The sequence below is a fragment of the Pseudoalteromonas rubra genome (assembly GCF_005887115.1).
GTDB classification, from domain to species: Bacteria; Pseudomonadota; Gammaproteobacteria; order Enterobacterales; family Alteromonadaceae; genus Pseudoalteromonas; species Pseudoalteromonas rubra_F.
In genome coordinates this window covers 403,701-461,371 of the sequence record NZ_PNCJ01000005.1, presented here as the reverse complement: position 1 = coordinate 461,371, position 57,671 = coordinate 403,701, and the positions used below count along the sequence as shown (strand labels likewise).

Genomic DNA, 57,671 nt, shown 5'->3' with positions numbered 1-57,671 from the left:
CAAGCGTGACGCTAGGGTTTACTTTTAGGAAATTGGCCAGGGTTAATGGCAGGTTGGTGTCTTGTGTAAAGCGATTAACTAAAGCTCTGAGCCTGTTTAAGTCATTCGTTGCCTTACGAATATTATCGAGGATAACTTCTTTGCTTTGTTTTTGTAGTTCAATGCGACAACCGAGCGGTAAATGCGGAAATCCGTCTTTAATTTCATGTCCAATCGCCGTGTTTGTTTTGCCAATGAGGGCTCTGAACTTGGCTGCAAAATCGTATTCTGGCCTGGCATTGCCAACAAAATCGAGCACGGTGCAGCATTCTTTTTCGTTATTACTAAGGCGTAAACCTCGTCCTAGTTGCTGTAAAAACAGCGTGAGACTTTCTGTTGGACGCAGGAACAGCAGCGTATCAACTTCTGGAATATCGACACCCTCGTTAAAAATATCGACCACACACAAAATATTGATGTCACCGTTTCTCAAAGCGGTTTGCATTGTGTGTCTTTCTTGGGTGTTATCGCTGGTTAAAACATTTGCGTTTATGCCATTTAAATTGAATTGCTTTGCCATAAACTCAGCGTGAACTTTACTTACACAAAATGCCAGCGCTTTGATTTTATGCACGTTAACGAGGATATCCTGCATATTGGCGATAATCTTACGCGCTCTTTGGTCGTTATACGTATAAAGTTGTGTGAGTGCGGCTATTTCATAACGGCCTTGTTTCCAGGGAATGGTGCGCAAGTCAGTGTCATCATCTACCGCAAAGTAATGAAAAGGGCATAAATGTCGTTGGTTTATGGCCTCTGGCAATCGTAGTTCTGCTGCAATTATTCCACCAAAATCATTGAGTATATTGCCACCATCTTGTCGCTCTGGTGTGGCTGTGAGTCCCAGCAATATATGCGGTTTAAAGTGCGCTAAAATATCGCGATAGCTACGTGCTGTAATATGGTGCACTTCGTCGATAACGATGTAGTCAAAGTAATCGGCCGTCAGGTTTAAAGAATCTAGCTGGTTGTTAAGTGCTTGTACTGAAGCAAATAGCTGTCGGTAGCTATCTGGCTTATGGTTGCCCACCCAAAGCTCGCCAAACTGGTTGTCTTTTAAAACGGCTCTGAAGGCGCCTCGGGCTTGTTTTAATATTTCTTCGCGATGCGCCACAAAGAGTATGTTGGCATCCGGTTTGTCTTTAATAAATCTCTGGAAGTCGAACGCGGAAATTAGTGTTTTACCAGTGCCGGTTGCTGCCACTACCAGGTTTTTAGTACGCTTGTGCAGCATTCGCTCTGCACTGAGTTTATCAAGTATGGTGCGCTGGTGAGGCTTAGGTGCCAAGTCAAAATAATAGTGACTGCTGGTATCACTGATTTGATCTTTGTTGCCTGACAGGGCGGTTTTAAGTTTCTGCTTGCAGGTTTCCTGACCTGTATATAACTCAAATTCGTCGGATTCCCAGTAGGTTTCAAACGTGCTGAGTGACTTTTTAATTATATGCGGAATTTCCTGGTTGGTGATCTTCAGGTTCCACTCAAGCCCGTTTGACAGCGCAGAGTATGAGAGGTTAGATGAACCAATATACCCAGTATGAAAACCGTTGTTACGCAAAAATAAATAAGACTTGGCGTGAAGCCTTTCCTGGCGCGTGTTGTAGCTGATTTTAACTTCGGTGTTTGGTAAAGCTGCCAAAAAGTCGATTGCGCGCTGATCTGTTGCCCCCATATATGAAGTGGTAATGATCTTTAACTGTTTGCCGCTACGGGTGAAGTCATGTAGCACATCTTTGAATATGCGGATCCCTGTCCAGCGTATAAAAGAGACCAGCCAGTATATTGTGTCTGCTGATTGTATTTCTCGCTTTAGCTCGCTTTCTAAAGATAAACCGGCATTGGCGCCAGAGAATAACTCACTTTGTGTCAGTCCTGTTTGAGGAAAGATGGCATCGCTATATTGTTCCAAGTCTGCCGCTAAGGGGTTACGTTTGTCGAACAGTGCCGTGAGTATTTTCCCCTTTGTATCAACTAAGTTCTCTTCAATACATTGCGCCTCACTTAGTTGATCTTTAAGCCAGAAAACAAACTTATTAGCAAGTTGGATCTGTTGCTCAAGGCGGTTTTTGTCCCCTGTGGGGATGCTGTCGATAGCAAGTTGCATCAGCTTTGACATGAAACGTGATAACCAGATGGCCGCTTCGCCGCTTTCTAACTGACGTTCGCCGACATAAAAGCGTTCTCGGTCAAGTTGCTGCTCTACCACCTGAGTGATCAATTGTTCGTAAATGCCAAACTGCTGCACGGGTTATCCTTATTGTTTTTATGTGCTTGAAACCCAGCTAGTTTAAAGGCTTTATGTTGTTCGATAAAGAGCTTAAGTTTGTTTTGCATGCAATTCCAGTAACTCTTTATTCATATTTATGCAGCAAAATTTAAATCTGCTCACTTTACCATCAGCTTGGGTAGCAAATTACCCGCTAACTAAACACTAAAAATAAGTAAAAGGATTAAGAAATGAAAAAGCTGATTATTGCTGCGGCATTGAGTACGTGTGCGTTTTCTTCTATGGCACAAGGAGTGGTACTGGATGACGTTGGCGTATATGCAAATAGCTCGGTAAAACTGGATGTATGGGCGAGTGCCTACAATGCGTATGGCTACTGCCACGTAAATGGTTTTGACGATGCAATTGGTTTTACCACTAAGTGTGGTGAAGATGAGTCTACTTTTGCCCGTTATGCCGGTGGCACAAAGTGGGTGCAAAAAGACAGTGGTTCAAAAAATCAGTGTTATGCACTGCTTGAAACGGTTACCTGCGTAAACTACTAATAGCTGCGCTTTTGGTCGTATTGCCGCCAGGTTTGGCGACACTTTAATAGTGAATATTGGGCTGCGTTTGCGGCCTTTTTTTAAGTTTCTTTTTGCCCTGCGTTTTATAGCTTTTTTTGAGTTAAGTTCCTTTACTGATTTTTGTGGTCAGCCCTTGCCCTGGTTGATATAAGACCAAAATCTAATATCGACAGGCTTTTTCATGTACCCTTAATATGGTTATATTGTAACCTCATGTAATTGAGGTGGCATCGACTTTGTGAAAACATAGCGGGTATAGCGAGCGAGATGAACAATGGCGCTGTACGCTGTGGATGTCACTTAATAAAACATGAATTTATTCATCACGGCCACTAAGGAAAAACAATGAAAACTAAAAAAATGACGCTAAACCTGAGCAAAAAAGTCATTAAAAATCTGGACAACGCAGCAGTGAATAAGTTGCTTACAAATAAGATAGCGGGTGGTTCTAACAGCTATAACGGACCGTGTTATACACCTGCAACATCTCAGCGCTATTGCTAATACTCATTGAGTTTTTAGATTAAATGACAGCGTTGTTTTAAATGCCTAAGCGAGTTGTATTGAGTGTAATAAGCGCAAGCCGGTGTTTATAGCTGCTTTGTTAGTACGATTTATGAGCTAAGGTGTTATACGGATTTTTTGGAGGTAAAGGATGCAGGTTAAATTGAATAAAAAAGTCATCAAAAAGCTGGATGACTCTGAACTGGGTGAACCTGCGACTAAGTTAATTGCGGGTGGCCTGGTCAGCTCTATGTACACCATGTTGAAAACAGGTGTGTGCTAATTCCTGTCTCATGTGAACCATCTGTATTCAGATGGCCTTTTAGCAATGCCAGGCTCCCTGTGTGGCATTGCTCTTTTTCTGTGTTGAATATTCACAAGCTTATACAAGGCTAGCCATCTTTATTGCTGCGTAAGTGCATACTTAATGACCGAATAGACGCTTTTTTTGTATAACAGCTGTTATTTAATGGTTAATGCCTTTACCTTCGCGCTGCTGGGCGGTATAACACTCTAAACTTATGCAAAAACAAATTTCTATGTCTATTCAGTTGATTAAAAAGGCTGTTAAAGCCCTCTCGGCAAATAGTGAGCTCCAACCAGATATTCTTTACATTGAGGGATATTTAATGGGGCTGGGTGTTGCTTTGCAACCTCCTTTGCCAAGTGAATGGCTTGAGCACTTATTTGGTCACTATGAGCTCGACAATACGAAACCGTTAGAAGCCGTAATGGACTTTCAGGCTATTTGCATGCGCAAAATGATACGAGACGATAACGCTTTGCCTAAGTCTTGTGTGTTGTCTAAGTCTGATCCGCAGGAAAGTTTACAGACAGGTAAGCCACTGCCTCTTTATTGCATGGGTATGCTGCGCGCACTTACCTGGATTAATATGGAGCATATTAATGCGGAGCAGCGTCAGCAGTTACAATGGCTTAAAGAGGTCCTGAGGGGCTTTACCAGTTATGAAAAGGCCCAAAAAGAGTTTGATGATGGTGAGAGCGACTTTGCAAAGGTGCTCATTAAGCAACGTCGAATGATCCCAACCTATGTTGCTAATACCGCTTATGCGATGCGATTTGCCGACGATATGGTCGAGGTGCTGGGCGAGTACGGTATTACCGATGAGGAAATGCTGGAGCAGGCCAACGAAGTATTCAATGAGATGCTCGAAGAAGTGTTAGATCGTGACGATGAGGACGCGATTGCAGAGTTTGATGGTCTGGTCGAAAAGTTTGAGGCCAATATGATCACCCCAGATTTTGTCACCGAAAACATGGGGGTATTCTGGAAAATGCACGAAACCCGGCCCTATATGATGTTACGGGCAAAGCGGGCGCATTTAAACTTGTCTTACGGGCATGCAGATAAGGCAGCTAAAGAGCTTCAGGATTTGTTGCAACTCAACCCAAATGATAATCAGGGAAATCGCTATGTATTGCTCAATTGCCTGATTGTCATGCAAGACTGGGCACAGCTTAGAGATTATCTGGGCCAGTTTAGTGAATGCTCTACCTTTACTCAGGCCACTCATGCACTTATGTTGTTTGCCACAGAGGGCGACTCTGCACACAGTCGTGAGGCTAAAAGAGCACTGAAAGACTATAACAGCCATTTTCAGATGGTTGCTACGGGGCAGAAAAAAGCAAAACCTTACCTGGACACCTACTTGCCAGGCAGCGAAGAAGAAGTCGATTACTACCTTGAAGCGGGCGGCAAAAAAGCCTGGCTGAGTGTAGAGGGCAGTTTGTTCTGGCTCAGGCAAAAATAGGCTGCAATCAGGTGAGCATGTTTAGTAAATTCAGACAGGCATTAGCCGGCATGTTTTCCTACAAACCCAAGAGCTGGGCAGCTCAGCACTTTGAATATAGTCAGCAATCAAACTTACGCTGCGCCCCGTGCTTTAAAATAATGGCCAATCAAGATGGTTCTCTGACCCAGGCATGGTTGAGCGGAGAGTTGACCACGCCACATAAAACGGTCGATATAAATAAAAATCTATTTGAAGCCCGGAACTACGACTGGCGCAAAGACCCAGATAACCCACCTTAGCTGGTTTAAACCTGCGCCAGCGATTGTTTTTTAATATCTCTTTTTCTGCATTTGATGGGGACCAGCTATCAGGCTGTGTGGAACCAGGGGTCTTTGGGACTGGTGAGCAAACGACCGTATTGACACCACACTCCGTCATCCCGCACTTGATGCGGGATCTACTTACCGGCGACTCGGTTTGGCGAAGTTAAAGTCATATCTGAATATCTGTTCGGTTCGAGTGGTACTTTGGGTGGTTCCCGGCTCGTTGGCCGGGATGACGAGAAGAGGTGTGGAATTGTGGGTCTTTGACACTGGTGAGCAAACGACCGTATTGACTTCACACTCCGTCATCCCGCGCTTGATGCGGGATCTACTTACCGGCGACTCGGTTTGGCGAAGTTAAAGTCATATCTGAATATCTGTTCGGTTCGAGTTGTACTTTGGGTGGTTCCCGGCTCGTTGGCCGGGATGACGAGAAGAGGTGTGGAATCGTGGGTCTTTGACACTGGTGAGCAAACGACATCGCACTAACTCTACACTCCGTTGGATGGTTCCCGGCTCGTTGGCCGGGATGACGAGAAGAGGTGTGGAATGGGGGGCTTTGTCACTGGTGAGCAAACGACATCGCATTAACTCTGCACTCCGTAGGGTGGTTCCCGGCTCGTTGGCCGGGATGACGACTATGTTGGATGATGAAAGGGGTGTGCAGTGGTGTTATTTTCTAGCCTTGTGTATTTCTGCGTGTCACGCAAAAACCATCTAAAGCTGACCGAGAAACGCTTTTGCTGTTTTACGTGCCAGACACTGGGTGATTGGGGCATTGCTAAAATCCTGTTGGGATACGCTGACGTTTTTGCTTTCCAGTACTTGGTTGTTGGAATGCACCTTAACACGGCAGGTGGTTGTGCTACCTTCTTCGCTGTAGATCAGCTCTACCCGTTCGGCTTTCATAATTAAGTTTTTGTATGGATACCCCTCGCTGGTATAGACCTTGTCTGCCATAACGGTCGATTGGGCATATACACCGTTACTTACCAGTAAACCAATTAATACAAAGACTCGTAATAGATAAGCTTTCATTATTTTGCTCCTGTTCTGTGTTTTACAGCTGCAAGTATTAACCTGTGACACTGAGCTGACAAACGAGGAATTGTTTTCTATAGTTAAGAAAAACTTAATTATGAGGTGCCTGATGGCGTACAAAATGCCGCCATTTAAAGGGTTATGGTACTTTCGTGTTGCAGCGCAGTTGGGGAGCTTTAAGCTCGCGGCAGAGGCGTTGTTTGTGACCCAGGCGGCGATAAGCCAGCAGATCAGGGCTTTGGAATCGGCTTTGGGGTGCGAGCTGTTCGACCGTCAGGTTAGAAAAGTTACGCTTACCCGCGAAGGTATGGCATTGCTGCCACATCTTACGCAGGCGTTTACCCAGATAGAACAGGGGATAGAGGCACTTCAGGCTGAGCCTCAGCCCAATGTACTTAATCTGTCAGTATTGTCGTCATTCGCAACTTGCTGGCTACTACCCAAAATGCCCTTGTTCAATCAGGTGAATCCGCACCTGCAGTTGCGTATAGACCCCAGCGACGCTCAGGCCGACTTTCGAAATGGCGACGCAGATATTGGTATTCGGTTTGGGCTGGGCGAGTATCCGGGGTTAAAAAGCGAACTAATCGCTGAAGACTCAGTACTGTTGGTGTATAAACCCGGGTTGATCGACCCTGATAAATCTTTAAAAGCGCAACTGGCGTCATTGCCGTTTATTCAGGATATCTGCCCTGACGCACAGCAGGCCTGGACAGCACTGAATCATAACTTGGGAAATCGTGAGCCGAAACCCAGCCAGATGGGCATAGATAACGCTGCTTTGGTGCTACAGGCTGCCGTTGCCGGGCAGGGTGCAGCCATGCTACGTAAAAGCTTGTTAGAACAGGCTATCTCTTTAGGCCAGCTTGATGTGTATCCGCACTTTTCGTGGCCGTGTCGTTACAAGTACTATCTGGTTGCGCCTGCTGCTCATTTTGCATGGCCAAAGGTTCAGGCATTTAGAAATTGGCTTATTGCGCAGTTTATGAAAGGTGATAGCAATGTCACTTAGTTAAGTAAATTGCTATCAACAAAAAAGCCAAGATGCTGGCGTTGGCGGAGTGTTGGGGAATTCTATGCTAAACTCAAGCTTAGAATCAGTTCCGACAAGGCACTTTCTTAATATGGCTGATGGTTTTAAGTTTCTGATTAAACTGCTTATAACTTCAAACCTGTTACTCGTTTGCCATGATACATTTGCAAAAGAGCTTAAGGTGGCTTTTGGTCTTAGCCGCCCGCCTTATGTGGATGAGCGCAGTGGCTCTGGGATCAGTGTTGAGTTATTTAAACAGGCAGCCGAGCCGCTTGGGTGGCAATACAAAACATTGTTTGTCTCAATCAAACGGATGAAACGCCTGGTCGAGCGTGGGGATATTGATGTAGCCGTTGAAATGTCTCGCGCTCAGCCCGGATTGCATTACTCTGTTCCTTTTATCTCTTACAGCAATTATGCAATACATAGCCGCAACCCAGACTTTATCCTTAACTCGATGCAAGATTTAGCCAGTCATAGCATTTGCGCATGGCAAAATGCGTCTGAGCACCTCAAACTGAATGAAATAGTGGCCGGAAAAGAAGATTATCTGGAGTTTTCAAAGCAGCGCGACCAGGTTATTGACTGGCTAAACGGTAAGTGTGATGTGATTTTGATTGACGACACACTACTACACTGGCACCTGTCTGAACTTAATCAGTCGTCTTCTGTGTTCATTAATAAACAATGGGGCAAAGTGCTATTACCTTTTGAAAACAATCCGCTGTGGTTTTACGTCGCATTTGCCGATGCTCAGCTAAGGGATGAGTTTAACGCCAGTCTCACAAAACTGGTTCAGACTGGCCGATATCAACAAATAAGAGAGCACTGGAATACGTCGGCAAAAGGCAGATAAAACAATGGTGTTAATCCAGTAGAGTAGTACCTTTATCGATTATTCATCGTGTATCATCTTCTACATAACTACTTCAGTCGCCAAGGAGGCGCTCTAATAAATGAAAGACTGGATATCGAACCTGCTGTTGCTGGTATTCGTATTGTTTGCAGTGTATATGAATCGTGCATTAATCGCCGATTTTTTCGGTGTGAACATCTTTCCCCTGCCTGACATGCAGAATCAAACCGCACCTGAAACAAGTCAGCCACTGTACAGTACCCAAACTACAACGCGATATACGTCAAACGAGCCCGAGGCTGAACATTCGGAGCATACTTCATGCGGCACACCGGTTTTGTTCCAATGTAACAGCGCTTCTCTTGGCAAAGTGAAAATTCAAATCGCCGACGGTATTTACACCTGGCAGGATGAAAGAGGGATCACGCATTATAGTGACCGGCCACCAGAGCAGGGGGCGATGCAATATCGGTTTAAATCAAATCAGGCGCTGGATTATTTTGAGCTGGATCTGGATCCCGGTGCTCAGAGTACTGACTTCCGTAATCGTCTGGAGGCAAAGCTTAATGCTGTGTTTCGCACATATAGCGGGATAATTGGTCTTGAGGCGATGCGTAAAGTGAAGTTGCGTATAGTCGTTGCTAATAATCGTAGCGCCTATATTAAGATGCTTGACGTTTTAGGTGCCAGCCCGAAGGGTAATCAGGGAATTTACGTGTCTAAGCACAATGTCGCTGTCGTTGAATATCGTAACGAAGCACAGGCCATGCGCACTGCGGTGCATGAAGCGGTTCATGCGATTAATCAGGCAGTACTGGGTAACTCGCCGCGTTGGTTTAACGAGGGAATAGCAGAATATTTTGAGTACATAGAAACCTCGATGAACCTGAGCAAATTAAAACCCAATAGGTCCTGGGTGCGTAACGATTATCTGGTGGGTACTTTGGTGCACCCCAATAGCTTGTTTGAGGCTGCCGGCTCCTGGCGGGGTAAAGCACAAAGCCGAATGTACAAAAGCAGTTGGGCATTTATGTATTACCTAATGAGCTCGCAACGCGGACGAGCCCAGCTGAAGCATTACATGCGGCTAGAGCAAAAGAACCCTTGCAATCTACTTAGAAACAGTCAGATCCAATCCATATTTGAGACCGGAGCAGGCCAATTCGCGAACAGTTACGCACAATTGACAAGACAAAGGCTAACAGCACATCGATTTTAGGCGGTTGTTGGGCTCGTAGCTCTAAAGGTTGTTGATGGTTCCGGGCTCGTTGGCCGGGATGATGAGAGCAGGTGAGGAGCTGGGGGAACGCTGGCACAGGCGATAAAATTACACTGCGTTAACTCTACACTCCGTCATCCTGCACCACTCCTCGTCATCCCGCACTTGATGCGGGATCTACGTACAGGCGACGCGGTTTGGAAATTTTGAGCGATATCTGAAAATCCAGACAGCTATATGTTGCATTCGAGCTGGATGTAGCATGGTTCCCGGCTCGTTGGCCGGGATGACGGCTAGCTATCTTTAAATCGTCGATGATTCCGGTGCCTTGTTTGTACGATAGAACTCTTCTCTGGCTCTGGCTTTTACCGTATATGTGGCAAGTGCACAGCATGTAAAAAAGTAAATAAACAACAGTACGACTGGACGGAAATAGTCTTTCAGATACAGGTTGTCAATAATCCACCACTTATAGAGCCAAACTTCCGCATAAATGATAGTGTTGAGAACGATATCTATGAAGAAAATAAAAAGGAAGCCTATTTCCTGTAGAGCCAAGTGATGATTGTTGTAAACCCGCCTAAAGAAGTCCCACCCCGTTAGGTTATAGATCCATTGTGCAATATGTTTTCTATATATTATTGGGATACAAAATACGAGATCAAAGATGATACAATATAGATAGACATGAGTGGTCCATGTCATCGTTATGGGTATTAGTGCTTCGTCTATACCTTCTAAAAGTAGCATAAACAACAAAAAGTAGCGGGAACACTCATATTTCCAAGTAGTGACCAAAGCCGCTACCATGATAAAAAATGAAAAGTAATATAGGTAATGTGTAAGAGCTATTTCCACTTCAGTCCTCCTCGCCCTGTTCTTCATCGGAGTCTTTGGCTTCATTATTAGTAACAAAGCCAAAATACATGCTGACCATGTCTTTACCAAAAATTAGAAACAGGTCGAGTAGTTGGGCACTGGTCATTTCGGTTTTACCGCTTTCCCAGTTACTGACGGTAGATTGGTCTACTTTTGAGGTCATTTTGGCGGCGAGCTCTCGCTGACTGAGCCCCATTTCCTGGCGCATCTGTCGAATAGAGCGTTGTAACTGCAGTTTGAACTTATCAATTTCCTTTTTGCGCTTCCCTGATGTTGTTGTCATTCTTATATCCGCAAGTTTTATGTGGAGAAGAATTTTACACAATGTAAACTGTTGGGCAACAAGTAAAAAGCTGAGAGGTACTTTTAATGAATATATTAATTTTTTACATTGAATAGTAGAGAAGGTTTAGGATGAGAACGAAACTAACTAAGCTCTAAGAAGTTACGCCGAGCGGATGCTCGGCTATGAATATATTAATCAGCTTACTTGAAAAAATTCAGGAGCTTGTAAAAAGTGCGCTTATAGGCACGAATCGACCTTTGTTAGCTTTACCTGAAATCAAGAGTATTTAATGGTTATTTTTCAGAGCGAGGCTTCTTTTTCTCTTTAGGTGGCTTTGTAGTTATAACAATATGCGCCATAGCTGGATCGTGCGGACCATCTCCTGTTCCACCACCAACTCCACCTTGTACATATTTTAATAAATTAGTTTTCAGTTTTTGCATTGTAAAATCCTTCCCGTTTAGGGGTGTTAATCGTATATGTTAGCAATGCAAAACACATGAGTATATGTAAAACTGTTTGCACGCTAGGGCGAATTGAGTTCTTTATGAACAGTACATCGATTACACCCCACTTGTATAACCAGACTTCTATGTAAACAACAAAGTGTAATATAAAGCTAATTAAAAAGAGAATCATCAACCCAATCTCTTGCAGGGCGAAATGATTCTGTTCAGACACTCTCTTGAAGTATCCGATTTTCGTACTTTGATAAATTGAGTGGGCAATATTGGTCCTAAAGAAAACAGGCAGCATAAATGCCAAGTTCATCACCATTACATACAGATAGTGATGAGTGGTCCAGTTAAGGCTAGTTTTATAAAGAAGTTCATCAACACTTTCCACGACAAGAAGTAGTGCTAAAAAATATCTTGAGTTTTCAAACTTCCAAGTAGTTACAAGTGCAATCAGCATCAATGGAAGCGGCGCATAAGTGAGTAGTTCAATAAAATCCATCCTAAGACTCCTTCTCTTCTTGTTCTTCTTTGGTGTCTGACTCTTTTTCTGCGTTATTCAAGAAGCCGAAGTACATTGCCACCATATCTTTACCAAAGATCAGAAATAAGTCCAGTAATTGGGCACTGGTCATTTCTGTTTTTCCACTTTCCCAGTTACTCACAGTGGATTGGTCAACTTTTGAGGACATTTTGGCAGCTAATTCCCTCTGACTCAAGCCCACCTCAATGCGCATTTGCCGGATAGATCGCTGCATTTGTACTTTAAACTTGTCAATTTGTCGTTTTCTCTTCCCTGGACTGTTCTTCATATTATTTCCTGTAAGAGGTGTGTTGATTGTATTTTACTTTATTGTAACATTGCTGCAATGTTTAATACCATGCGTCCTGCAATTGATGAAAACATTCATCACTAAGTAGCTTTCATTCTAATATGGTTATTATCTGCTCTGTATACGCGTTGATTTCCTACTTTTATATTTTGAATGAAAAATGTTCAATACTTTGCGAGAAGCATTAAGAAACAAGCGTCGTTGCGTATTTTAGCGCAATGTAAGCTTGGGGTGAATTAGTTTGTATAATGGATATTATTTTAATGCGTTATTGTGCTGGGAAGTGCTATACGGCTGGCCTCTAACCGAGCGAAGTTAGTTAACCTACCTGAGTTAGTAAACTGAAATACAGCAAAGTGAGGTGGTTTAAAGCAGCTCACTTCTAATAATTCGGGCAATAGAGGTTAAATCTGTCTGACGGTGCATGGCCTCGCTTTTACTTATCCCCTTGATAGCCTCGTAATCATCCAAAAAAAATGCTGTGTCATACTTGTTTGAGCGGGAGCATTTAACATAGACCAGCACATAACAATATTGAAATATTTGGTCTAATGAGCGAAAAAAGTCGATATCGCTGGCACTGATGTTGGGCTTTACCGTATCGTTAAGCTTGTTCAGATAGACATGCTTGATATAGACCGAACGGCCGTTGCGGGAGTATTTTGCAATATCGTGAACCCCTTGATTAAAAACGGTCTTAATCTGTACATCACTGAGTGGCACCAGGCTGGAAGTAAACATGTCTGTGCCTGATTTGTGCGCTGACGTGGCCCATGACTTAAACTGTTCAAACATATCTTGGCTCCTTCAAGTATTGTTGTTCAACGGGTTGTGTATCTGGCTGCTATGTCCCTTAGTTCGTTTTTTTGAAAAGATAGTTATGCAGCCATGTTGTTATAGTGTTAAATAATAGCCTAATTGCATATTAATGTGTTCATTAATTGTAACTTTTTTAACGGGAAACTTACTACCCAGGACAAATAGGCTGTACTGAACGCGTTTTTCGTTAGCAAAATGTTTCTTTTTTGACCTGTAAGTACGAGCTTTAGTATCGCTTGCTCATAAGCACAAGTAGTCAAACTAACACTGCAATAGCTCCACACACCGCTATCCCGCACTTGATGCGGGATCTACTTACCGGCGGTTCGGTTTAGCAATCTTTACTCAGTAAAAAGCGCACTGCATCTCGTTATCTGGCACTCAGCGTTATTATCTGTAGGACTTGAATTGACTGCCGAATGGTTCCCGGCTCGCTGGCCGGGATGACGAGGTGAGTAGGGCGAAGAGGTGAGCAGGACGAAGAGGTGAGTAGGGCGAAGAGGTGAGCAGGACGAAGAATTGAGGTGAGATAAATGACGAGCGTATCGGAAGCCGTGAATAAGTTCAGGAGCGAATCACCGATCAGCAAGCGTTAAACAGACACTTTCAGCCTGGCTATTCATCAAACCACCGCGAATTGGAGAATTGTTTCTGTGGTCAAAAATTATCAGTGCCCTAGAATTACTTTATTCATCAGGTGTTGAATTAACGTTCTGCTCATTCGACTGGAGATTGACTGGTACGGAGCGAGCAGGGATATACAGGAGCAATATGAAAACCCGAGGTCGTCCCGACAAAAACGATGAAGATGGCAGAGCCCGTCTGGTGCTGGCCGCCAGACGCTGTTTTACCACATCACCCTATTCACAGGTTACTACGCGCATGCTGGCGCAGGAGGCAGGTGTGGATGCGGCGCTGATCCGCTACTACTTTGAAAACAAAGAAGGTCTGTATAAGGCTATGTTTATGGAGGTAACCGGCGAGGTTATTGCGGGCATTGAGCAAGCAATTGGTGATGATAAGCCATTTGACCTGGAAGATATCTTTCATATTTTCTATGGCGTTATCAAACAGTCGCCAGCGTTTCCAATTCTGATGTTTAAAGAAATTGTACTTGAACAAGGGATCTGCCGAGATTATTTGATAGAGAGAATCGAGAATACCCGAAAGCCATTTTTCTTCAATATGTTGAGCCAGCTTAAGCAGCAAGGGCTCATCAAAGAAGAGCTGGATGATAGGTTGTTGATGTTGAACCTGATGGGTTTGATGATATTTCCCTGGTATATGCGAGAGAGTATGGCGACTCAGATGGGCATAGAGTTTAACGATGAGCAGCTGTCAAAGATGGCAACCCATAACGCCAATATGTTCAAGTATGGCTGTTTCAAAGAGCGAGATAAAAATGAAAATTAATTGGCAACAAAGACGCTGGCTGTTGGTATTACCTGTGCTGGGTATTGTCATTTTAATGGCCCTTGCATCGGGTAAAAAGTCACCTCAAAAACACAATAATGGGGTAGATGCGTTACTGGTCGAAACAGTAGAAGTTAAAAAGACCCTGATAGAGCCTTATGTCACGGGTTTTGGCCGAGCACGACCAAAGGAACGTTGGCAGGCGCTCTCTGAGGTGACGGGACGGGTTATTTACCGTCACCCTAATCTAGAAAAGGGCAAAGCACTTACGGCTGGTACTGTGTTACTGAAAATAGACCCAATTGATTATGAGCTTAAGTTGGCACAGGCGCGCTCCGATCTGAATTCTGCTAAGGCTGAATTGTCTCGTACTCAGCTTAACGACGAAAAACTGGCGTTATCATTACGACTGGAAGAGCAACGCCTGAGTGTGTTGCAAAAGGAGCTTAAACGAAAGCAGGGTCTGCTTAAATCAGGTTCAGTGTCTGTATCTACCGTTGACTCCGAACAGGCTAATGTCTGGGCTCAGGAACAAAAAGTGCTGGATGTGAAAAACGCAGTGGATCAGCACCCTGACAATATGGCGGTTGCCGAGGCCAAAGTGAAACTGGCACAGGCCAGACTGAGTGAGGCTGAGCGTAAATTGGCAAAAACTACCATTACTTTGCCATTTGATGCCCAAATTGCGGCCGTGAATGTTGAAATGCAACAGGTCGTCGCAGAACGCGAAAGCCTGGTTACAGCACATAGGACCGACTTGATGGAGATCCCTGTACAGGTTGCGCTGAGCGATATGCGTTATTTTGGACAGTATATTGCCCCTAAGCTGATTCAGGGAGAGTATCCGGATGTGCAAACCTGGCAGTTGGACGCCGAAGCCAGTTTGTACGTTGGCAGTAAGCAATTTAGCTGGCAGGGTAAGCTAACCAGTGTGGGTGAAAGTATTGATCCGGAAGGCAACACAGTCACGCTGATTGTCGATGTGGCATTTGACTATAAAGCGTTTGAACCCGGTAAACGTCCTCCTTTGATTAGCGATATGTACGTCCAGGTTAAAGTAAAAGGTGCGCCATTGCCGTTATTATCGGTACCATCCGATGCACTTCATGGCGACAGATTATATTTGCTCGAAGACGGAAAACTGGCGATCCGTCATGTGGAAGTGGCATTTGAATCGAATGGCCGGACTGTGATTAAAAGCGGCGTTAGCGAAGGCGATGTCATTGTACTAAGTGATGTGATCCCCGCCGTGCCCGGGCGCGCTTTGCGTACGCAAAACCAGGTGGCCAAGGAGCAAACGTTATGATTGCATACTTTGCCCGCCACCCGACGGCAGCCAACTTGCTCATGTTGGCCATTATTGTGCTTGGACTGAGTGCATTGCCTCAGCTAAAACGAGAAACATTTCCAGAAATTGCGGCCAGTCAGATCCAGGTTAATGTGCCATATCCCGGAGCCAATCCGGAGGAGTCGGAACTGGCATTATGTGTGCCACTGGAAGAAGCAATGGATGGGCTCAGCGACATAGAGCAGATCAGCTGTGAAGCGCGCGAAAGCATGGCCAAAATGATAGTCGAGATGCAAGAAGGTGGTGATATCACCCGACTGATGTCGGATGTAAAAACCGAGGTAGATGCCATCGATACGTTTCCGGACAAGGCTGAAAGCCCGGTCATTAAGGAACTCGGCCGTACCGAGTCTTTGATCACTTTGGCCATCAGCGCAGACTTACCTTCGGCGGAACTCAAAGACTATGCGGAGTCTGTTAAGCATAAGTTGCAGCGATTACCCGATATCTCTTTGGTAGAAATTCATGGTTTTTCAGATAGGCAGCTACGAGTTGAGTTGTCTTTATCTTTGCTGCGCCAGTATGGGTTGTCCATTAATGATGTCGTGAGCCACATTGAACGGCAGAATATCAAGCTACCGGCAGGTAACTTAGAGACCAAAGGAAAAACTCTGCAAATTCGGTTTGACCAGCAAGGGGTGACGGCCAAAGAGCTGGGCGAGCTGGTGATTGCCAGCACTCAGTCTGGCGGGCAGTTAAAATTGAAAGATCTTGGTCAGATCACGGAGCGGTTTGAACTGGATGAGGCAAAAGTTGAGTTTAATGGTAAACCTGCTGCACTGCTGAAAATTAAGAAAACCAAAGCACAGGACGCACTCGACCTGGTCGAGCAAGTGTATAACTTTGTTGAGTCAGAGCGTCAGCAACTGCCTGCAGGTATTGAGATGGCATTGACCTCTGATCAGGCCAAAATTGTCTCTGATCGCCTGGCCATGCTAACGACCAACTCCTGGCAAGGGTTTTTACTGGTCTTTGCGGTAATGTGGTTGTTTTTCACCTGGCGTTATTCTTTTTGGGTGTCGATGGGGCTACCCATTTCCTTTCTTGGCGCATTCTGGCTGATGACTGTGCTGGGTGTGAGCATCAATATGATCTCTATGGTCGGCATGCTCATGGCCATAGGTATTCTGATGGACGATGCGATAGTGATTGCCGAGAGTATTGCTAGCCACGTTGAGCGAGGTGAAAGCATTGATGAAGGGGTGATTAAAGGTGTAAAACAAGTGGCGCCCGGCGTATTGTCGTCTTTTTTAACCACGGCATCGGTATTTGTCGGGCTGGCTTTTATTGCCGGTGATATCGGTCAAATTATGAAAGTGTTTCCGCAAATGTTGCTGGCGGTGTTGGTGGTGAGCCTGGTCGAGGCTTTCCTTATTTTGCCTAATCATCTGTTGCATTCACTGCATAAAAAACAGGATGAGCCGGAGTCTGGTTTTAAAGCTCGGTTTAATCAGCGTTTTGAACGTTTTCGCACAGAGGTGCTCGTTGAATGGGTTGAACGCGTAGTAACCTATCGTTATGCGGTAGTTGGTGGAGTACTGGCGCTGTTTTTCCTGAGTATTTCTTTGATGGCCGGGGGATTTTTAAAGTTCAAAGCGTTTCCCGAGCTGGAGGGCGATATTCTTGAAATGCGACTGCTGATGCCACAGGGCACGCCGTTATACGAGACTGAACAGCTGGTTGCCCACGCAGTGGATGAACTTAATAAGCTAAATCAGGAGTTTACACCAGCGCAGCCTGAGCAACAGGCGCTGGTGCAAAATGTGATTGTTGAATACAACAACAATCAGGATGCCGGTGAAGAAGGGACCCATGTTGCCACTGTACGTGCCGATTTGCTCACGGCTGAAACGCGCAATACCAGTCTGCTGGTACTTCAGGACCGCTGGCGTGAGGCAGTTGGCGAAATCCCGGGCGCGCTGGCGCTGGCATTTAAGCAACCAGCAGTTGGCCCGGCCGGGCGGGCAATCGAAATCCGTTTGTATGGTAACGATCTCGCCATGTTATCGAGTGCCTCGTTCGAAATACAGCAGGCGCTGGCCGAGTACGATGGTGTGCAAAATCTGATGGATGATCTGCGCCCGGGTAAGGAGGAGTGGCTGGTACGTCTGTTGCCGGGGGCTATGTCTTTAGGTGTTGATGGGGCAACGATTGCTAACCAGCTCAGAACTGCTTTTTTCGGTCAAAAGGCCGATGAGTTTCAGCGTGGAGACGAAACCATTGAACTGGACGTGCGACTAAGAAAAGAAGATAAGGCATCCTGGTGGCAGTTACAGAATTACCCAATCACACTGGCCGATGGCAGGCAGATCCCCTTATCGGCAGTGGCAGAGCTGATCCCGGCTCGGGGCTATGCACGGATTAATCGCTTTGATGGCCAGCGTTCGGTGACCATTATTGGCGATGTCGACGCTGCGATCGCCAATACCGGCGAGATAATCGCCGCAGTCGACAAAACCGTCGTCGCACCGCTGTTAGATAAGTATCCGTCTCTGTCAGTTAGCTATGAAGGAGAGGTGAAAGAAGGGGGCAGTACTGGTTCATCTATCGGCAAGAAGTTCCTGATGGGACTGGTCGGTGTGTTTATTATTCTGAGTTTTCAGTTCAGAAGTTATATGGAGCCTGTGATGGTGATGCTGGCAATTCCGCTGGCACTGATTGGCGCACTATGGGGACATGTGTTGCTGGGCTACGATTTTACCATTCCCAGCATGATGGGATTTGTGTCTCTGGCGGGCATTGTGGTGAATGACTCTATTTTGCTGGTCACTTATATCAAGGAGCATCAAAAAGAAGGGCTGGATGCCCATCAGGCTGCGGTACAGGCCGCGCGCGAAAGGTTCAGAGCGGTATTTATTACCACGGCGACCACAGTCGCAGGTATGCTACCTTTGCTACTGGAAACCAGCTTGCAGGCGCAGATCTTACAGCCTCTGGTAGTCAGTTTGCTCTTTGGCATTGCGGCTTCGTCATTCCTGGTGTTGTTTATTTTGCCCTGTCTGTACGTGATCCTCGAAGACAGAGGGCTGGCTGCACAACACCATCTGAGTGAATCGCAGGTAAGAGCTTAGGTTGTTCATTTGATTACGGTACTTGGTACTGGAGGCCAATCTAACACCGAAATGAGCTCATACTTCGTCATGGGGACGCTTTGGTATTGGAGGCCAGTCTAACACCAGAATGAGCTCATACTTCGTCATGGGGACGCTTTGGTACTGGAGGCCAATCTAACACCGGAATGAGCTCATATGCGGTCATTCTGCACAACACCCGGTCATCCCGCACTTGATGCGGGATCTACTCACCGGCGGCTCGGTTTGGCAATCTTTACTCAGTAAAAAGCGCACTGCATCTCGTTATCTGACACTCAGCGTTATTATCTGTAGCACTTGAATTGACTGCCGAATGGTTCCCGGCTCGTTGGCCGGGATGACGAGGGAAGGTGAGGAGTTGGGGGGCTCTTTGGTATTGGAGGCCAATCTAACACCGAAATGAGCGCATACTTCGTCATGGGGACGCTTTGGTATTGGAGACCAATCTAACACCGGAATGACCCCATACGCGGTCATCAATAAAAGAGCCACTTAGTTTATAAAAAGTCATTGACCTAAATATAAGTTGAGGTTTTATCTTTGCTGCACTTTCTTCGCAATATCGCGTATGAATGATCAAAAAAGGATAAAAAATTATGAACTTAAACCAGGTCACATTGAGCGTTAACAATATGGATGACGCAATCACGTTTTATTTGAAGCTGGGTTTTACGCAAATTGTTGATACGCCCCACTACGCACGCTTTGCGTGTCCACAGGGAGGTGCGACTTTCTCTTTGTCCCTGAGCACAGACCAAATCATTCATAACACCACCATTTATTTTGAGCATCAGGGACTGGATGAATGGATTGCAATGATTGAATCGCGGGGTATTACGTTGTTACAGGCACCCACCGAAGAGTCATACCTCTGGCGCGAAGCCATCGTGGCAGATCCATCAGGTAATAAAATCAAATTATACTGGGCTGGTGAGAATCGCCTTAACCCGCCATGGCGGGTAGAAAAGCGCTACACCGATCTGTGTAATAGCCTCTGACTTGTATAAAGGGTAAAAATGTTTTCTACTGGCGCTTTAGTTTATCGCTGCAAACAGGAAAAACGATAATGATAGATTTCAGATCCGATACCGTGACCAAACCGTGCAAAAACATGCTTCAAACTATGCTGGAGGCAGAAGTTGGGGACGATGTATATGGCGATGACCCGACGGTAAATAAACTTGAGCAGTTTGCAGCGCAGCGCCACGGGTTCGAAGCGGCGGTGTTTGTGAGTTCTGGCACACAGGCTAACTTGTTGGCCATTTTGGCGCATTGTGAACGTGGCGATGAATATCTGTGTGGGCAAAGTGCGCATAACTATCGCTATGAAGCGGGTGGTGCGGCAGTACTGGGGTCGGTGCAGCCGCAACCTGTTGAAAACGAAACCGATGGCAGTTTAGACCTTAAAAAGCTGGCAACGTATATCAAACCGGATGACTTTCATTTTGCCCGCACCAAGCTGCTGAGCCTTGAAAACACCATTGGCGGTAAGGTTCTTAGTCTGGATTACCTGACACAGGCACGTGCCTTTTGTGATTTACACAAACTACAGCTTCACCTGGACGGCGCTCGCGTCTATAACGCGGCAGTGGCGTTAGAGGTCGATATTCGGGCAATCGCGCAACATTTTGATTCGATGACTATTTGTTTGTCGAAAGGTTTAGGTGCGCCAATTGGCTCTTTACTGTTGGGAAGCAGTGAGCTGATTTACAACGCAAGGCGCCTGAGAAAAATGCTGGGAGGCGGTATGCGTCAGGCGGGAATACTGGCCGCAGCAGGTTTGTACGCACTGGAAAACAATGTCGAGCGTCTACGTGCAGATCACGACAATGCGCGTTATCTGGCTGAACGGCTCAATGAAGTGCATGGATTCAATACTTCGGCTTATCCGGTGCAAACCAACCTGGTTTATGTAGACGTTGCCAGTGAAATGGATATTCATAAGATTGCTAAAAAGCTGGTCGAACAGGGGATCCAGATCACGCCAGGCTATCAGGGAATGCGCCTGGTTACACATCTGGGTGTTAGCCGTGCAGATATAGATACCCTAATTAAGGCGCTCAAAACGCAGTAGCCTTCAGGCACAGGGGGGTTGCTTGTTATTCTGTTGATTAGATGTTTTTATTGTGTTAACAATAGGTTTTAATATAAGGAACATTACAATGAAACTGACACTTAACAAGAAAAAACTCAAAGGTCTGACGGCTGACAGTAAGGCTTTGCCGGGTGAAATGACACCTGAGGTTGCGGGTGGTACGTATACCAATCATCCAATCCTGTGCTACCCGACGATAGACCCTGCTTGCAATACCGACATTCAAAAGGGTTGCCCAACTAACGGTGATTGCTATACCGCAAATGGAGATCAATACTGCCGGATCCCAGCATAAATTCAGTATATAGTATAAGGAAAATAAGCCATGAAACTGACACTTAACAAGAAAAAACTCAAAGGCCTGACAGCTGACGAAAAGTCGCTGCCAAACAATATGACACCAAAAGTAGCAGGTGGTTATCCGACCGATTTTGCGCCTTTGTGTGGACCAACTATGCAACCGCATTGCAATACGGCGGTCTTTTACGGTTGTCCGACCAATGGAAACTGCTATTCAAATGAGTTTATGAACTGCCCCGATCCAAGCATCTGATTGTTCAAAAACATCATAATAAAAGCCAGGACATCCTGGCTTTTAACGTTATTGGAGTCGTTTAACTTTAAAAGTGAGTTAATTATCCAGGGTAAGGTTTTCGAATAAATACAGCCGATTACTGTCTACTTGTGTTTTGCCTGTATCCAGGTATTTTTGCTCAAGTACACCATTGGTGGACCAGGTCGCAAAGTCGTCATCATTCAGTACACCCAGCCTTGTATTATCAATCAGCCACATGCCTTCCAGCTTATCGTGTGGATAGCTAACCTGGTCAATCAGATCCAGCACCAGAGATTTAGCGACAGGCACAATCCCGGCGTCATTAAGTGCTTCCCAGCCTTGTTCCATGACCACCTCTTCCAGTGTTTTGCCGGAAATAACCAAACCGAGCGCGTCATCTTGCACTATCAACGGCGATGAAGCGATGTCTTCCAGATTGGTTGCGTTACTCAGGTTGATTTTGTAGATGCGCTTCATGGCATCCGGATTGGTGCCATAAAATGCACCGTCTCGCTCAATAACTAAAAATTCTGAGTCAGACAATGCGACAATACCAGAATTTGAGTTCTGATTTTTTTCCTGCTTATACAGGTACTGTCCCACGGCTTTAGTTTCCAGGTTGATGGTGACAATACGAACGATATCCAGATCTTTGACAGTTTTGGATGGGTTATACAGAGTAGATTGCATGATACCTACCAGCGTTTTTTCGTCTGGTGTGATTGCCAGGCCTTCCATACCGCGATTGGCGCGTCTATTGGCAAATTCAGCCGGCAGGTGTAATGCGACCCGGTTATCTTCTGCGAACGCGTTAATTCTGGCCAGTTCAACGCCGTTGGCATCAAAGTGAACAATATGCGGGCCATACTCATCACTGACCCAAAAACTGCCATCCTTTAAGGCAACCAGGCCCTCACCGTCAAGGCCATAGTCGTCTAGTTTAAGCGGGTTGTCCTGCTCATGATATGGCTGAGAGTTGTCGACTAAAATGGGCGCACCTTCTGCTGTATAAGGCGTTTCTCCTGTGCCCCCAAGGTCTGAGCTATTGGGCAGACCTGTGATTGGCGTGCCATCCGGGCGCTTGAGCAAAATTTCTTTTAATTTGACCACGCGACCATCTTGTTGTAACTCAAATAAGCCAATACGGGGCGTATAGTCGGGTGTCGGAAACTTCTTACCTTTTCCGTACTCTCCTGTATAAGTGGCATTGGGCCCGCGGTCCGTCAAAGCATAAAACTGTGTATTGTTGGTAGGGTGGGCAACCATATCTGAGCCATAGCCGCCGTTTCGGATTTCGAAAGTGCTACCAGCAATATCGCCATTTTGCAGATCGCTGCGCAGAGCGGTATGAGGCAACGCAGACCCTTGCGTTGAAAGCGAAGAAGGTTGGCACACATAATTGGTCTGGGTGATTTCCGCGTCACTGAGTTGGTTATCATTGTCCTTGTCAACGCCAGAATGCAGTGCTACACCTCCAAAATAGCATTGGGTATCGCCCATAGGCAGGGAAACCTGAGTTAGCAGGCTGGTTAATCCTTTCGCACCGTTATTGCCATTTACGCCGTTGACGCCATCTTCACCATTTGTACCTGTTTGCCCGTCTTTGCCATTGTCGCCATCGCAGGCCGCAAGGGCAAAAATCACTGATAAAGCCAGCAGGCTTTTAGTACCACGTTTCATTGTTGAGTCCTTTTGTTATTGTGCTCAGAGTCCGCAAACTCTGACTGATTGAGAATTGGTGCAAATAAGAAACAATCTAAACGGGTACAATAACGAAATGATGACAAAGCCTAGCCAAGTGAACTGGCACAATTGAGATATATTTGCCGAGCGGGTGAGTCAGGTATGCAGAATATGTCGCAGGTTTTGTCTAACCTGCGGCTGATAAAAAGCTGCACTACCGTGGTTATTTGTGAGAGTCTGGTAATATCAGAACAAACACAATGGGATAACAGCAATGAAGACAATCGGACTGATAGGCGGTATGAGTTGGGAGTCAACGTTAAGCTATTACACTTTGCTGAATGAGGGGGTAAAAGCACAGCTGGGCGGCTTACATTCGGCCAAAATTGTTTTGGTCAGTGTTGATTTTGCAGAGATAGAAGCGCAGCAGCATAAAGGTGACTGGCAAGGAGCAGCTGAGTTATTGGCGCGAGCAGCGCAGTCTGTCGAAGCTGCGGGGGCAGACTTTGTATTGATATGCACCAACACAATGCACAAAGTTGCAGACGAGGTTCAGCAGGCGATTTCCGTCCCTTTGTTACATATTGCCGATGCAGCGGGGCAGGCGCTGGTAGGAGATCACATAAAGAAAGTCGGACTGCTCGGTACGCGTTTTACAATGCAGGAGGCTTTTTATCGGCAGCGTTTGGAAGATAAGTACGCTTTGCAAGTTTGTGTGCCAGATAGTGCCGATCAGCAGCGCGTTCATGATGTCATATATCAGGAGCTATGCCTGGGGAAAATCAATGACAGCTCCCGGGATGAATATTTAAAAATCATCGCGGCACTGAAAGCCGCCGGTGCTCAAGCGGTTATTTTGGGTTGTACTGAAATAGCCCTGCTTATTGGCGACACTGAGCTTGATATACCTCTTTACGATACGACCAATCTGCATGTACAAAGTGCACTTAAATTATCACTTGCATCGGATCAATAGTTGTCTGGTGTCCTAAAAACGTGAGCGTCACGGCGTAACAAAGCGTAATTGCTATTTTAATGACAATAAGTAATGCTAAGTTATTGGTTATAAGACAAAGAAAGAGTCAGGTTATGGCATCAATAGAAAAACAAAAGCTGGGCTTTTATGAGCAAAATGGGTTCGTTCGTTTTGAACAAGCGTTGTCAAAAGAGTTATTACAACGCCTGAGGGACTTGTCTGTCAAACTGGAAGCATCGGCAAAGGAAGATTTGGCAAACGGGGCAGTGCGCAATCAGTATTATTTGTCTACTGAATCTGGCGAGCCGAAACTGTTTCGTTACAATGATCTACTGTTTGATGACCCTGAACTTATCATAGACTTATTGGCCAGCCCAACTATGATGGCAATTTGTGAGGAAATGGTTGGGGAGGGCTGTGTGCCTATGCAGCTTGATTTGGTATACAAATATCAGCACCCTCATCCGCATATTTCCTGGCATCACGGCGCACCACATCCGAGGAATTATCCCTATCTGAATGTTGGCGTATATCTGGATGATGCTGATCTTGATGATGGCTGTTTGCGTTATATCCCGGACTCGCAACATGAGATTTTAGATATCTATGCGCTTTCAAGTCAGTATGGCTGGAATATTCCCGGCGTAGTACAACAACCAGCAAAGGCGGGTGACATTTTGGTACAGGACATGATGATCTTACATAGTTCTGAGCCAAAAAGAAGTGAAGGTCCGCGACGCACCATCTATATCGAGTTACGACCTGTTGAAGGCATTGCCGAAAGTGGAAAGCAATCTGCACAATGGGCTGAGCTCAGAAAGCAATGGATGGCGCATGTGATCCAGGCGGCAGAGCCGGAAGATGTGCCAGTAGGCTGGCTGGAGTATTATGGTAAACCTGAGCATGACCTGGCAACTCTGGTTAAGTTGATTGAAGAAAAATGGGAACCGGCTATCCCGGCTGTGTGGTCTCAAAAAAATGTTGAGCATCCGGACTACCCAACGCCGGCAGACTTACGCTGATGGCCCGGCGCTCTAGTTAATACGCCCTGCACGAGGTTGGCAAAACACAATGTGTAGCGCTGACCTCCTGGCTTCACTTTACGTGATACTCCCGACACACAACAACCCTTATCCGACTCCAAAGCAATAAATGTAGCGAGTGACTTGCGCTTTTGCTTTATAAAAGAGTCATTTCTTCAGTCCACGTTTGTTGAATTTTCATACTGAAAATGTGATTTAAACTCACTAATTATTCTTATTTTTATGTTTTATATGAATTTTTTATGTTTTTATTAAAGATTTCATATTTCAGTTGTGTGACAATGATGCGGCTAAATTAATTAAGGAGTAATTATGAAGTTAAAATCTATTGCTTGTTTTGTTGCTATTGCGGCAAGTGCTCAAGTTACAGCATTTACCCAGCTGGGCGGCAGCGGGGTAATGCCGATTGGTCATGAATGGTTAACCCGAACCTCAGCCCTTGAGCTTTTGTCACAAAACACTCAGGTAGAAGATGCCAATGATCCTCGCCTGAGCTGGAACAAAGGCTTAGCAAAATCGACAGAACTCAATATCGCACAAACTGAAGTCGCTAAAATTCTCGCCAGTCGTCGCAATGATAATACCTATTACTCAGAATACGACGCAATCTTCGCGGCAATAGTCGGTGAGCGCTGGGTGGATATTGCTGGTTTCAATGTGACCAATGCCAGTATCGATCCTACGGGTCCAAATTGTTTTAACGCCGTGGCGCAGGAACCTGCTGACTTGCAGCAGGACCACTTTATGCGTCGTTATGACGATGTGGGTGGTGCGGGTGGTGTAGACGCTGCAAAGCGCGGACAAGCGCGGTTTATTGACCATTTCGTTAATGCGGCAATGGCCCAAAGCAAGCAGATCAAAGTATGGGATGGGGGCGGCTATGCCAGTGCGGTGGAGGTTGACCACAACTACTTCCTGTTTGGTCGCGCAGTGCACCTGTTCCAGGATTCATTTAGCCCCGAGCATACTGTTCGGCTGCCTGAAGACAACTATGAAAAAGTCTGGCAAGTAAAAGCCTATTTGTGCTCCGAAGGGGCTGAGCAGCATACTCATGCAACTGGCGACGCTATCAGCTATGAAAGTGGCGATGTGATCTGGTATCCGGGCACGCGTACAGATGGCAGCTGGGAAGGCTATCGTCCGAGTAATATGAAACCTGTAGCCCTTGTTGCACTTGAAGCCAGTAAAGATCTGTGGGCGGCATTTATCCGCACTATGGCTATGCCGCTTGAACAACGAGAAGCCTATGCACGGACGCAAGCCCAGATGCTGGTTGATGCCTGGTTATCATTTGACGAAGTTGCCATGCGTCAGTGGTACGATGATGAAAGCCGTCGTGATCACACTTATGTTCTGGCACCGGGTGAATCAGGTAAAGGGAAATCTCTTGAACAGTGTATGGCAGAGTTGAACGTTGGAACGGTTAGCCAGCTGGAACGGGTCGCTCAATTGGACGAAGAACGCCGTCAGTGCCTATACAATGTTGAAGCCGTTGAGGGTTACGAAGATCTTAACGATCCCCTGATGGACATGCCATACAATTGGCAGTGGAAATCAACTTTCTGGAAAACAGCCCCTGAGGGCTGGCAAGCACCAGACTTACCTGCGGATGCGGGTCAGGCCATGATCCTGAAAAGTGCAGAGACAGGACTGTCGGTATCAAGCGAGTCAGGTCTGGAGAATCATGCCAGACTTAAGGCCAGTGGCAATACGCCTGTCGAATTCATCGGTGTGACCGGTAAAAACCAGCAAGTGTATTTTCGCGCCAGAGAAAATGCAGGTCTGTTCCTGAGCTACAGTGCCTCTTCAAGCGGCTATGTAAAGTTATGGGACTCTGCAAAAGACTCTGGGTTTGATCTGATTGATCAAGGTGGAGTGTGGAATCTCAAAAACACGCGCTGGGCGCAATATGTCTGGCTTGATAGCAGCTCACAACAATTGCACCTGAACCGTCATGGAAAAGCCAGCAATGACAATGCAAAGTGGGTGATAGAACAACGTTAAAGACAAAAGACTTACTACACTTATGGCGCTGCGGAGCAAAGTGCCATAAGTGGGCTTTTTGACATTCCCAAGGCTGCATTGATATTCTGCCCAGTAGGGAATATCAGAAGGAGTACCAGGTGTTTTTATTCTCTAAAAAGAAGAACACAATTAAATCAATCGCATTACGTCTTCCAGTTTTACTCGTAGAGTCCTACACCAGACAAGCTAACTACTCTGTAGATCAGGTTAAAGAGATTTTTGCTCAGGCCTTTGACAATGATGACAATCAGATTTATGCCTTTGCAATGTTTTGCTCCAGGGACGATTTCGATGCGCTTCAGACGGAGTTTAACTATACCGATTTGCGGGCTGAGGTCGGCAAGCACTGCTTTGATGACTGGCCAAGGTTTAACTTTGAGTCGTTGCTAACTTATGCTCGCAGCTACTACAGTGACAGCGGTTTTAGTGCTGGCGTTGAAGGTGACTTCTGTGGTGGGGGAGAAGGAGGTGGCGATTAGCGTGATAATGTTTTGTGTTTGCAGTTTAACGAAACGGTTGTGAATGTCGGCTAAAACAGGGCCCGCCAGAGTCAAAATAGGGCAGGCCTGATTCGATTGATGCTTTAATCAGAAGTACAAATAGGAGTCGCAGTGGCACTGCGGGTCATCTTTAAGTTCGTCAATATGTACGTCGACTTTACTTTGTGAGCGCGCATCATAAATGGTCACCATATTATGCTGCTTGTCCACGCTGAGCACCTCGACCGGGTGTTTGTGATACTCAACCCATTCTCCATTGCGGACATCTTCAATATTCATCTTTTCTACCCCATTAGTCAGTGAACCTGTGCAAAGAGTCATGATTATATTGTTGTAATAAAGAGTTTAGTGATAAAAACGAAAAAGCCCAAGCATAGTGCCTGGGCTGTCTGATTTTCAGGGAGTTAGAAGCTGTAGCTTACGCTGAATTTCACACTACGTGGCATAATGTAGCGGCCGTTTGGTGCGTCAGCGTTACGTGGGTCACCTTCGGTGATACCCTGCTCATCGGTCAGGTTGTCTATCGACACCATCAGTTTTACCTGCTCAGTTGGCTCTAAGGTAAAGCCCAGATCAAATTTTTCGTAGCCATCCAGTACCACAGTGTTTTCGTTGTTGCCGTAACGGTCATCCACAGCTGACACTGTGCCATACACAGTGGCGAACATATCGCCCAGTTCAAACTCATAGCTGGGTGTGACACGCACCTGCCAGGCTGGCTGACGTTGTGCTTCGTTGCCAACATTGTCAGGGCTTTCTGTGATTTCGGTTTTCTGCCACGTGGCGTTCATGTTTACGCTAAAGCCTGAGCTGTGATTGAAGTTGTAATCGACCTCAATCCCCATTGCTTCGTTAGTCAGGATCTCTGCCGGGTCGCCTGGTTTTCTGACAAACGTATCGCCTTGTACTTCGTTAGCAAACAAGGTCGCGAACAGGTCGCTGCTTTCACCCATATATTTGTAGCCAATTTCTGCTTGAGTGACCTCTTTGATCAGACGTTCACCGTTCTGATAGGCTCCATAGTTGTCTCGGAAGTCGTCGAAGTAAGGCATTTTATAGCCTTTGTTCATACGTGCGAATACACCGCTTTTGTCGTCCAGTTTAAAGTCAGCGCCCAGAGTCCAGGACGTTTTGCGTTCATCATAAGTAACAAACTTGTCGATAGTGCCGTCAAGACCTTCATCAACTGAGTAGTCTACTTCGTGTTTTTCGCTGCGCAAACCCAGATCCAGAGTGAGCGAATCTGTGGCGCGATAGCTGTGTGTGGTATAAAACGCCACAGTGGTTGCATCGCCGGTACTATTGATATCGTAGTTGAAACCACAGCCGTCATCGCTGCTGTTACAGTCGATGCCAGTAAGAGCCTCACCGCCTGCGCTCAGAACATGGTATGCAGAGTTACCCAGGCTCCACCAATCTTTTGCTGAGGTGGTTGCTGTATAAATACCAAACGCGCTGTTAACCTTTGAAAACTCTTTACTGATGGCTAAGTCATTGGTGAAGGCATCAATCTCTTTAAGCACAACCCAGCGGCCGTAGTTTTGTACCATGGTACTGCCGTCGTAGACAGTGCCTGTCACTGAGCCTACTGCACTTGTACCATTGTCTGCCACGCTGGCCAGATTAGTTGCTGCGCCATCGGGCACCAGGCCATAGGTGTTGGCATCGCCCTGGGTCAGGCTAAAGCGGTCGATCAGCTGCCAGCCATTAGGTAATTCGAGTTTCAGGCTACCGCCTGAGACGTGACCTTTCCAGCCACGGCCTTCGCCCAGATCAATCTCCATATCCTGCCCTGCAACGTGGATGCTTGCCTGACGGTTAAGCGTACCCAACTGAGTAAAGCCAGCATCCACGCCTTCAACATTTAGCGGTGTAGGCAGATACCAGGCGCCGGTATCATCGGTTTGACGGGTGTAGACATTAAACTCACCCTTATCGAATTCTTTGGTTAGGTTGATAGTAAACTGATGGCCTTTCTCAGAAGTAAAGCCTGCGTCACGGATACCAGAAGACCGTTTTGCGTAGCCGCCGATCATGTAATAGAAATCGTCGCTGAGTTCACCGCTCAATACACCGTCAATACGCTGAAGCCCGTAATCAGAAGTGGTGTATTTAACCGTGCCTTCTGTTTCTTCTGAACCACGCTTAAGGTGGAAGTTTGTGGTCAGGCCAGGCTGACCATTTGATACGACCGGGTTTGGACCACCACGTAGTCCTTCCATGCGGGAAATGGTTTCATCAAGACGGAATATTGATGAGTTTTCTAAAAATGATAAAGTTGGTGCCGGGTAAATCGGTGAACCTTGCAGGCTCACTGTCAAAAAAGGCGCATCACCGCCGCCCGGAAATCCGCGTACGAATACATTGGCGCCGGATTCTCCACCTGAACTTTCGACCCAGATCCCAGGTACCGACTTAAGCAGATCTGCTGTGCTTTTCGGCGCTAAACGTTCAATTTGCACGGCATCGACGTTGGTAACCGCAAAACTGGCGTCCAGCTTGCGAATACCCGCACCACCAGGTGTACCAGATACAATGATGGTCTCGACTTTTTTGTCTTGCTTCGCGTCTTGCTGCTCTGCGTACGCTGTACCCGATACCGAAATTGCGGCTGCCACCGCTGATGCGATTAGAGAATATTTGTTGCCTAGGTTCACAGGAACTGCCCCCTTGGTTGTCATATGTGTTGTCAGTGTGTGCATAGCTATGTCTATGCATGCTATTTGCTGTTTTTATGCGCCGCCAATTGCCCGTTAGTTTGGCTCTAGGCACAAAACCATTCTGTGAATGGATACGCAGAAGCGTCAGGTTGCACGCGGCGTCATTTTAAAATAGAACTTTATGCAAACGTTTGCAATAGGGTGTTTGCAACTTTTTCCCCACTTTATGGCAAACTGGTTACTGGACGGATGAGTGACCCTAGCTGCTTAGAAAAGGTGCGACAGGTGAGCAGACGCTGCGCTATAATGCCTAATCAGAGCATTGACTCTGTCTTAAAAATCAATATATTCAATTTGTTACAATGGTTCTTTGGTGGTGCGTTATACATGCAGTCAAAAAAAATGAAACTGGCGGATCTGGCAAAACTGGCTGGCGTGTCTACGTCAACGGCATCCCGGGCGCTGAATAATAACCCGCTGATTAAGGAAGAAACTCGCATTAAGTTGCAAGCGCTGGCCAAAAAACACAACTTTAGTCTCAATGCAGCGGCCAGTCGCCTTCGATTACAGAAAACCAATGTGATTGCAGTATTAATCAATTTTGACGCCGAAACGGAGCAGTCAATCGACGACCCGTTTTTGCTTAAAGTGGTCAGTGACATTAACCTGGCGGTTAATCGCCAGGGTTATGAACTGCTACTGTCTAATTCGTATATGGCAGGTGACGACTGGCACGGGTATTTTATCGATGGTCGTCGTGCAGATGGTGTGATTGTGGTCGGTCAGGGTAAGCAGCAGGCACGTATCGAGCGTGCTGCCCGCGAGGGAACCCCTCTGGTGGTATGGGGCGATCCCAAAACACAGGGAGAGTATGCCATTGTCGGGAGCGATAATTATCTGGCTGGCTGTACCGCGACCCGGCACTTACTAGACAGGGGAGCTCGACGCTTGCTATTTATGGGCGACCCTGCTCACGCTGAGCTGGCAGAGCGCTACCGCGGGTTTTGCGATCAGATCAGCAAAGAGCCGGAGGCTTCGGCTTCACTATTGAAAATCGATATTACCAGTTTGGCGGCGTATGAGGTGATTAATCAGACTTTGCTGAGCGAAGGGCTGAGCTTTGATGGTATTTTTGCCTGCAGTGATATGGTTGCTCTGGGCGCAATGAAAGCCCTTAAAGAGCGTTATGTCAGCATTCCCAATGATGTGCGACTGGTCGGGTTTGATGATATAGCGATGGCAGATATCAGCTCGCCTTCACTGACCACCATCAAACAGAATACCCGTCTGGCCGGGCAAGTGCTGGTAGATAAGCTTCTGGCGCAGTTAAAGGGTGATAAGCCTGATTCTGCCCAACTGGATGTTGAACTTGTCATGCGTCAGTCAAGCTGAGTACAGACATTGATATTGTAAACAAACTGAGCAATATTTTTTTAGTTTAAAATTGCAAACGATTGCAAAAATGAATTCCCGGGGCTAGACTGACTGTTATTGAATAGTTACAGAGTCATCCTATGAAGCACACCAGAGTCGTGCTGGCCATGGCGGCCTGCTACTTTTTGTTTGCGATTTTACTCAACAGTGTCGGCACCGTCATTTTGCAGGCGATCAACACCTTTGCAGTGTCAAAAGCCCAGGCTGCCAGCCTGGAGGGGTTTAAAGATATCCCCATTGCCATTGTGTCGTTTCTCGTGGCCTCGTTCATTCCCCGGATCGGTTATCGTTTAGCGTTATTAGGCGCTTTGTTTTTGGTCGCAGTAATGTGTTTGCTAACGCCTGTGCTCGGAGCCTTCTGGGCTTTAAAAGCTTTATTTGCAAGCGTCGGTTGTGCATTTGCGATAGTCAAAGTAACGGTTTACGCGTTAATAGGTCAGGTAACAGACGATGCAAAGGGACACTCAAGTTTGCTTAACACCATTGAGGGCCTGTTTATGGTCGGGGTGCTCAGTGGTTACTGGATCTTTGCTGCGTTTATCGGCGATCAGGCTGATTCGTTGGCTTGGCTTAATGTCTACTATTTGCTGGGCGTACTGACTCTGGTGACTGCGTTGTTAGTGATCAGTGCTCCCATGAAGAAGCCCCAATACAGCAAAGAGCAGCCATTAAAAGACGAATTTGTGGGCATGCTGAAACTGGCTTATCAGCCTCTGGTATTGGTTTTTGTGCTATCGGCATTTTTATATGTACTGATTGAGCAGGGCGTAGGGACCTGGCTGCCGACCTTTAACAATCAGGTGCTGAATTTGCCAGTGGATATCGCGGTGCAGCTGACCAGTATTTTTGCTGCCAGTCTGGCAATCGGGCGTTTGCTGGCCGGTCAGTTACTCAAGCATATCCATTGGTACAAGCTGCTAAATGTGTGTTTAGTTGGTATGGCGGCACTGGTATTACTGACCTTGCCGATGACCGAAAATTTGCAGCCTAAAGAGGTCACCAGCCTGTTTGAAGCGCCAATGGCAGCCTACCTTATGCCTTTAATTGGACTGCTGATGGCGCCTATCTATCCGGTGATCAACTCGGTCATGCTGAGTAGCCTGGATGAGCGCCAGCATGCACCAATGACAGGTCTTATCGTGGTGTTTTCAGCCCTGGGCGGTACAACGGGCTCATTAATCACCGGATTTGTTTTTGAATACATTGGTGGTCAGCAGGCGTTTTATCTGTCTTTGATCCCCATGAGCGGCATTGCCGTTACGTTATTTTTGTTTAAGCGACGCGCACAGGCACAGACCAGCGCTTGCGCACTCTAGGAGTTATAGATGCAGTTTGAACAATCAAACTTGTTTAAAGCGGTGCAGATGCAGGGCATTTTTTCGGATAGCAAACAGTTTGCAGATGCCATTCCAAAACAGAGCTGGGAGCAGGCCTGTGCCTTGTATGACAGCGAATGCCCTCAAGATCTGACTGAGTTTGTTGCACGTCATTTTGACTTTGCGCCACAGCCTGAACTGACTGAACTCCAAGCCACCTCGGTCAAAGACTATATCGGCCAGCTATGGCAACGTCTGGCGCGTGACCCTCAGACGGGTAATGCGTCGTCATTGCTTGATTTGCCCGCGAGCTATACGGTTCCGGGTGGTCGCTTTAACGAAATTTACTACTGGGACAGTTATTTTACGGCTCTGGGCCTGATGGATGCCGGCCACGTCGGGCAAGTGTCGAATATGCTGGATAACTTTGTCAGTCTGATTGAGCGCATTGGCCATGTGCCAAATGGCAACCGCAGTTACTACACCAGCCGATCACAACCGCCAGTCACTGCATTGATGGTGTCTTTACTCTGGCAAACGCATCATCAGGACAAGGCATGGTTGCGTAAAGTGACTGATGCACTGCAAAAGGAGCACAGTTTTTGGATGGCTGACAGCGACCAACTGAATGATGAACTGACTGAAAGCCGCAGGGTCGTGCGCATGCCATGTGGCGGAGTAATGAATCGCTTCTGGGATGACTGTGCGGAGCCAAGGCCTGAGTCCTATAAGGAGGATATTGAGTCGGCCAGTATGCTGGAGCCTGAATATCGCGCGTTGTTTTATCGTAATATTCGCGCCGCGTGTGAGTCGGGTTGGGATTTTAGCAGCCGCTGGCTGGACGATCCTGAGCAGCTTTGCAGTATTAATACGGTTCAGCGCATACCCGTTGACTTAAATGCCCTGTTGCAACAGCTGGAATGGCAGCTTAGTGAATGTTACGCAGCGCTCGGCAACAGCGCACAAAGCGCCTGCTATCTGCAACTATCCCAGCAACGCAAGCGGCTCATCCAGGCCTATTTATGGGACAAAGAGCAGGGCTGGTTTATGGATTATCATATTGCTTTGCAAACACGTAGTCAGGTGATGTCGCTGGCTGGAGTGGTACCTATGTTTTTGGGACTGGCAAGTCAGTTGCAGGCGGAGTCTATGGTGCAGAGGCTGGAACTGGATTTTCTAAAAGCTGGGGGGCTGGTGACTACGCTAACCAATACAGCGCAACAGTGGGATAGCCCAAATGGCTGGGCACCCTTACAGTGGTTTGCGGTGAAAGGCATGCTGAATTATGGCTATGTGAAGCTGGCAGTTACAGTGGCCAGACGCTGGCTGGCTATGCTGGAGCGCGACTTTGAGCAACACGCTTGCCTGCTGGAAAAGTATAATGTGGTTGAACCTGGGGTACGCGCAGGTGGTGGTGAATATCTGGTACAGCAAGGCTTCGGCTGGACCAATGGGGTGACCAGCCGGTTATACCGATTGCTGGAAGATTAGCGTTCACGGGTCATGATGTGGCGGCTGTCATGACCCGTTTTACTTGCTTAATCCATAAACACGATGCGCACAATAATGGCGACCAGAACAATAACAAACAGTACAAACTCAAGTTTGTAAACGATTGATTTAGCTTCTCTCTCCGCCTTGTTTTTGGCAATTTCCTTTTTTATATTAGTTTGTTCTGGGTGTTTTTTTTCATAAGCCTGATTCGCTTTCTCGGCAAATTTTTTACGTTTGTCAGCGCTAAGTGCTTTATTCATAGCGGCACCATGATCAGAAACATGACCTTTGGCTGTGCGCCTTGGTGGGCTGGGCATGGAAACCTCCTGAATTAGCATTTAAAGTTAAAACTAATTCGCATACATAAAAACCAGTCTTGAGATGCCATAAACTATGGGCGATAGCCTGACAAATTGACTCTTTAGTTGCGCTAAGTTGAGAAACCCCTAACAGTCGGCAATCAGTTTATTCTCCCAAGTTGGTAATGTGTTTATGCTTACCAATATAAGTATAGCCCCAGATGCAAAAGACTGGCAGCAAACCTCGCTGCCAGGGGAAATAAGAGACGCTGCCAAATGAACCTGTTCACGGCAGGCAGGTCAAAATTTATAGCGTTGTGCAATATTTGTACATTACAGCACATTACACGTTGAACAGGAGGTAAGGCTGGTGACTCAATTAGCAAAACAACTCATTGTTGGTTTGTGTATGGCTATCGTCATAAATTTGACCGCATGTAAGGAACCGCTTCAGGACAATGACACTCAATTGGTCAATTTAGATCAAAGTGGGGCTCAGGGTCAGTTTTCTGCTGACGGTCGTTATGCTGTCTTACATGACCCTGGAGATAAACTTGCCGTTTTTGACGTTGCAACGCAAATGCGTTTGTTTCAGCTAGCCGATCCTGTTCCTGCCAGCGATGCTGCAAAGGGCAATATTCAGGCATTCAGTCTCAGTGAAGATAACTCACAAATTGCCATCGGTTTTCGTCAGTTTGTTGAAGTGTGGGATATTGAGCAAGGAAAACTGTTGGAAACCGTTACGGTTCACCCCAGCGATGAGCTGGCAAAAGTGTCAGCACTGCGTTTATATACTCGCCCACACCATCTATTGGTTGGACTAAACGATGGGACTGTTAACTTACTTGACCTTGACAATCAGTTGATTAAAAAAGCCAAGCTTCACGACAGTAAAGTGATGCATGTCGCAAAAAGTGCACAGGGTCAGACCCTGCTAAGTGCCGGTCACGACGGTCAGGTTCTATTGTTTGATGCGCATACCCTAGCGACAAAGCGCGGTTTTTATTTTGAGCGCCGCATAACCAGCATTGCACAGAGCCATGATAATACAAGATTATTTGCGTCCGATGCACTTAACGAACAGCGTATTTTCTCGCTTTACTCTGGCGCAGAATATGACATTAGCCTGAGTTATCCGGAGCGTTTCAGATGGTTTCGGGCCGCAGCATTCAGTGATGACGAACGCTATTTAGCGACTGGTTCTTCTAAAGCCTGGTGGACACTTTGGGATGCTCAAAACGGTCAGGAAATTGGCGCTTTTTTTATAAAAGCGCATAGCAGGGATGCAACCATACTGGATATGCACACTAATTCACACGGTGAACTATTGACCCTCAGCAGCGATGGCTTTGTCGAATTATGGCAGATCAGCACCTTAGTGCATGACCGTCGGTGAATGGTGCGGTTCTTGCTGTTGATTCTTCGAACGGTGTGTTATTGAGATGTAATGGAGTGAGAGTCCTATTTTGGATAATGTACGCGTAGAGGCGAGTGTCTTTGCAGGTAGTATATATGTGTACTTTTTACTCTCGGTGAATGCACGTATAATGGCGTTTTTTGTGGTGTCACGAGTAAAATTATGTGGTTAAGGGTGTTGCTGACGACATTGTGTGTGGTCTTTTTGATCGCGTGTAGTGAAGACGTTCAGCTAAGTAAAGGCAGTGTGGGCAGGTTGAACGAAAGTGGCATTGCACTAGGTCATTTTTCGAAAGATGGCAGTAAGCTTGTTACGTTTGACAATCAAAAGCAAATTCAGGTCTGGGATGTTGCTACCCAGCGAGTGGAATTTACCGTACCACAAGCCAAAACCCCTGGTTTTGTGAGAGATGTGGCGCTGTCGGAAGATTTGCAGATGCTGGTGATTGCCAGTGAGACAGAGCTGGCGTTTTGGTCACTCGATAAGGGCAAGCTGGTTACTAAAGTCGCTTTTGGCGGCGTTACTCCAGGCGCGGTGATCACCGCGATGGCCATCTCACCTAAAAATGATAAGGCCATTGTTGCAATGGCCGATGGCACCATTAATATGGCGGATTTACATACTCAGATTAATAATCGGTTTGCGCCTCACTCCCGGCCCGTTCAACATGTGTTTTGGGATGAGAAGGGAGAGCTATTCGTTACTGGCGCACAAGATGGCAAACTTGCGCTGTGGAAATTTGGCTCAGCAGAGCCTATTTTTATGAAAGAGTTTGATCACAGAGTAACCAGCGTTGCTGTCAGTGAAGATTTCTCGGAACTGTTTGCCTCCGATGCCTTGAATGAGCAGGTTGTTACATCGCTGACGGATGGGCAGAGTATTAGTGAATTGCAATATATGTCGCGTTTTAAGGTTTTTCGCAAAGCTCTGTTTATCAGAGGAAGTGAGCTACTAGCAACGTCGTCGTCCAAGTCCCATTTAAGTATCTGGAATACGCAGAATGGTGAAGAGCTTGGAACATGGCAAATCAGCTCTGTGCACGATGGCGCCACGATTGTAGATATGTATGCGGCCGATAGAAACTCACTCCTGACATTGAGTAGCGACGGTATTTTGGAGGCGTGGACGCTGAACGCATTGGCTCAACGCTAAAATAAGGTGAGGGCATGAATAGATGGATTTTGGTTTGCTTGTGGGTTTTCAGTCGTGCTGTTTCTGGTGAAACGGCTATGCCAGGCACTGTTATGCAACCTGTGACTGAGCCGATATCGAGTTTCACAGCGTTAAATCTGATTGCGTTATGTTTTTGCTTATATTTGTTATGGGCGCTGGGCAAGTATGTGTATTTACGGGGGCATCACTCAGACAAAGAACAAGCTGCAAAACAAAAATGGCAGGTTTATCAAAATCTGGCAACCTCACTTGATGCAAAAAATTATACGATCCTCAGCCGTCATTTATACCCGAGCCAGCTTGAAGCGCTGTCCCTTGACTGTGTTGTGTTATCGCCTTTCGGTGTGTTCGTTGTTGTAGTCATAGACCAAAAGGGGCTTATTGCGGTAGAAACGGATAGCCAGGTTTGGCCCTGTCGCTATAAAGGTAAAACACATTATCTGGCAAACCCGCTTTCGGCAGCTGCACAACGCGCGTCAACCCTGGCTAGTGTACTAAACACGCCGTTTGGCGTGCGCTGGATAGTGGTTTTTCCAGATGAGGCTGAGTTTAGCCCAACACGGCCGGCAGATTGTTGCACGGTGAGTGAGGTAGCACTGGATATACTCAGATATACGCGTTGTCAGTTTAGCCATGAGCAAACTCACTTATTTGAACAAGCTGTTCTGGCCTACGGTGACCATCACAAGCGCCTCAGTGCCTGAAATATTACGCAGTGCAGACATTTTTGATGCGCAGTCATTGAATTCAGGGTACAATTGCGACTCTTTATCATTTCCCCTGCTGTATTTTATAAGGCATTAAACTGCTCGAATGACCGATCTGACTACACACCAAGCGTCTCGTAATCGACTTCTTATCGCACTTGCACTCACATGTACCTTTATGATTATTCAGGTTGTTGGTGCATATTACGCCAATTCACTGGCGGTACTTGCCGATGCCGGGCACCTATTTGTGCACAATAGTTCTTTGTTTATTGCGCTAATTGCTTCCGCCTTTGCCATTAAACTGGCTAAAACCTACAACGATGGCTACAAAAAAGCTGAGTATACCGGCGGTCTGCTCAATGGCTTACTGTACCTATCTATTGCCGTGATTATCTTGCTTGAAGGCGGCGAACGCCTTGGACATCATGGGCAAGGCCATGATTTGAATGTTAATGCATTTGCGATGTCGAGTATTGCGGCGGTTGGCTTCTTGTTCCATGGTGCGTCAGCCTGGGTGTTATATAAAGGGCGCAAAGATAGCATCAATGTTTACGCGGTGTTTTTACACTCCTTCTTTGACTTACTCTCTACTATTTCGACCTTTGTAGCGGGCGTACTTATTCATCTAACTAACTGGGAAGTCATTGATATTGTCTCTAGTATGCTGATTTCGGTGTTTGTTTTGTTCACCGGAGTTAAGGTGATTTATACCTGCATTCAGGGGTTGAGAGAAAAAACGCAGCTGCTGCCCGATGTTGAAAAACTAGAGCAGTCAATACTCTCTACGGAGCATGTAGACAGTGTTCACAATGTCACAGTGACAATGCTGGATAACCAATTGACGGTTGGTGCACATATTGTGTTGAAGCATCACTGTACCAATGAGATGCACGATGAGGCATGTCGCTTGGAAGTTGAGCGTACCTTAATGCGTGGCTTTGCGGTCAAACAATGTGTTCTGCAAATCGAAAGCCACGATTGTCCCGACCACTAAACTTGGCAAAACTCAGTTTTTCCTTTACTTTTTAACAGTATCAGTAAAATTTAATTCATAAGTCAGCGTCAGTCAGGCGACATTTGTTTTAAATAGATGCAAGCGGTTGTTTTACCAATTTGCTTAATTAAGTAGCCTATTTAGAAGCGAGAAAATATGCTCGATAACAAGGCGAAAATTTTGCTATTTAGTTGTTCTAAATGAGAAATTTTTAACACCGTTAGCGTCATATTGGCTTCTTCAAATTGACCAGGTATTAAGTGAAATAGGTATCATACAGCTGCGTGAAAGTGTTTAGAGCCAGAGGAGCCTGAGTATTGTTTGGGAAAATTAAAGCATTACCTAAGGTAGCAATTGCGGTTTTGCTCGGGTTGTTGGGTGGTTTTGCAAACCTGTTACCTTTGTGGTTCCTGGATAGCTCCGAGTTTTTGCTTGGGCAACTGTTTGTAATTCTTGCATTAATGTCACTGGGTTGGCGTTATGCTCTATTGTGCGTGGCAATCGGCGCGGCGTTTATTTTTTACCGTTGGGGCCATTGTTGGCCCTCCATGGTGTTTCTGCTGGAGATAGTCTGGTTACAAGTATTCTGTGTCAGGCCCAACAAGCCATTGTTTATGCGGGGCCTGGCATTTTGGGTGCTATTTGGTGTTCCGCTGCTCTTCCTGTTTGGCAAGTTTGCTCTGGATCTCAATCTGCTTGTGATCTTGACTGCGCTGGCGAAGTATTTCATCAATGCCGCAATCTGCCTGGTTATTGTTGATTTGCTGTCGTTGTTTTTGTTCAAACAACTTTGGCAAGCCAAGCCTCTGTATCGCATCTTAAATTATATGATCAGTCACCTTATCATTCTGGTGGTTCTGGTTACGACGATTATGCTGACTAACAGCCACTATGAGCGCATTGAATATGAAGTCAGTGCGCAGCTGAGCGACGTGGCAAATACAACTGCAAAACGGATAGACAGCTTTTTGGGTAATCATCGCAGGGCGCTGGCCGATGCCGCTTACAATATTGAAAGCGGGCTGGACAAGCAACAGACTATCACCCGGCTGGTCGAGTCTTATCCAAACATCCGAACTGCTATCACGGCTGATCAGTCCGGACTGGTAACTCACTTTTATCCAGACACCTTGAGAACGAGTCTTGCAGGGGAAGTGCCCGCAGTTTCCGATCGGCAATATTTTATTCAGGCGCCTTACTATCCAGATGGATTTGTCTCCGGCATTTTCCGTGGCAGGGGCTTTGGTGATGATTCGATAGTGGCAATATCGGCGCCTGTTTATCACCAAGAAGAGTTTGTGGGAATTGTCGAAGGCTCAGTATTTTTTCACACATTTGAGCAGTTTATCCCTCGAGTGTTGTCTCACATGGGCCATCTGATGATACTCGATAGCAACAATAAAGTGGTGTTTAGCTCATTAAAGTCAGACTTTAACACTCAGGATGAGATCAATGACGCCACCCTAAACATATTAACCAATGACAACCAAAACCTGTATATTGGTAAAACAGAAGAAGTGTTTTATCGGCGTAGTGTTCGCTCTGAGCAATTTGGCTGGCAGGTGATCAGTTTAATTGAGCGTAAGTACGTCAATATGGCGGTTGCATCTGCCTGGGGACAATCATTCTTCCTTGCTTTGTTTATTATTGCACTCAGTAGTGTGCTGGTGAGTAAATTAACCCGAATGTTAATAAACCCAATGCATGACTTGAGCAGCCGGCTCAATAGTTTTGATCCTGCAAGCCGTAACGATGATTTATCGCCCAAAGAAGAAGCGACATTTCTTGAAGTTATTACGTTACAGCAGCAATTTACTCAATTGGCATTTAAGCTCTCAATGAGTTTTAAAAAGCTGCAAAAAGCCAATCAGGAAAACCAATCTCTTAATGCTCAGCTGACAAACTTTAATGCCCAATTAGAGACCCAGGTTCAGGAGAAAACGGAAGAGCTGATAGATGCCCTTGATAGGGCAAACAAAGCCAGTTCTGCTAAAAGTTTATTTTTGGCCAACATGAGCCATGAAATCCGCACGCCACTCAATGGCATTATTGGTATGACTGCAGATATGCAGCGCAATACACTCGACCAAGATATCTCAGAGTCGTTGCAGATTATCTATCAGTCGGCACATAACCTGTTGTTGATACTGAATGATATTCTTGACTATTCAAAAATTGAAGCAGGTGCATTGGAGTTAGATAAACAGGACGTTGCCTTTCATAAGATGCTTCATGTTCTTACAACCTCGTTTTGCAAAACAGGTGTGAAGCAAGGGGTATCATTTAGTTATGATGTCGACGAGTCAGTACCAGAATACCTTTTACTCGATGAACTGCGAGTCACTCAGGTTGTTAATAATTTGCTTAGCAATGCAGGGAAATTTACGGAGCAGGGCAGTATTAAACTGGCCGCTCGTTATGTTGATGGTGCTTTACATATCGCTATTACGGATACCGGCGTTGGCATTGCGAAGGAAAAGCAAAAACTGTTGTTTGGGGAGTTTATTCAGGCTGATGTTTCCACAACGCGCAAGTATGGCGGAACCGGCTTGGGGTTAACGATTTGCAAGCGGTTGGTCGAAGCCATGGGCGGCTCTATTGAACTGGAAAGTGTCTCAGGTCAGGGCAGTACATTTTCTGTGATTATTCCGGCCGAGCCAGGAGAAGCTCAGCACGAAGAAAAACAACAGGTTAACGCACCAAACTTACGTGGTGTTAATGTTCTATTGGTTGAGGATAATCCTATAAATCAGATCGTTGCAGCCAAGCTTATGGAGCATACAGGGTGTAGCCTGACCAAGGCAAATGATGGCCTGGATGCACTGGCTCTGTTGAAAGGAAGTAATATTCCTTTGGTACTGATGGACTGTCAGATGCCAAATATGGATGGCTTTGACTGTACGCGTCGGATCAGACAAAACCCAGAGCTTTACGGCACGCCCTACATTGTAGCTATTACAGCCAATGCATTTAACGAAGACAGGGTTAAATGCCTGCAGGTGGGTATGGATGACTTTGTCTCCAAACCCATTGAGCCCGATGCTTTGTATCAATGCCTTCAGAGGTGGCAGGGTTAAGTTAGCGTTACGCGGGCATAAGAACAGGTATGCCCGCAAAGTTAGTTAACTCACCTGAGCAACATCGGGTGGATATTGCTCAAATAGTCCTTTTACACTCAGGGGCTTAGAAAAATAATATCCCTGCATATATTCGCATCCTAAATCCCTGAGAAAACTGAGTTGTTGTGCAGTTTCAACGCCTTCGGCAATACAGGCCATATTGAGGTTTTGTGCAAGCATATAAATGGTTTTCACAATCGAGCGATTGTGGGGGTGTGTTTCCAGAGTCCGTATGAAGCTCTGGTCAATTTTTATAATATCGATTGGAAACTGACTCAGATAAGTTAGAGAAGAGTAGCCTGTACCAAAGTCGTCCAGTAGTAGCGTAAATCCAAACTTTTTCAGTTCAGAGAGGGTTTTACTCGCTTTATGTCTGTCGGCCAGAAAGCTGGTCTCGGTGATTTCTAACTTGAGCTGATGATTACTTAGCTCAAATTCAGCGACAATACTGTTCAGTGAAGCGGCCAGATTATCACGCATTATGTGCTGAGGAGACAAATTCAGCGACAAATAAAATGAACTCTGTTGCTGAAAAAACGGAGCCAGCTCTTGCAGTGCATTACGCAGTGCTTGTGTTGTCATTTGTTCAATTAAGCCCACGTCCTCTGCAATGGGAATAAATTCGGCAGGTGAAACAGGGGTTGAATCTAATTGCCAGCGCATCAGCAGCTCCACGCCTGTAAGCGCGTGATTTGTGGTATTCATGATAGGCTGATAATGGTTATAAAACTGGTTTTCTTGCACAGCCTCCTTCAGGGCTGCTTCGAGATTCAGCTTTCTGCTTAAGTGGGCGTTCATTTCACTGGTAAAGAACTTAAAGTTGTTTCTGCCACTTTGCTTGGCACTGAGCATGGCGATATCCGCGTTGCGAAGCAAGCCTTCGGCAGTTTGTTCATCGAATGGAAATATAGCGATCCCCACACTTGCCGATATACTCATCGAAATACCATCTACGTCGTATTTATTACACAGATTGTTAATCATCTGCTGTACCAGTTCAGTGATCTGTTCAATGTCTTCGAATGTCTTAACTAATACAATAAACTCGTCGCCACTTTGCCGCCCCAATATACAGTGCTGCGTCAGTACACTGTTGATCCTTTTTGTGACCGCGATGAGGAGTTGATCTCCGGCATAGTGGCCATAGGCGTCGTTAATAGGTTTGAACTTATCCAGATCGATAAACAACAAAGCGCATCCGGTATTATTTTTGGTCGCGTTATAAATGGCGAACTCAATATGCTGGAGCATCAGATTTCGGTTTGGCAAATCGGTAAGGGCATCGAAATTAGCCAGATAACGAAGCTCATTTTGTGCCTGCTTCTGTTGTGATAAATCTGAGCCAACAATGACCAAAAATTCAATATCGTCTTGCTCATCGGCAATGGCATTGATACTGAGCTGGACTGTACTTTGTCTGTCATCATCAAAGGTGATGTCTACTTCTTGCTTGATGTTTTCTCGAACTTGTATTTTTCGCAGTGCGGCCAGTAACTGGCCGAGCTGTTGTCGTCCCAGCAATTTTGTTAATTTTGTTCGGGTTAGTTGTTTCTGAGGATCCTGATCACCGAGGGAAAATGCAGCGGATAAACTTTGGTTCACGGACAATAGTTGCAGGTTGTTATCCAGGATCAATAACCAATCCTGGATCTGGGATAGGGCTTGTGCAAACATCGCGGCATTGAGCTGACTTGCTTTGTGCTCAGTAATATTGCTGTAAACACCAGAAACCTTAAGCGGCACTCCTGAGGGGTCCCACTCGCTGACTTTGGCTATATCGTGATACCATAGCCAACCTTGTTGCTGAGAATAAATCCGGTACGTAATAGACAGCTGACTGTCTGGCGCAGCAAGAAAGCGTGCCCACTGACGTTGTACCATTTCTTGATCCTGTGGATGAACCTTGCCAAAAAATGCATCCAGAGAAAGTGCCTTGCGTTGACTCGGGTTTTTCGAGTTGCCGAGCAAGGTGATTTGCTGAGTCTGGATATCCATACTCCATAAACCGCTGTGTGTCTTCTGGAGCGCTAAGTCTATCTGAGCTTTTGCATGGGCAAGTTCATCGAAGGTTTGCTGTAAAGAGCGTTGCTTTTGTCGATGTCTGAGATAGATAAACGCAAGAGAACTAACAGCTATGAGGATATAGCTTGCTATGGCCAGTGGTGTGTTCCACCAGGCATATTTAATCTGGAAGTGAAGTTGATTCTCTGAGAGCACCTGATTAGTTCCAGGTCTGTACTCCGTCAAAGACAATGTGTAGTCACCCGGTTTTAAGTTATTAAAAAACAGATAGTTAGTTTTTATATTTTGGATGTTCGCAGAAACAGGGCCAGACAAACGAGCGTTAATAAAATGCTGCCGAACGCCGAATACGTTAAACTGGCTAAACTCAAAACGAAATCCCATATCATCATATTCAAATTGCAGGGGCTGACCACGCAGTTGTGCCGGCGATACCAAAACGGGTCTGGACATCAGTTGCACGTTTGAAAACCTGATGCTTTCTTCATCAGGTGACAAGATAAAAGCTTCGGGATTAAATTTTATGGCGCCATTGGGTGTACCAAATATGAGTTCTCCGCTGTGCAAGACTCGGCCTGCTCCTAAGTTGAATTCATTGGTGACCAGCCCATGCCTGTGATCATAAAGGTTGAGCTGCAGTGATACCAAATCGAGAGAATAAAGACCACTTTGACTGCTAAACCAAAGCTTATCGTGCAGATCGCGTTCCAGTTTATACAGGGTGTTTGTGAGGAGTCCCTGGTTTTCTGTGATGTGTATAATGGTTTGAAAATTGCTGGTTTCAAGCGCTACCAGCCCCATACCATTGGTCGCCAGCCAAAACCGGCCTTGACTATCCTGCTCCCAGTCGTTTACTGCCGGGTAGGTATTGCCGGATGTTTTATTAGATTGCCATATCGTGCTTACCTGGTGATTTAGTATGTTGTAGCTCAGTAACCCCTCAGCGGTACTAAATAGCAGTTCGTCTGGATCACTGGGTCTGGGTGGTAAAAACAGCAAGTTTTGCAGGTCGTCCAGTTGTGTTTCCAGTTCGCTGAGTGTTGTGATGGATTGCAATGCCAGATCATATAGAAAAATATGGTGGTGTGTATGAAACAGCAAGGTACGCTGATCGATCATAATTGAACCAACGAGGTGATCTTCGTTGCTAACGGAGACATTGTCGCCAGACATTGTAAGCTCGGACACTTGCCCGGTTTCAACATCAAGCTGCTTCATTCCTGATTTGGTATCAAGCAGCAGTATATTGTCTGCCAAATAAGGTGAGGTATAGATGTTATATACGGCGTGGCTACCATAAGCAGGCTTACGATTTCCATCTCTAAAATAGCTTTGGGTGAGCTTAGTGTGGCGACTGGCTGAAAAATGGTGCAAACCGTCATCACTACCGAGCCAGATAGAGCCGTCGTTGTTCTGATGAATGGCCCAGATGTTATTGTTGAAGTTGTCTTTGTGAGAAGCCAGCAATTTAAAGCGATAGGCAGACGTCGGCCAAACAAAGGCGCCACTATTATTAGAACCCATCCAGATGTTGCCATGGTCATCCAGTAGCATGGTTGAAATGGTATTTTGTGGTGTTAGGTAGCGACTTTCACTGAACGAAAATACCTTACTGGCGGTATGGTTGTGGCGATTTACCAGATACAAACCTGAGTCTGTGGCCAGGTACTCCCCATAAGGACCTTGTTCGTGTGCCCAAATATTCAGCTCAGGGACGAGCTCATAAGCCTGTTCGGTTAATAGTTGTTTATCATTTGTCGGAACAACAAATAAGCCTTCAACAGTTCCAACCAGTAGCCCTAATGCAGGATCAGGCTTTAGCAGTTTTACATTGTTATTAAGCGCCGACGGTTTGGTTTGACCTAAATGACTGAGCGAAACAAGCTGGTTATTACTCAGCTGCAAGAGGCCTGTCTCTGTGCCAATGAGTAATGTGTCATGCCATGGCAATAAAGTCCGAATATAGGCACCGCTAGGTAAAGTAGCCAAACGCTTCGACAGGTAGGTATTGGTATCTATCTCATACAACACGTTTTCAATTGCAATGACGTAGTTGTTATTAAACTGGGTAACGGCGCTCACGGCGGCGTCGGGGGCAATACCCTGGCGGCTCCCCTGAGTAAACAGTTTGACCAAAGAAAATGTGCTGGTATTAAGCAAAAATGCGCCGGACTGAGCGGTTGATATAAAGAGCTGATCATCATCTAACAGACGGATCAATATGATATCGCTACCGGAGAGGGTTTCCTGACCATCAAAAGCACTAAACTGATTACCATCATAACGGTTCAGACCCTGATGAGTCGCTATCCAGATATAGCCGAATTTATCCTGTGCAAATCCAGTGACACTTGACTGAGACAGCCCTTCTTGCGTTGAAAGTCGGCTAATCTGATTTGCATAATAAGACGCTGCGACCACACAGTGGTGGCACATAAATAAAAAAGACAATATAACTGCTTTGCACCAGTTGTTCATTTACACGTTCCAGGGCGCACATCAGTGAGCAGTCCATTCACGTTTTTGTGCAGTAACATCCGCTGAGTCATACTTTGCTCAGATTATGTTAATTATATCAATTTATATGCTCAGCTGAATGAGATTTCATAAAAATGCTGCTTTTTCTCTCTTTTGCGAGAAAAAATGCAGCTGAAACTGGAAGCATAAGCTATTGAACTAAAAGGTGTCGCAGGATTCAGTTCAATGCAACTACGAATTATTCTCATTATTTCTGCTTTTGTTGTTGATAACCATTTTTGTTTAGATTAAAATTGTACTCAGTTAAAGTTATTGAGAATGGTTTTCAGTTATGTATATCTGCATTTGCCACGGTGTCACGGATAAAAAAATCGCCGAGTCAATTGATGATGGTGCAAGGTCAATGCGCGATTTGAGCAAAGAGCTGGGTGTGGGTTCGCAGTGCGGTAAGTGCTGTAACTGTGCGAAGAAAATACTGAACGAAAAGCTCATTGATATTGTGGATGTCACTGAGCAGGTTGCCTAGCCCAAGTATATAAAAATAGCATTCTCAAGAAAAAGGGCCTTATGGCCCTTTTTTGGTATTACATTTGAGTCTGGAGGTAATTTTCAATACCTGTGACTTTAATGAGGTGCTGCTGAGTTTCCAGCCAGTCTATCTGCTCTTCCTGTTCATTAAGGATATTGTCTAGTGCTTCTCTGCTGATGTAGTCTTGTTTTTCTTCGCATAAGGCAATGGCGTCAACCAAATCCTGTAAGGACGCTTGCTCAAAAGCCATGTTGGCCGCAATCATTTCCTCGCTGTTTTCACCAATTTTCAGTCTGCCCAAGTCTTGCAAGTTAGGTAGGCCTTCAAGGAACAGGATACGCTCAATGAGTCGATCAGCATTTTTCATTTTTTGGATTGACGTTTTATAATCCGCTTTATCCAGCTGAGTGAAGCCGAAGTCCTTGAACATACGTGCATGCAGGAAATACTGGTTAATGCCAACTAGCTCATTGGCTAATACCGTATTCAGTGCACTAATAACTTCTTTATTGCCTTTCATGATGGTTCCTTATGCTAACTGAGACTGCAGATAATTCTGGATACCGATTTTGTCAATCAGTCCGATTTGCTGTTCTAACCAATAAACGTGGTCTTCTTCCGTATCAAACAGTAGCTTTTCGAGTACCGCTCTTGACTGGTAATCTTGCTCTTGCTCACAGATTTTAATTGCGTGCTTGACGCTTTCTACCACTTCCAGTTCAAGTTTCAGGTCGTTTTCCATCATGGATTTAACGTCGTTACCGATCAGCAGATCACGACGTTTAGTCATATTAGGGACACCTTCCAGGAACAAGATGCGCTTGATCAACCAATCTGCGTGCGTGGTTTCTTCTTCCATTTCGTGATTAAGACGTTCATAAAGCTTATTCAGTCCCCAGTCATCATACATGCGAGAATGAATAAAATACTGGTCGATGGCTGCCAGTTCGTTAGCTAGTAGCGCATTGAATGCATCGATTACCTGTTGCTTGCCTTGCATATGTGTCACCTCAATTCGTTCTAAATTGTCGCCAGTGTACGTATAAAAATGGACATGTCAACAAAAAAGCTATATAAATCAATATATTAAATATTGATTATTATTCTCATTTCAGTTCAGTTTTTGGACTTTAAATAGTAATCAGGTGCAATAGGCGGTGTATACGAAGGGTTGCCGATAGGATTGTAGAGTTGATGTATGGCAATGTGATACCCGATCACACCTATAAATTGACTGTCAGTGCGCGCATAATAGCGCCATACATAATGGTAGCCTTGTAGCACTTATTGAGTTCCGAATATGGCGAGTCTGGGCGTATTATTTGGTTACACTGGGTATGAGTTGTAAAAATGAGTGATGACATGTTGTCTTCAGAAGTATGCGCGAATGCGCGCAAAAGTCGGGATGCCCGCTTTGACGGGTTGTTTTATGTTGCTGTAAAGAGTACGGGGATTTACTGCCGCCCGATTTGCCCAGCGCCCGCAGCGAAGGAGCACAATGTTGAATATTTTCAGCATGCCCATAACGCGGCACAGGCTGGATTCAGGCCTTGTGTCCGTTGTCGGCCTGATAGTGCGCCCGGGAGCTATGCTTGGATGGGAACACAAACGACAGCGGTCAGAGCGAAGCGTCTGATTGATAGCGGTTTTCTGAGTGCGGGAAGTGTGGATCAGCTGGCAGAAAAACTCGGTATAACTTCACGTTATCTGAGTAAATTATATCGGCAATATTATGGGATCGCGCCAAAGCAATATGCGCTTTATAAGCAATGTGATCTTGCAAAACAGTTGTTGCAGCAAACAAGCTTACCGGTAACTGAGATAGCTTATGCCTGTGGGTTTAACTCGCAGCGGCGCTTTAACGATGCATTCAGCCGGCTTTATCAGATAACTCCGTCAAGCTTGCGCAATGGTGCTCAGGCAAGTCGTCAGATTGAATTGATGATGTCATTTCGTCCCCCTTATAACTGGCCAGCTCTGAAAAGCTTTTTGGCACATCGGCTGGTTACGCCATTAGAGTGGTTAGAGGATATGGCTTATGGCCGCAATTTTAATTTGGGCGTTTATCAAGGTCGTTTTACAGCCAGATTTGAGGCGCAAAAAAATCGTTTCAGGGTAAGCATTGACATCAATGACTTCAAAGGATTACCTCAGGTTGTGAGTAATATTCGTCGGGTGCTAGATCTGGATGCTGATACTGTGTTTATAGAATCACACTTGCGGCGCCAGTGTCCAGACATGCCCCTTGAGAATGGACTCAGACTACCAGGGATCTGGACGCCCTTTGAAGCGGGTATTCGGGCAATACTGGGCCAGCAGATCAGCGTCTCTGCGGCAAAGAACCTGATGATTAAGCTGGTGGAGCAGCTTGGTAATCAACAAGCGGACGGTACGTTTCAATTTCCAAGCCCGCAAGCGATAGCAAGATCTGAACTGGCATTTTTCAAAATGCCCGCGCGTCGAAAACTCGCTATTATTGCGTTAGCGCAGCACTATATATCAGAGCCGGAATGTATGCCTGAATCCTGGCTAACAATCAAAGGGATAGGGCCCTGGACCGTGGATTACGCTAAAATGCGTGGTCTGAGCGCACCTGATATTTATCTGGGTGGTGATTTAGGTGTACAAAAAGCAATTGACCGGGTAGGGCAGATCGATGTACCCAGCTGTGCCCCGTTCAGAAGTTACCTGACTTTTCAGCTGTGGCAGCAATTAACTTGAGCAGCATTGATTCAGTGGAGAAAAACGATGATGATTCAAACACATTTGGCAAGCCCCGTAGGCGAGATCACTTTGCAGGCGAGTGATAAGGGGCTTTCTTATATCGGCTTTGCTCCCAAAGTAAACTTGTCTGAGGGAACAAACCCGCACCTTGATAAAGCGTGTCTTCAATTAACAGAGTACTTTGATGGAAAGCGTGAACGATTTGAAGTGGCGTTGGATACACAAGGTACCCCTTTTCAAAAGGCTGTATGGAGATTGCTATGTGACATTCCTTATGGTGAAACCAATACCTATGGCTGGATGGCCGCAGCGTTAAACAACCCCAAAGCTGTCAGAGCTGTTGGTGCGGCAAATGGCAAGAATCCAATTAGTATTATTGTACCTTGCCACAGAATCATAGGTGCCAATGGCAAACTAACAGGGTATGCCGGTGGGTTGGACAGAAAGTCGTGGCTGCTTGCCCATGAAGGGATAAAAATTACCCAGTAATGTTTGCGCTGCGTAGCCAAGCCATCAGGTGGGTTATATAATAAGAGAAAGCCCGACTTAAAGTCTGTTTTAATGCGATTTATTTTAATCTCTTTGTTGTGTTTGTTTGTCGCTTACCACGCCAGCGCGAAAGTGTCTGTCAGATTGTGTTATGAAGATAAGCATATCCCACCTTTCTTTTTGGGTAATGGGTTGGATGTACCCAGAGAAAACCCGGGGGCGACCATTGAGATTTTACGCCTGCTTGAGACTCGGGTTGGCGGTATGCAGTTTGAATTTGTCCGAAAACCCTGGCAACGCTGCCTGTATGAAATTAAACGAAACCGGGTGGATGCCGTTATCGCCAGCTATCGTCCTGCTCGAGAGTCCTTTCTGTCTTACCCGCTCAATGAAGATGGGTCGCCGAACACACTCAGCTCAATTAGCCGGCTGGGAACGTGTTTGGTCGGAATGACACAATTGAAAACTGCCATGAGTACCAGGCACTATCCGATTAATCTTGCTGTGCCCAGGGGGTATTCCGTGGCTGATTCTGTCGGCAGTGATAAATACACCATACTGAATACTGACTCGCAAAGTGATGCCTTTGAGCTTGTACTCAAGGGCAAAGTACACGGTACCTTTGGCTTGTGTCAGGTCGATGGTAAAGCGGTGTCAGCATTTCCTTATCGTCGTCAGTTAGAAGCCGTTTATCCGCCTTTAGACATCAGTTTTGGTTATCTTACCTTTTCCAAACAGTTCAGAGAGCTACATAGTGAAACAGCACTTGCTCTGTGGTCCTCGCTTAGCACCACTGAACTTCACCACATTTATATTGCGTATATAAACAGGCAAAGTTATCCCGGTGATACACAAGATAGCAGTAAGGTGCCTTCGCAACCGTCATGGCATGTGTTTGAGTAAGCTGGCTAATCTGCGACAGTTTGGGTAGACTATCGCGAATTTTTTAGCGGCTGATACATACACCATGGCGCAATTATACTTTTACTATTCAGCAATGAATGCTGGCAAGTCTACAACGCTTTTACAATCTGCATTTAACTACCGAGAGCGGGGAATGAATCCGTTTATTCTTACCGCGGCGCTTGATGACCGTGCGGGGGTTGGCAAAGTCGCGTCTCGTATTGGTCTGGAGGCAGACGCACACACCTATGAGCCAGCCACGGAGCTGTTAAGCCTTATCAACATACACCACGATGAGCAATCGCTGGACTGCATTCTGGTTGATGAAAGCCAGTTTCTAAGTAAGCAGCAGGTTTCGCAGTTGACAGATGTAGTCGATTTATTGGGTATACCCGTACTTTGCTACGGGCTAAGAACGGATTTTCGTGGTGAGTTATTCGAAGGGGCACAGTACTTACTAGCCTGGGCAGATAAACTGATTGAACTTAAAACAGTGTGCCATTGCGGTCGTAAGGCGAACCATGTGTTACGACTAGACGCCTCGGGGCGGGCGATTGCGGATGGTGCGCAGGTTGAAATTGGCGGTAATGATCGGTACGTATCGGTCTGTCGAAAGCATTATAAGGCAGAGCTCAATAAGCTTTGAGCGCTGCCCTGATTTTAAAAGCGCCAGGCGATTAAGCGGCTGACCTTCTGGCCCTGCTGCATTTCGATAACTCTGATATCGCTTGGCTTGACAGCTTGCAGTGCTTTTTTTAAAGCAGGCAGGTTGTCTTTTTTGGATACCAGTGAAGTAAACCAGCCAACTTGCTCTGCGAACATCACACTTTCTTTGATCATGGTTTTGATAAATGCCAGTTCGCCACCCGGGCACCAGAGTTCAGGTGCGTGACCGCCAAAATTCAATTTAGCGCTTTGTGGTGCTTTACCCAAATTACGCCATTTTCTTGCAGTGCCTGCTTGCGCCGCTTGTTCACTCTCATGAAAAGGGGGGTTACACAGGGTTAGCTCATAGTGATCTTTTGCAGAGATGACCCCGCGAAAAATCGCCCGCTCATCTTTTTGTTGTCTGACTTTAATACCTAGCCCATTAGCTTTGGCAATGGTCTGCGCCACCGACACTGCCATCGGGTTTATGTCTGAACCTGTAAACTGCCAGCCATATTCAGCCTGACCTATCAAGGGGTAGATCAAGTTGGCACCAGTACCAATATCAAGACAACGGATCTGTTTACCTGTCGGGGGAGTTCCCTGGTTATCGTCTGCCAGTAAGTCCGCCAGGGCATGAATGTAATCCGCACGTCCGGGCACCGGCGGGCACAGGAAAGGCTCGGGTAACTGCCAAAACTTGACACCATAGTCACAGGACAGCAACGCCTGATTTAAAGCCACAATGGCTGCTCTGTCGGCAAAGTCAATGGTGTCCTCTCCACGTGGACTGCTGATGAGGTACTGCTTTAAAGCTGGGTTTGTAGTACAAAGCCGGGCGAAATCATAGCCCTGTCGGTGTTTATTTCTGACGTGCATTGGGTATGTGTCAATTCTCTTAATGGGTGAATCGCGCATTATATCTAAATTCTGGTGTTTGTGCCGCTACTTTGGCTAGGTAGGCAGACATCAGGTTAGAGTACACGAGCTTGCGATGACTATGTCTGGCTGGTACGATGAGTTTTAAAAATGATGAACTAACCTCATATGATCAAGCAAAACTCTCTCTATGTGCCAGTGTCGGGTGAACACCAGTTGCACCTTCGCCATATTTATCATGAGCAAGCTATGGGGCCGGCGGTGTTGTTGTTACACGGCGCTGTGGAGAATGGAAAGATTTTTTACACCCACAATAATAAAGGGCTTGCGCCTTTTTTGGCCGAACAAGGTTACCAGTGTTTCGTGGCAGATTTGCGTGGCAGGGGGGAGAGTAAGCCGGCGATCAGCAAAGGAGACCGGCATGGGCAGACTGAATCGATAGTTGAGGATATCCCCGCAATTTTACAATTTATCACAGCCAAAACAGGTAAACGGCCACAGTTTTGGGTCGCTCACTCCTGGGGCGGTGTGCTGCTAAACAGTGTATTGGCCCGGTTTGAGCAAGAGCGTGAACATGTCAGTGCATGTGTATACTTTGGGACAAAACGTAGCCTGTATAATCGTCATCCGGAAAAGTTACTCAAAGCGAATGTCATCTGGTACACACTGGCATTTTGGCAGGTCAACAAGCATGGCTATCTTCCGGCTCGGCGGCTTAAATGGGGATCGGACAATGAGACGCGTAAGTCTCACGCACAAAGCGTGCAGTGGGCAAAGCGCAAACCCTGGATTGATAGTGATGATGGTTTTGACTATGCGGCAGCACTTAAGGACCGTTCGCTACCACCGACTTTGCATATAGCAGGGGTCAAAGATAAGGCTCTTGCGCAGCCCATTGACATTAAAAAGTTTATGGCTGAGTCAGGCACAGGCGTTCAGGAGATAAAAGTGTATGGCCGGCGCTATGGTCATCAGCATGATTATGATCACATCAATATGCTGACCCACAGCGGTGCACGTCAGGATCAGTTTTCAGATCTGCTTGGCTGGTTTGAGCAATACAAACAAGCCTGATCACACAGGCGACTTAACACCAGGTTGCTCCATCGTCAGTTCCTTAGTCATCAGCGCTTCAAATTTTTTCCAGTTTATCAGAGGCGCAGAATTCAGGGGTTTGCGAACCTGGGCTTTGCTTAATGTCGTGACGACTTTATGGCTTTTGTGGAACTCCATACACTCAGGCTCGTATTTTTGGTACATAAAATTCAGGGCCTTTCTAATCTCTCGTTCAGGTTCCTCAAGTAGCTTTTCATAACTCAGAGTGTGAATATTTCGGGGCAGCATGGCTTTAAAATGCGTCATTACATCGTCCGTCATGTCACTGTAAAGCTGGTACTCCTGCAAAGAGCAGAAATAGGGCTCATCTTCTGCGAAATGGTTACTATAGACTGACCAGGCATTGGGCATAAACTCTCTGGTCATATGTATAAAGCGAGCGTCAGGAAACATTTTAAAGATCAGGCCAATATTCTGAAAATTGGCTGGCAACTTGTTTATCACCGCCTCTTCTGCAACACGGTGTCGCTTAATCTCATCAACGTACAAATTACGGCAATGATCGAGCATGGAGGTACTGAGTGTTTTTACACAGTCCGGAAACGGGGCTTCGTTACGCATGCTCAGATAGGGCACAATATCGTCACTGATCACCGTACTCTCGCCCATAGAGCCAACCTGTGAGTGTTGGATCAGCATTTGTTCCAGCAAGGTTGACCCTGTCCGTGGCAGGCCGACGATAAACACGGGTGTAAAAGTCGCTTTTACTTTGTCCGCTGGCTTGTCAAAGAAGTCCTGATTAAAACTCTGCTTCAGGTATTCGAAAAAGGGCAACATAGCAGATGTATGGAAATCGCACAGATCGTGCTGAGCTGAATTTGCTTGCTGATAATGACTAAACGCAGCGTCTACGTCTGAAAACTTCTCATAGGCTTTGGCTTTAGCGTAATGGGCCACAATCTGTACTCTAGGGTTGTCGATATCGGCAGTCAATGAATCGAGTAGCGCCAGATAGTCGTTGAGCTTCTCACCTTCAGTCAGTTTGATCAACTCGTGGAGCATAAAGACGGTAATCGCAGAGTGGGGGCAGGATAAGCCCGCCTCGAAGACGTTTCGAGCGTTATCAATAAAGCCATAGTCCAGATAAAACTGACCCAGATGGTAATGGGCCTGTGCATTATGTCTTGCTACGCTTAACGTATATTCGAGTACAGTTTTGGCATCAACGGGCGACCCGACGGCAATAAATGCATCGGCCAGCGCATACAAGGGGTCGAGCATTTTTGGTAAATGTTCGCATGCGCGCTTTAAATAGTATATGGCGTTGTCATATTGCTCTAATCTCATACAGATCCTGCCAAGACCAAACAGGGCTTTGCCATTTTTGGGGTTTTGTTTCAGGACTTGTTTAAACATGAACTCGGCTTCACGTAAGCGATTTTCTTCGAGTAATTCTGAGGCTCTTTCTAGCAGTAACATGTGGTTATAGAGAAGTTTTTTATACATGATAGAAATAAAAAGGGGAAATAGCTATAGCTACTTCCCCCTTTGTTTCTGGGTTACAGTAAGTCGTTAGAATGTGTAGGTTGCTTTTACGTAGTAGAAGCCACCATTGATCCCAAATGGAGACGTTTCGTAATAGATACCGCCCCAGTTGTTGGCTGGTGTTAACTCTGTTTTACCTTCTTCGAGGAAGTCGACTACTTTTTCAGCATCCTGATCGAAGATATTGTTTGCACCTACGGTCAGGCTGATGTTTTCAGTCGCAAAATAAGTCAGCTCAGCGTCAAATGTGAAATTTGGGTCAGCCATGATAGCTGTTGCATCATAGTCTACGTGTACGCCTTGATACTCACCATAGTAGTTGTAACGTAGGAAGCCTGAAAAATCTTCCCACTGTTGTGTCCAGGTATAGGTCGCTCTGTGTTGTGGCAAGTCTTTTTCCAGACGTGCCACCTTAAAGGCCCCGGTAATGTCTGAGAACTTGTCAACTTCGGTTTCATTCCAGTTATAAGCAGCACTGAATGTCGCGAAGCCGCCCAGCAGATCCATAGAGTAGTTTGCAACTATATCTACACCCTGAGTTGTGGTATCGAAGTCATTGGTAAAGAAGGAAACCTGTGCCAAGCTATCCACATTTGGCACGCCATCCGCTTTTAATGCCGCTTTTTGCTCCAGTGTCAGATCGATCTTGTTCGACTGGCTCAGGCGGTCTTCAACTTCAATGTTGTAGTAGTCTATGGTCAGGAACAAATCGCCCGACTGATAGACTGCACCAAAGGTGTAACTTTGTGACTCTTCCGGCTGCAATTCGCTACCACCTAACAATTGTGAAACCGGGTTAGTGGGAGGTAATAGTGCCGAGTCTACCAGCACACCGCTGCTCAGGTTAGTCTGAACGTTACTGACATTAGCCTGGCCAACGGTCGGTGCACGGAAACCTGTGCTCAGCGAGCCACGTAGCGCAAGATCTTCTGTGGCGTGATATTGCCAGGTTACTTTGTAATTGGTTGTTGAACCAAAAGTATCGTAGTCCTCGTAGCGCAGTGCCCAGCCCATCAGGAACTCTTCAGTGAAGGGGGTTTCGATATCAATATAGGCTGCGTAGCTGCGGCGTGAGAACTCGCCGCCTTGCGAGGGTTTAAAGCCAGGAAAACCGTTAGAGCCTATGCCAAATCCTTGCTGTGTTAAAGGGCCCGCGGTAAATGAGGGCTCATCACCCGGGATGACTTCAAAGGTTTCTTCTTTCCACTCCAGACCACCAGCAACGTTGACGTCGTAGGCTAAGTCAAAATCATAGCCTTTCGAGAAATCAGCGTTAAAGTTCTTTTCTAGCTGAATGTATTTACCCGGGCTGAACTCCATTGGTGTGTCAGGACCCATAGAGGCGTTTATGGTGTTGGTAATAAAATAGCGAGACTCGTTACGGCCTACTGAACCGCTGAAGTCATAATACGCTCCTTTCATAAAGCCGCTTGTAAACTCACCTTTGGTACCTATAGTGAGTGACGTATCAGTGATATTACCACCGAAGAAAGGCGTAAAACCTGCGGGCAGCATGTTGTTAAAGGCAAAACAATTTGCTGCGGCGAGCGAATCCAGGGCTGCCTGGTCCGGTAAGCCATTAGCTTGTAGCTCAACAACGGGACAGTTGATCTGCTGGTCGTACCCATCCAGAGAACCCACTAAGATAGTCGGCGTTGCATCATCCCACAGCTTTTGCTGCGCTTCATCTGTGGGGTGACGTCTGGTTGGCGTGCCATTAACGTTACGGATTACGCCACCATAAACCTGTGGACGTGTGGTGGGGTTACGATAGTAGAAGCCGCCTTTCACATCCCGCTCTGAATAGTTACCGAACATGTAGAACTGGGAGTCGTTGGTCAATTCAAGTCCAACATTACCAAACAAGGTGATGTCGTCGTTGATTTCTGGTGCGCCCCAGACCTGAGCCGGATCTCTTACACCTTCTAAACCTGCATCCATAAAGGCTTGTGCATCCGGGCGTTGCACGCTGCGGCTGGTTGGGTCGGCTTCTTTATACTGAAAGCTTAAGTTTGCAAAGCCCTGGTCAGTGAATGGCAGACCAATGTTACCCTCTACCGTGGTTGTATCACCGTCGCCTTCATAGTATTGGCCTTGTTTGACTGAGATGCTACCGCCTTCAGAGGCATCTTTTAGTACAAAGTTCAGTACCCCGGCGATGGCATCTGAACCGTACTGAGCTGCCGCACCGTCACGTAATACTTCAACCTGTTTCAA

At 46.1% G+C, this 57,671-nt stretch carries 50 protein-coding genes (2 of these 50 cut by a window edge); 33 read left to right on the top strand and 17 right to left on the bottom strand.

What is annotated here, in order from left to right; translation table 11 throughout:
• Nucleotides 1-2,284: the 5' portion of a DUF3427 domain-containing protein gene (locus tag CWB98_RS02855; protein WP_138543451.1), read on the bottom strand. It extends 887 nt beyond the left edge of the window; 2,284 of the gene's 3,171 nt are visible here — the first part of the coding sequence; its start codon is at nt 2,282-2,284; its stop codon lies off the left edge, out of view.
• Nucleotides 2,285-2,496: 212 nt separating this feature from the next.
• Between CWB98_RS02855 and CWB98_RS02850 the strand changes: the two genes are divergently transcribed.
• The 5 genes from CWB98_RS02850 (at nt 2,497) to CWB98_RS02840 (ending at nt 5,389) form a co-directional block, all read left to right on the top strand.
• A complete protein-coding gene (locus CWB98_RS02850; protein ID WP_138543450.1) occupies nt 2,497-2,811 on the top strand; it encodes a hypothetical protein in 315 nt (104 codons plus the stop codon).
• Nucleotides 2,812-3,177: 366 nt separating this feature from the next.
• Nucleotides 3,178-3,336, top strand: a complete 159-nt coding sequence (locus CWB98_RS23870; RefSeq protein ID WP_171045567.1) for a hypothetical protein — start codon at nt 3,178-3,180, stop codon at nt 3,334-3,336.
• Between the two features lie 151 nt (nt 3,337-3,487).
• Nucleotides 3,488-3,619: a hypothetical protein gene (locus CWB98_RS24570; protein WP_283241192.1), complete on the top strand. Its 132-nt coding sequence runs from the start codon at nt 3,488-3,490 to the stop codon at nt 3,617-3,619.
• 256 nt (nt 3,620-3,875) lie between these two features.
• Nucleotides 3,876-5,108 carry a UPF0149 family protein gene (locus CWB98_RS02845; protein WP_138543449.1) on the top strand — a complete coding sequence of 411 codons (1,233 nt, stop codon included), beginning with the start codon at nt 3,876-3,878 and terminating at the stop codon, nt 5,106-5,108.
• A 17-nt stretch (nt 5,109-5,125) separates the two neighbouring features.
• On the top strand, nt 5,126-5,389 hold the full coding sequence (locus tag CWB98_RS02840) for a hypothetical protein (RefSeq protein WP_138543448.1): 264 nt from the start codon (nt 5,126-5,128) through the stop codon (nt 5,387-5,389).
• Between the two features lie 741 nt (nt 5,390-6,130).
• Here the strand turns inward: CWB98_RS02840 and CWB98_RS02835 are convergent.
• Nucleotides 6,131-6,451, bottom strand: a complete 321-nt coding sequence (locus tag CWB98_RS02835; RefSeq protein WP_138543447.1) for a hypothetical protein — start codon at nt 6,449-6,451, stop codon at nt 6,131-6,133.
• Nucleotides 6,452-6,563: 112 nt separating this feature from the next.
• Between CWB98_RS02835 and CWB98_RS02830 the strand changes: the two genes are divergently transcribed.
• The 3 genes from CWB98_RS02830 (at nt 6,564) to CWB98_RS02820 (ending at nt 9,562) form a co-directional block, all read left to right on the top strand.
• Nucleotides 6,564-7,466, top strand: coding sequence for a LysR substrate-binding domain-containing protein (locus CWB98_RS02830; RefSeq protein WP_138543446.1), 903 nt, complete (start codon nt 6,564-6,566; stop codon nt 7,464-7,466).
• A gap of 202 nt (nt 7,467-7,668) precedes the next feature.
• A complete protein-coding gene (locus CWB98_RS02825) occupies nt 7,669-8,343 on the top strand; it encodes a substrate-binding periplasmic protein (protein WP_171045566.1) in 675 nt (224 codons plus the stop codon).
• Between the two features lie 100 nt (nt 8,344-8,443).
• On the top strand, nt 8,444-9,562 hold the full coding sequence (locus CWB98_RS02820) for a DUF1570 domain-containing protein (RefSeq protein ID WP_138543444.1): 1,119 nt from the start codon (nt 8,444-8,446) through the stop codon (nt 9,560-9,562).
• Nucleotides 9,563-10,421: 859 nt separating this feature from the next.
• On the opposite strand, the gene CWB98_RS02815 is transcribed toward CWB98_RS02820, so the two are convergent.
• From CWB98_RS02815 to CWB98_RS02800, 5 genes are all read right to left on the bottom strand, one after another.
• Nucleotides 10,422-10,724: a helix-turn-helix domain-containing protein gene (locus CWB98_RS02815; RefSeq protein WP_138543443.1), complete on the bottom strand. Its 303-nt coding sequence runs from the start codon at nt 10,722-10,724 to the stop codon at nt 10,422-10,424.
• Between the two features lie 296 nt (nt 10,725-11,020).
• A complete protein-coding gene (locus CWB98_RS23865; protein WP_171045221.1) occupies nt 11,021-11,170 on the bottom strand; it encodes a hypothetical protein in 150 nt (49 codons plus the stop codon).
• Entirely contained in the window at nt 11,151-11,684 is a 534-nt protein-coding gene (locus CWB98_RS02810) for a hypothetical protein (RefSeq protein WP_138543442.1), read from the bottom strand. The genes CWB98_RS23865 and CWB98_RS02810 overlap by 20 nt, the downstream gene beginning before the upstream one ends.
• A 1-nt stretch (nt 11,685) precedes the next feature.
• Nucleotides 11,686-11,994 (bottom strand): helix-turn-helix domain-containing protein, encoded by a 309-nt coding sequence (locus CWB98_RS02805; protein WP_249364582.1) that lies wholly within the window; start codon nt 11,992-11,994, stop codon nt 11,686-11,688.
• Nucleotides 11,995-12,381: 387 nt separating this feature from the next.
• Nucleotides 12,382-12,810 carry a hypothetical protein gene (locus tag CWB98_RS02800; RefSeq protein WP_138543441.1) on the bottom strand — a complete coding sequence of 143 codons (429 nt, stop codon included), beginning with the start codon at nt 12,808-12,810 and terminating at the stop codon, nt 12,382-12,384.
• A 795-nt stretch (nt 12,811-13,605) separates the two neighbouring features.
• Between CWB98_RS02800 and CWB98_RS02795 the strand changes: the two genes are divergently transcribed.
• The 7 genes from CWB98_RS02795 (at nt 13,606) to CWB98_RS02765 (ending at nt 21,335) form a co-directional block, all read left to right on the top strand.
• Complete coding sequence (locus CWB98_RS02795) at nt 13,606-14,247, top strand: TetR/AcrR family transcriptional regulator (protein WP_138543440.1); 642 nt, start codon at nt 13,606-13,608, stop codon at nt 14,245-14,247.
• A complete protein-coding gene (locus tag CWB98_RS02790) occupies nt 14,237-15,553 on the top strand; it encodes an efflux RND transporter periplasmic adaptor subunit (protein WP_138543439.1) in 1,317 nt (438 codons plus the stop codon). Before CWB98_RS02795 ends, CWB98_RS02790 begins: the two co-directional genes overlap by 11 nt.
• Nucleotides 15,550-18,666, top strand: coding sequence for an efflux RND transporter permease subunit (locus tag CWB98_RS02785; protein WP_138543438.1), 3,117 nt, complete (start codon nt 15,550-15,552; stop codon nt 18,664-18,666). Before CWB98_RS02790 ends, CWB98_RS02785 begins: the two co-directional genes overlap by 4 nt.
• Before the next feature lie 617 nt (nt 18,667-19,283).
• Entirely contained in the window at nt 19,284-19,685 is a 402-nt protein-coding gene (locus CWB98_RS02780) for a VOC family protein (RefSeq protein WP_138543437.1), read from the top strand.
• Nucleotides 19,686-19,753: 68 nt separating this feature from the next.
• Nucleotides 19,754-20,761, top strand: coding sequence for a low-specificity L-threonine aldolase (ltaE, locus tag CWB98_RS02775; RefSeq protein ID WP_138543436.1), 1,008 nt, complete (start codon nt 19,754-19,756; stop codon nt 20,759-20,761).
• A gap of 88 nt (nt 20,762-20,849) precedes the next feature.
• The gene (locus CWB98_RS02770; protein ID WP_138543435.1) at nt 20,850-21,077 is read left to right on the top strand and encodes a hypothetical protein; all 228 of its coding nucleotides are present in this window, start codon (nt 20,850-20,852) and stop codon (nt 21,075-21,077) included.
• 30 nt (nt 21,078-21,107) lie between these two features.
• Complete coding sequence (locus CWB98_RS02765; protein ID WP_054017432.1) at nt 21,108-21,335, top strand: hypothetical protein; 228 nt, start codon at nt 21,108-21,110, stop codon at nt 21,333-21,335.
• A gap of 78 nt (nt 21,336-21,413) precedes the next feature.
• On the opposite strand, the gene CWB98_RS02760 is transcribed toward CWB98_RS02765, so the two are convergent.
• Nucleotides 21,414-23,018, bottom strand: a complete 1,605-nt coding sequence (locus CWB98_RS02760; RefSeq protein WP_138543434.1) for an esterase-like activity of phytase family protein — start codon at nt 23,016-23,018, stop codon at nt 21,414-21,416.
• A gap of 277 nt (nt 23,019-23,295) precedes the next feature.
• Here CWB98_RS02760 and CWB98_RS02755 point away from each other — a divergent pair, with 277 nt between their 5' ends.
• The 4 genes from CWB98_RS02755 (at nt 23,296) to CWB98_RS02740 (ending at nt 27,544) form a co-directional block, all read left to right on the top strand.
• The gene (locus CWB98_RS02755) at nt 23,296-23,997 is read left to right on the top strand and encodes an aspartate/glutamate racemase family protein (protein WP_138543433.1); all 702 of its coding nucleotides are present in this window, start codon (nt 23,296-23,298) and stop codon (nt 23,995-23,997) included.
• 113 nt (nt 23,998-24,110) lie between these two features.
• The gene (locus tag CWB98_RS02750) at nt 24,111-25,019 is read left to right on the top strand and encodes a phytanoyl-CoA dioxygenase family protein (RefSeq protein ID WP_138543432.1); all 909 of its coding nucleotides are present in this window, start codon (nt 24,111-24,113) and stop codon (nt 25,017-25,019) included.
• Nucleotides 25,020-25,352: 333 nt separating this feature from the next.
• The gene (locus CWB98_RS02745) at nt 25,353-27,044 is read left to right on the top strand and encodes a hemolysin D (protein ID WP_138543431.1); all 1,692 of its coding nucleotides are present in this window, start codon (nt 25,353-25,355) and stop codon (nt 27,042-27,044) included.
• A 119-nt stretch (nt 27,045-27,163) separates the two neighbouring features.
• Nucleotides 27,164-27,544: a DUF6559 family protein gene (locus CWB98_RS02740; protein ID WP_138543430.1), complete on the top strand. Its 381-nt coding sequence runs from the start codon at nt 27,164-27,166 to the stop codon at nt 27,542-27,544.
• A gap of 108 nt (nt 27,545-27,652) precedes the next feature.
• Here the strand turns inward: CWB98_RS02740 and CWB98_RS02735 are convergent, their stop codons facing one another.
• Together CWB98_RS02735 and CWB98_RS02730 are read right to left on the bottom strand one after the other, a co-directional pair.
• Nucleotides 27,653-27,844, bottom strand: a complete 192-nt coding sequence (locus CWB98_RS02735; protein WP_054017426.1) for a hypothetical protein — start codon at nt 27,842-27,844, stop codon at nt 27,653-27,655.
• Nucleotides 27,845-27,969: 125 nt separating this feature from the next.
• Nucleotides 27,970-30,246, bottom strand: coding sequence for a TonB-dependent receptor (locus CWB98_RS02730; RefSeq protein ID WP_138543631.1), 2,277 nt, complete (start codon nt 30,244-30,246; stop codon nt 27,970-27,972).
• Between the two features lie 366 nt (nt 30,247-30,612).
• On the opposite strand from CWB98_RS02730, the gene CWB98_RS02725 reads away from it, so the two are divergent.
• The 3 genes from CWB98_RS02725 (at nt 30,613) to CWB98_RS02715 (ending at nt 34,466) form a co-directional block, all read left to right on the top strand.
• Nucleotides 30,613-31,617: a LacI family DNA-binding transcriptional regulator gene (locus CWB98_RS02725; RefSeq protein ID WP_138543429.1), complete on the top strand. Its 1,005-nt coding sequence runs from the start codon at nt 30,613-30,615 to the stop codon at nt 31,615-31,617.
• A 122-nt stretch (nt 31,618-31,739) separates the two neighbouring features.
• Complete coding sequence (locus CWB98_RS02720; protein WP_138543428.1) at nt 31,740-32,975, top strand: MFS transporter; 1,236 nt, start codon at nt 31,740-31,742, stop codon at nt 32,973-32,975.
• 9 nt (nt 32,976-32,984) lie between these two features.
• Nucleotides 32,985-34,466, top strand: coding sequence for a trehalase family glycosidase (locus CWB98_RS02715; RefSeq protein WP_138543427.1), 1,482 nt, complete (start codon nt 32,985-32,987; stop codon nt 34,464-34,466).
• Between the two features lie 47 nt (nt 34,467-34,513).
• Here CWB98_RS02715 and CWB98_RS02710 read toward each other — a convergent pair whose 3' ends face one another.
• On the bottom strand, nt 34,514-34,729 hold the full coding sequence (locus CWB98_RS02710; protein WP_128064431.1) for a hypothetical protein: 216 nt from the start codon (nt 34,727-34,729) through the stop codon (nt 34,514-34,516).
• 409 nt (nt 34,730-35,138) lie between these two features.
• On the opposite strand from CWB98_RS02710, the gene CWB98_RS02705 reads away from it, so the two are divergent.
• The 5 genes from CWB98_RS02705 (at nt 35,139) to CWB98_RS02685 (ending at nt 42,139) form a co-directional block, all read left to right on the top strand.
• Complete coding sequence (locus tag CWB98_RS02705; protein ID WP_138543426.1) at nt 35,139-36,164, top strand: WD40 repeat domain-containing protein; 1,026 nt, start codon at nt 35,139-35,141, stop codon at nt 36,162-36,164.
• Nucleotides 36,165-36,347: 183 nt separating this feature from the next.
• Nucleotides 36,348-37,337, top strand: a complete 990-nt coding sequence (locus CWB98_RS02700) for a beta-propeller domain-containing protein (protein ID WP_138543425.1) — start codon at nt 36,348-36,350, stop codon at nt 37,335-37,337.
• A gap of 14 nt (nt 37,338-37,351) precedes the next feature.
• Nucleotides 37,352-38,062, top strand: a complete 711-nt coding sequence (locus tag CWB98_RS02695) for a nuclease-related domain-containing protein (protein ID WP_138543424.1) — start codon at nt 37,352-37,354, stop codon at nt 38,060-38,062.
• Nucleotides 38,063-38,171: 109 nt separating this feature from the next.
• On the top strand, nt 38,172-39,062 hold the full coding sequence (locus CWB98_RS02690; protein WP_138543423.1) for a cation diffusion facilitator family transporter: 891 nt from the start codon (nt 38,172-38,174) through the stop codon (nt 39,060-39,062).
• A gap of 317 nt (nt 39,063-39,379) precedes the next feature.
• Nucleotides 39,380-42,139 carry an ATP-binding protein gene (locus tag CWB98_RS02685; RefSeq protein WP_138543422.1) on the top strand — a complete coding sequence of 920 codons (2,760 nt, stop codon included), beginning with the start codon at nt 39,380-39,382 and terminating at the stop codon, nt 42,137-42,139.
• Between the two features lie 45 nt (nt 42,140-42,184).
• Here CWB98_RS02685 and CWB98_RS02680 read toward each other — a convergent pair whose 3' ends face one another.
• A complete protein-coding gene (locus CWB98_RS02680) occupies nt 42,185-46,654 on the bottom strand; it encodes an EAL domain-containing protein (protein WP_212751121.1) in 4,470 nt (1,489 codons plus the stop codon).
• Between the two features lie 358 nt (nt 46,655-47,012).
• Here CWB98_RS02680 and CWB98_RS02675 point away from each other — a divergent pair, with 358 nt between their 5' ends.
• Nucleotides 47,013-47,207 (top strand): (2Fe-2S)-binding protein, encoded by a 195-nt coding sequence (locus tag CWB98_RS02675; protein ID WP_010380974.1) that lies wholly within the window; start codon nt 47,013-47,015, stop codon nt 47,205-47,207.
• A 58-nt stretch (nt 47,208-47,265) separates the two neighbouring features.
• Here CWB98_RS02675 and bfr (CWB98_RS02670) read toward each other — a convergent pair whose 3' ends face one another.
• Together bfr (CWB98_RS02670) and bfr (CWB98_RS02665) are read right to left on the bottom strand one after the other, a co-directional pair.
• On the bottom strand, nt 47,266-47,730 hold the full coding sequence (bfr, locus tag CWB98_RS02670; RefSeq protein WP_138543420.1) for a bacterioferritin: 465 nt from the start codon (nt 47,728-47,730) through the stop codon (nt 47,266-47,268).
• A 9-nt stretch (nt 47,731-47,739) separates the two neighbouring features.
• Nucleotides 47,740-48,210, bottom strand: a complete 471-nt coding sequence (gene bfr, locus CWB98_RS02665) for a bacterioferritin (protein ID WP_054017415.1) — start codon at nt 48,208-48,210, stop codon at nt 47,740-47,742.
• Between the two features lie 362 nt (nt 48,211-48,572).
• Here bfr (CWB98_RS02665) and CWB98_RS02660 point away from each other — a divergent pair, with 362 nt between their 5' ends.
• The 4 genes from CWB98_RS02660 to CWB98_RS02645 all read left to right on the top strand — a co-directional run bounded on the left by CWB98_RS02660 (nt 48,573) and on the right by CWB98_RS02645 (nt 51,972).
• Nucleotides 48,573-49,931: a DNA-3-methyladenine glycosylase 2 family protein gene (locus CWB98_RS02660; RefSeq protein ID WP_138543630.1), complete on the top strand. Its 1,359-nt coding sequence runs from the start codon at nt 48,573-48,575 to the stop codon at nt 49,929-49,931.
• A 27-nt stretch (nt 49,932-49,958) separates the two neighbouring features.
• Entirely contained in the window at nt 49,959-50,423 is a 465-nt protein-coding gene (locus CWB98_RS02655) for a methylated-DNA--[protein]-cysteine S-methyltransferase (RefSeq protein WP_171045565.1), read from the top strand.
• A 72-nt stretch (nt 50,424-50,495) separates the two neighbouring features.
• Nucleotides 50,496-51,326 (top strand): amino acid ABC transporter substrate-binding protein, encoded by an 831-nt coding sequence (locus CWB98_RS02650; protein ID WP_138543419.1) that lies wholly within the window; start codon nt 50,496-50,498, stop codon nt 51,324-51,326.
• Nucleotides 51,327-51,390: 64 nt separating this feature from the next.
• Nucleotides 51,391-51,972 (top strand): thymidine kinase, encoded by a 582-nt coding sequence (locus tag CWB98_RS02645; protein ID WP_138543418.1) that lies wholly within the window; start codon nt 51,391-51,393, stop codon nt 51,970-51,972.
• A gap of 14 nt (nt 51,973-51,986) precedes the next feature.
• Here the strand turns inward: CWB98_RS02645 and rlmF are convergent, their stop codons facing one another.
• On the bottom strand, nt 51,987-52,853 hold the full coding sequence (gene rlmF, locus CWB98_RS02640; RefSeq protein WP_138543417.1) for a 23S rRNA (adenine(1618)-N(6))-methyltransferase RlmF: 867 nt from the start codon (nt 52,851-52,853) through the stop codon (nt 51,987-51,989).
• A gap of 168 nt (nt 52,854-53,021) precedes the next feature.
• On the opposite strand from rlmF, the gene CWB98_RS02635 reads away from it, so the two are divergent.
• On the top strand, nt 53,022-53,927 hold the full coding sequence (locus CWB98_RS02635; protein WP_138543416.1) for an alpha/beta fold hydrolase: 906 nt from the start codon (nt 53,022-53,024) through the stop codon (nt 53,925-53,927).
• Here CWB98_RS02635 and CWB98_RS02630 read toward each other — a convergent pair whose 3' ends face one another.
• Together CWB98_RS02630 and CWB98_RS02625 are read right to left on the bottom strand one after the other, a co-directional pair.
• Nucleotides 53,928-55,388, bottom strand: a complete 1,461-nt coding sequence (locus CWB98_RS02630) for a tetratricopeptide repeat-containing sulfotransferase family protein (RefSeq protein WP_138543628.1) — start codon at nt 55,386-55,388, stop codon at nt 53,928-53,930. It lies immediately after the preceding gene.
• Between the two features lie 93 nt (nt 55,389-55,481).
• On the bottom strand, nt 55,482-57,671 hold the 3' portion of the coding sequence (locus CWB98_RS02625; protein WP_138543415.1) for a TonB-dependent receptor plug domain-containing protein. It continues 468 nt past the right edge of the window; 2,190 of the gene's 2,658 nt are visible here — the last part of the coding sequence; its start codon lies off the right edge, out of view — the gene reads right to left on this strand; its stop codon occupies nt 55,482-55,484.

Coding starts and splice junctions, on each gene's coding strand:
- CWB98_RS02675 (WP_010380974.1), top strand. CDS start 47,013: ATGTATATCTGCATTTGCCACGGTGTCACGGATAAAAAAATCGCCGAG.
- rlmF (WP_138543417.1), bottom strand. CDS start 52,853: ATGCACGTCAGAAATAAACACCGACAGGGCTATGATTTCGCCCGGCTT.
- CWB98_RS02760 (WP_138543434.1), bottom strand. CDS start 23,018: ATGAAACGTGGTACTAAAAGCCTGCTGGCTTTATCAGTGATTTTTGCC.
- CWB98_RS02660 (WP_138543630.1), top strand. CDS start 48,573: ATGTTGTCTTCAGAAGTATGCGCGAATGCGCGCAAAAGTCGGGATGCC.
- CWB98_RS23865 (WP_171045221.1), bottom strand. CDS start 11,170: ATGCAAAAACTGAAAACTAATTTATTAAAATATGTACAAGGTGGAGTT.
- CWB98_RS02840 (WP_138543448.1), top strand. CDS start 5,126: ATGTTTAGTAAATTCAGACAGGCATTAGCCGGCATGTTTTCCTACAAA.
- CWB98_RS02830 (WP_138543446.1), top strand. CDS start 6,564: ATGGCGTACAAAATGCCGCCATTTAAAGGGTTATGGTACTTTCGTGTT.
- CWB98_RS02750 (WP_138543432.1), top strand. CDS start 24,111: ATGGCATCAATAGAAAAACAAAAGCTGGGCTTTTATGAGCAAAATGGG.
- CWB98_RS02805 (WP_249364582.1), bottom strand. CDS start 11,994: ATGAAGAACAGTCCAGGGAAGAGAAAACGACAAATTGACAAGTTTAAA.
- CWB98_RS02835 (WP_138543447.1), bottom strand. CDS start 6,451: ATGAAAGCTTATCTATTACGAGTCTTTGTATTAATTGGTTTACTGGTA.
- CWB98_RS02730 (WP_138543631.1), bottom strand. CDS start 30,246: ATGACAACCAAGGGGGCAGTTCCTGTGAACCTAGGCAACAAATATTCT.
- CWB98_RS02770 (WP_138543435.1), top strand. CDS start 20,850: ATGAAACTGACACTTAACAAGAAAAAACTCAAAGGTCTGACGGCTGAC.
- CWB98_RS02795 (WP_138543440.1), top strand. CDS start 13,606: ATGAAAACCCGAGGTCGTCCCGACAAAAACGATGAAGATGGCAGAGCC.
- CWB98_RS02800 (WP_138543441.1), bottom strand. CDS start 12,810: ATGTTTGAACAGTTTAAGTCATGGGCCACGTCAGCGCACAAATCAGGC.
- CWB98_RS02700 (WP_138543425.1), top strand. CDS start 36,348: ATGTGGTTAAGGGTGTTGCTGACGACATTGTGTGTGGTCTTTTTGATC.
- CWB98_RS02755 (WP_138543433.1), top strand. CDS start 23,296: ATGAAGACAATCGGACTGATAGGCGGTATGAGTTGGGAGTCAACGTTA.
- CWB98_RS02785 (WP_138543438.1), top strand. CDS start 15,550: ATGATTGCATACTTTGCCCGCCACCCGACGGCAGCCAACTTGCTCATG.
- CWB98_RS02735 (WP_054017426.1), bottom strand. CDS start 27,844: ATGAATATTGAAGATGTCCGCAATGGAGAATGGGTTGAGTATCACAAA.
- CWB98_RS02655 (WP_171045565.1), top strand. CDS start 49,959: ATGATGATTCAAACACATTTGGCAAGCCCCGTAGGCGAGATCACTTTG.
- ltaE (WP_138543436.1), top strand. CDS start 19,754: ATGATAGATTTCAGATCCGATACCGTGACCAAACCGTGCAAAAACATG.
- CWB98_RS02645 (WP_138543418.1), top strand. CDS start 51,391: ATGGCGCAATTATACTTTTACTATTCAGCAATGAATGCTGGCAAGTCT.
- CWB98_RS02810 (WP_138543442.1), bottom strand. CDS start 11,684: ATGGATTTTATTGAACTACTCACTTATGCGCCGCTTCCATTGATGCTG.
- CWB98_RS02765 (WP_054017432.1), top strand. CDS start 21,108: ATGAAACTGACACTTAACAAGAAAAAACTCAAAGGCCTGACAGCTGAC.
- CWB98_RS02780 (WP_138543437.1), top strand. CDS start 19,284: ATGAACTTAAACCAGGTCACATTGAGCGTTAACAATATGGATGACGCA.
- CWB98_RS02650 (WP_138543419.1), top strand. CDS start 50,496: ATGCGATTTATTTTAATCTCTTTGTTGTGTTTGTTTGTCGCTTACCAC.
- CWB98_RS02720 (WP_138543428.1), top strand. CDS start 31,740: ATGAAGCACACCAGAGTCGTGCTGGCCATGGCGGCCTGCTACTTTTTG.
- CWB98_RS02790 (WP_138543439.1), top strand. CDS start 14,237: ATGAAAATTAATTGGCAACAAAGACGCTGGCTGTTGGTATTACCTGTG.
- CWB98_RS02630 (WP_138543628.1), bottom strand. CDS start 55,388: ATGTTACTGCTAGAAAGAGCCTCAGAATTACTCGAAGAAAATCGCTTA.
- bfr (WP_138543420.1), bottom strand. CDS start 47,730: ATGAAAGGCAATAAAGAAGTTATTAGTGCACTGAATACGGTATTAGCC.
- CWB98_RS02845 (WP_138543449.1), top strand. CDS start 3,876: ATGTCTATTCAGTTGATTAAAAAGGCTGTTAAAGCCCTCTCGGCAAAT.
- CWB98_RS02815 (WP_138543443.1), bottom strand. CDS start 10,724: ATGACAACAACATCAGGGAAGCGCAAAAAGGAAATTGATAAGTTCAAA.
- CWB98_RS02690 (WP_138543423.1), top strand. CDS start 38,172: ATGACCGATCTGACTACACACCAAGCGTCTCGTAATCGACTTCTTATC.
- CWB98_RS02745 (WP_138543431.1), top strand. CDS start 25,353: ATGAAGTTAAAATCTATTGCTTGTTTTGTTGCTATTGCGGCAAGTGCT.
- CWB98_RS24570 (WP_283241192.1), top strand. CDS start 3,488: ATGCAGGTTAAATTGAATAAAAAAGTCATCAAAAAGCTGGATGACTCT.
- CWB98_RS02850 (WP_138543450.1), top strand. CDS start 2,497: ATGAAAAAGCTGATTATTGCTGCGGCATTGAGTACGTGTGCGTTTTCT.
- CWB98_RS02820 (WP_138543444.1), top strand. CDS start 8,444: ATGAAAGACTGGATATCGAACCTGCTGTTGCTGGTATTCGTATTGTTT.
- CWB98_RS02710 (WP_128064431.1), bottom strand. CDS start 34,729: ATGAATAAAGCACTTAGCGCTGACAAACGTAAAAAATTTGCCGAGAAA.
- CWB98_RS02725 (WP_138543429.1), top strand. CDS start 30,613: ATGCAGTCAAAAAAAATGAAACTGGCGGATCTGGCAAAACTGGCTGGC.
- CWB98_RS02635 (WP_138543416.1), top strand. CDS start 53,022: ATGATCAAGCAAAACTCTCTCTATGTGCCAGTGTCGGGTGAACACCAG.
- bfr (WP_054017415.1), bottom strand. CDS start 48,210: ATGCAAGGCAAGCAACAGGTAATCGATGCATTCAATGCGCTACTAGCT.
- CWB98_RS02715 (WP_138543427.1), top strand. CDS start 32,985: ATGCAGTTTGAACAATCAAACTTGTTTAAAGCGGTGCAGATGCAGGGC.
- CWB98_RS23870 (WP_171045567.1), top strand. CDS start 3,178: ATGAAAACTAAAAAAATGACGCTAAACCTGAGCAAAAAAGTCATTAAA.
- CWB98_RS02695 (WP_138543424.1), top strand. CDS start 37,352: ATGAATAGATGGATTTTGGTTTGCTTGTGGGTTTTCAGTCGTGCTGTT.